Consider the following 54,838-nt stretch of genomic DNA (forward strand, 5'->3'; position numbering starts at 1 on the left):
CCGGTCAGGTAGGTCGCGAACGCCTCGTCGACGGACGTCACCACTCCGGCGCGGATCAACGCCTGCGCCAGGTGCGGCCGACCGGCCGGCGCGTCGGCAGGCAGCCGCGACATCAGGTCGTCAGGGTCGATCGGGAAGCCGTCGGCCCGCATCATCTCGGCCATCTTCTGCAGCCGGTACCGCCGCGCCTCGCGCAGCCGGGACTGCTCGGCCATCAACGCGGCGTGCGTCGGGTCGTACAGATAGGCCAGCAGGTGCACGGTGATCGTGCGGCCGTACCCGTCAGGCGACGCGCACGACAGCTCGGCTCCGCGCACGAGACGCAGACCAGGAGGCAGCGCGGCCGCGGCCTCGGCCCACCCGGCGGCCGTGTCGTGGTCGGTGATCGCCACCGCGTCGAGTCCGGCTAGCGCCGCCGCCTTCACCAGTTCGGCAGGGCTGTCGGTGCCGTCGGACTCGGACGAATGGGTGTGCAGATCGATGACCACGTCGTCCAGTGTGGACGACGTGCCCGACGGACTCCGCTACGGGACCATCTTCTTCCCGCGCGCGGCCCGCTGTGCCTTGATCATCGAGAAGCGCTCGGCCTGTGCCTTCTTGTCGCCGAAGGTCAGCTCCGAAATGGCGTCGTACACCTCTTCGGGATCCGGCAGGTACTCCAGGCGGTTCAGCGCCTGGATCTGACCGGCCGACTCCACGATCAGCGTGCCGTAACCGAGCATGCGCCCGCCCACGGTCCGCTCATAGGTGAGGTCGGTGACCTTGCTGATGGGCATCATCGCGACCTTGGTCTCGAAGACGCCCGAGGTCAGCATGAACCGCTTGTCGGTGACGACGATGCGCTCGACCCACCACTCGATGATGAAGTAGGCGAGCCGCAGCAGCACGAGCAACCCGCCGTACCACAGGACGTTCTGGATCACACCCGCGTTGCTGGGGAGCAGGTACGAGATCATCATGAAGCCCGCGAGCAATGCCGCTGCTTCGAGCACGTCCCAGATCAGGTAGGACCAGTGCCTGCGCACCCGGATGACCCGACGCTCGCTCGACAGCAGGTAGTCGTCTGGATCACGTGGTGCGAACATGCGCTACCAGCCCTTCCTGGTACCAGCCAGTGCCTGTCCCTGCCCGCCCGCAGTGCACGGGTGAACTAGAACAATTGTCGCACGAAGGTGATCAGGGCCTCAGCCGCAGTTCGCAGCGAGTTGAGGATGTTCTGCACCAGCTGTGCCGCCTGCTGGGGCTCCGCGATGAGAAAGAACAGCAGCAAGGCGATTCCGGCGAAAGTGAGGATCTTCTTCAGGTTCACGGTGTCCACCCCGTCCGCGTTCCGCACCCGTTTGGCGCCGTTCGTGACCGTTGTACAGCACGATTCAGCGCCTTGGGAGATTTGTACCGCAGCCGGGGTAGCGGACTGCACCGCCGTTCCGGGGTGACTACGCTTCGTGTTCGTGACGGGCAGCAGCGAGCGCACGATCCGTTGTGTCGGTGCCATCGTGCATGACTCGAACGGGCGACTACTGCTCGTGCGACGAGCCAATCCTCCAGGTGAAGGCCTGTGGTCAATACCAGGAGGACGCGTGGAGCCTGAAGAGACGGACGAGGCTGCCGTGACGAGGGAAGTCGTCGAAGAAACAGGACTCTCCGTCACCGTCGGCCGACTCGTCGGCAGCGTCGAGCGTCCGGCCCCGAACGGGGTTTTCTTGATCTTCGACTACGAATGCCAGGTCACGTCAGGTGTGCTCCGGGCGGGCGACGACGCATCGGATGTCACCTGGGCGGACAGTGCGATGTTGGCCACACTTCCGACCGCGGACGGTCTCCTGCAAGCGCTTTCCGACTGGAACTGCCTGCCCAGGGCCTGATCAGGGTTCACGCGATCGGGGAGGGCGTTCAGCGCCAAACGAGACGTTGCCCGTGGGCCTCGGTGGTCGCAAGAGTGGTCCTCTCGACGTCCGAGTCACGCACACGGATGAGCCGCAGCTCACCGTCCTCGTGCGCAGCCCACCAGACAGGCCTGTCCAAAGCGGACAAGGCGGGCACGAGGTCGAGTCCCGAGCCGCTCGAGATGACCACGAGCGGCGCGTCGATCTGCTCGACCGCTTTCGCGAGGTCCGCGACCGGGTCACCGGCCACCAGCCGGGGCGGGTTCTTGCGGAGCACCCCGCACGCCACCCCGAACAGCCGCAGCCGCTCCGGTTGGTCCGCCCACACACACGCCTCCAGCCAGGCGTACGCGTCCTCATCCGCCAGATCGGCGGGTGCCACGCCGATGCCCGCCTTCGCGGCCACCTTGACCGTCTTGGGCAGCTTCGGCAGCACCGCGCCAGGCGCAAGCTCCAGCGCGCAGTGCAGGCCCAGCGCGGCCTTGGCGGGCCCGGCGACGAGCTGGCCGGCCTCCCGGGTCTGGTAGCGGTACGAGTACTGGTCGAGACCGAGCAGCAGGCCGGCGGTCGTCGCGGCCTCCACGAGCCCGATCGGCCCGCTCGCCTGCTTCGCCGCCGCGGCGACGGCCGGGTAGAGCAGGGCGGCGCGCCGCACCTCGTTGGTCTGGATCACCTGCGAGCTCACCAGAGCCCGCACGCGATCGCCTCGCTCCAGCAGGAAGTCGCGGAACAACGGCCAGGTGCTCTCGTCCGCGCCGTAGGTCCCGCCGAGCGACGGGTAGTAGTTCGAGAGCTGATGGAACGGCTCGGCCTGCACGAGCCGATGCGCCGCCGCCAGCAGGAGCTCGCCCGTGGCGTTGTCCTCGCTGGCGGCGGTCAGCAGATCGGCGATCTCCGGATCCTCGGCAGCACGCGACGCGAGGTGTTCGTAGAGCGGCGAGATTCCCGCCGCCTCCGCCGCGAACGCACGCAGGCGCTGCTGTGCCAGATCCAGAGAAGTCACGTCACTCCTTGGGTTCAGGGCGCCCGGGCTGCTCGCCGCCGCGTGCGTCACCGTAGGACTTCTTCGGCACCATGACCTTGCGCCGGAAGATGCACACGACGGTGCCGTCCTGCTTGTAACCACGCGTCTCGACGTAGACCACGCCCCGGTCGTCCTTGGACTTCGACGGCGTCTTGTCGAGCACCTCCGTCTCACCGTAGATCGTGTCACCGTGGAACGTCGGCTTCACGTGCCGCAGCGACTCGATCTCCAGGTTGGCGATCGCCTTGCCGGAGACGTCGGGCACGGACATGCCCAGCAGCAACGAGTAGATGTAGTTGCCGACGACGACGTTCTTGCCGAAGTCCGTCGTCTTCTCCGCGTAGTTCACGTCCATGTGGAGCGGGTGGTGATTCATCGTGAGCAGGCAGAACAGGTGGTCGTCGTACTCCGTGACCGTCTTGCCCGGCCAGTGCTTGTAGACCGCTCCGACCTCGAACTCCTCGTAGTACCGACCGAACTGCACCGCGCCTCCAACTACGTGTGATCGAGATCTGTCTCAGGTGGGGAGACAGTCTGAACAGAGAGGGAGTACCCTCGGCAACCGGTGTGTGAGGATTTCCACCACCAGTGACCTTCGCCCCGAGGAGGTGAGGACCCCTAAATGAGCAAGGACCCCCACCCTGCCAGTACCAAGCGCGTCCTCACCGTGGCGGCTTTCTAGATCCATCTAGAACGTCCGAGTTTCACCTGGTCAGGACGCCCGTCGTGCTTCAGCACTTCCACGCCGGCGTGTGTACCTGGAGGAACTCACCATGCCCAGCCTGCCCTCGATTCGCGGCCGCGGCTCCCAGCAGCGCCCGACGCCGCACATCTCCGTGCCGTTGTCCCACTACGTGGTCGACTGCGCGGTCTACGTCGACGGCAAGCGTTTGCCCGGTCGCTGGACGCACACCGACGCCGTCAAAGAGGTGCGCAAGCGCAAGGACGGGTTCGTCTGGATCGGACTGCACGAACCCGACGCCGAGCAGATCCAGGGCATCGCGGACACCTTCGGCCTGCACGAGCTGGCGGTGGAGGACGCGGTCCACGCGCACCAGCGCCCGAAGCTCGAGCGGTACGACAACACGCTCTTCATGGTCTTCAAGACCGTCCGCTACGTGACCAACGAGTCCCCCGACACCGCCAACGAGATCGTCGAGTCCGGCGAGATCATGGTGTTCCTCGGCAAGGACTTCGTCATCACCGTGCGGCACGGCAACCACTCCGGGCTCTCCAAGCTGCGCCACGTCCTCGAAGCCGATCCCGAGCGGCTGGAGATCGGCCCCGCAGCGGTGATGCACGCGATCGCCGACCAGGTCGTCGACAACTACCTCGAGGTCACCGACCACATCGAGGACGACATCGACCGCATGGAGGAGCGGGTCTTCGCGCCGCGCACCGAGGTGAGCGCGGAGCAGATCTACATGTTCAAGCGCGAGGTGGTGGAACTGCGGCGCGCGGTGATGCCGCTCGCGAACCCGTTGCGCCGCTTGGCAGAGGGCTACACCCCGCTCATCCCCGAGCAGGTGCGGGCGTTCTTCCGCGACGTCGACGACCACCTCACCGAGGTCTCCGAGCGCGTCACGGCGTTCGACGAGCTGCTGACCACGCTGGTCGACGCGACGCTCGCGAAGATCACGCTGCAGCAGAACACCGACATGCGCAAGATCACCGCCTGGGTGGCGATCATCTCGGTGCCGACGATGATCGCCGGTATCTACGGCATGAACTTCGAGTTCATGCCGGAGCTCAAGATGAAGTACGGGTACCCGGTGGTGATCAGCCTGATCCTCGTGGCGTGCCTGACCCTCTACCGAATATTGCGCCGGAATCGCTGGCTCTAGTCCCGGTTTCGCTCGCGTTGTTCGTTGTAGAAGGGCCCTGTCATGACCAGACTCCTCACCAACATCCGCTTCTGGATCCTCGCGTTCCTGCTCTGCTGGATCACCACCGTGTTCGTGCTGATCAGCGGAACTCCCTGACGTGCACCGCCAACTGACCAACCCGCGGTTCTGGATCGCGGTCTTCGCCGCGGGCTGGTTGCTGATGGTGGTCGTGCTCATCACTTTCTGGCCGGCGCCGGGAAGGGAATCGCCGGACGAGCTCGCCGTGGAAGTGACGAATGCGTTGCGCGCGCACGACTTCCACAAGTTGGAGCCGTTGCTGGCGATCGGCGGCGAGGACGTCGCCAAGTCGACCGTGGGGCACTTCCAGTCCGCGCAGATCGAACGCGGCGTCTACCGTGACGGTGCCGTCGTCATCGAATACACGCGCGACGGCACACGTGCGGAGTTCCGCCTGCCCGTCGAGAAGCAGGACGGCCGGTACGTGGTGAACGCGGTCATCACTCCCACGGGGTGACGTTCCAGGTGAACGGCGTGCCGTGGCCCTCGCCGTACCCGAGGTTCAGCGAGATCCCGGCCGGCCAGAGCTTGAGCAGCAGTTCGAACCGATAGGTGTCGTCCGCGCGCCGCGGCTCGAACACCAGCAGTGCCAACGGTGTGGTGGGCGTCGCCTTCGCGGCGGCGTCGGCCAGGACAGCTCGTCCCATCGCCCGGTCGGCGGGCGAGACGTACTGCCACACCACCGAATGCCACACCACCGTCAGCACGTCGCGTTCGACGCGGGCGAGCTGTTTCGCGAGCCATTCCGGCCCTGCTGACCGGTCGACCTTCACCGGGTCCGTGGCGGCGAGGTCCAGCGCGTCGCGCAGGCGGTTCCACCGGCCGAGCTGGTCCGCCCAGACGAACGAGCTGAGGTGCAGCCGTCCGTCCTCTGTGGACACGTCGACCGGGTTGAGGTCGCAGCCAGCGCGCCCGACGACGCGCAGCCGGTGGCCGAGGTCGGCCGGCGGCCTGCCGGTCCACTCGGCATCGAGGACGAGGAGGCTGTCCGGGTCGCCGAGCACCGTGCCGTCGTCGAGCCGGTAGCCGACGTGGTGCGGGCGCAGGTTGAGCCCGCCGCTGGCACCGACCTCCAGCAGCCGCACGCAGAACGGCACGTGCCTGTTGGCGGCCTTCGCGGCCTCCTGCGCGGCGACCATCAGGCCGCCGTAGAGGGGCGCGCTGCGGCCGGGTTCGTTGGTCTGCACGACCGTGGCACCGATGCGGTACCTGAGGAGGTCCGCGTGCGCCTTGAGAGCGGGCAGCGCGTCCTCCCACAGCGTCGGCAGGTGCGGCTGGCCGCCGACGGACGGGTAGTGCTTCGCGAGCTCCGGCGCGCGTCCTTCGAGCACGAGCCGGTGCACAGCGCCCGCGAACCGCAGGCCGGGCACGCTGCCCTCCCGGTCGCGTTCGGAGCCGGCCATGATCCTGGCCGTGACGCCGCCCAGTCTCAGGTCCTCGGCAGCGTCGTTGAGGAGTCGCTGGGTCAGCGGACTGCGGTCGCGGCATCCGTGAGCGGCCGCGGCGAACAGCTCGGCAAGCACGGTGTTGACGCTAGTGGCAGCGCTGTCCCGCGTCATCCGGAGAAAGCCTTATTACGCTGCTGGAATGGTTCGGGTGCTCGCGGTGGCGGATGAGATCGTCGAACAGCTGTGGACTGATCAGGTGCACCAGCACGAGGTGGACCTGATCCTCGCTGCGGGCGACCTGCCCTTCGACTACCTGGAGTTCCTGGTCAACGCGCTGGACAAGCCCTTGGTGTTCGTCCCCGGCAACCACGACGTCGACCTCTCCGGCTACTCGAACGTGCGCGGTCTGTGGACCAAGGCGGGCGTCCCGGTGCGCTGGCCAGGTCCAGCCGGTGCGGTGAACGCGGACGAACGCGTGGTCGACGTCGCCGGCCTGCGGATCGCCGGTCTGGGTGGTTCGATCCGCTACAACAAGGGCCCGAACCAGTGGACGGAACGGCAGCAGGCCCGCCGCGCCCGCCGGGTGTCCCGGCTGGCCGGGTGGCGCAGGCTGAGGGACGGACGTGGCGTGGACGTGCTGCTGACCCACTCACCGCCGTTGGACTGCGGCGACGAACCGGACGCTCCGCACCGGGGCTTCTCCTGTCTGCACGGGCTGGTCTCGCGGTTGCAGCCGCCGTTCCTGCTGCACGGCCACATCCACCCGCACGGGGTGCCCCGGCCGGACCGTCAGCTCGGAACCACCCGCGTGGTGAACGTGGTCGGATACAAGGTGCTGGACGTTTCGGGAGCTCGCGATGAGACGTGACACCGGTTTTCCCGTGGCCGACGCCGAGAACGACTTCCTCCGGGCCCGCCGCCGGCAGGTGATGTCGCGCCTCGCGGCCTGGCTGCGCCGCGAGCCGGACGACGTGAACATCATGCTGCCGTTCCACGAGGTCGTGGACGCCCTGGGCATCGTGTCCGAGAAGCGTCTGGGCCTGCAGTCGATCCGCCTCGACTCGATCGTGGGCAGCGTCGACCGCACCCGCGACTTCGACCGCCGCTTCCGCCCGACCTCCGGACGCGTCCGTGAGCGGTGGCAGCGTCTGGCGCTGGCCGCGCGCCGCGGCGAGAACGTGCCGCCGATCGAGGTGTACCGGATCGGTGAGCTGCACTTCATCATCGACGGCCACCACCGGGTGTCCGTGGCGCACGCCCTCGGGCTGACGGTGATCGACGCCTACGTGACGCAGGTGATCACCCGGATCAACGCGGCGGGCATCCGGTTCCGCGGCGACCTGATCGTGAAGGACTACCGGCGGCTGTTCCTGGAGCGCGTGCCGCTGACCGGCGAGTCCCGTGCCGCCGTGGTCCTGTCCGACCCGTGGGACTACGCCGAGCTCGGTGAGCACGTCGAGGCCTGGGGCTTCCGGCTGATGCAGGACACCGGCGAGTTCCTCGACCGGGCGGAGATCGCCCGGCGCTGGTACGCCGAGGAGTACAAGCCGGTCGTCGCGATGCTGCGGCAGGCCGACATGATCGGCGACCGGACGGAGACCGAGGCCTACATGTGGGTGGCCGCCGAGCGGTACCGGCTGATCCGCACGCACCGGTGGGACGCCGACGTGATCAACGCCGTGCGCGAGGAGAACCGCTCGCACGGCCGCGCTCAGCGCGGTTAGCGCGGGCTCCTGTCACGGCCACGGTTCGCGAGTTCGCCAGGCGCGCAAACTCGCTCGCGAGCCGGCCGAGGCCGTCGCTAGCGTGCCCACGTGACTGATCTTGTTTCCGAACGCCTGATCCTGCGTCCCTGGGATACCTCCGACGTCAACGCCGTGGTGGAGGGTGTACGGCAACCGTCCTGGGCTGCCGACTTCCCGGCCGAGGGCGACACGGTGATCGCGGGCGTCATCGCGTCGAACCCGGAGTGGCTCTCGCCGTTCGGGCACCGCCTGATCATCGAGCGGGCGACGTCTGAAGTTGTGGGATCTCTCGGCCTGTTCTGGCCTCCTGCCGACGGTCGGGTGGAGATCGGTTACGGCGTGGTGCCGTCACGCCAGGGACTCGGCTACGCCTCGGAAGCGACCGCCGCACTGACTTCGTTCGCACTGTCGCTGGAAGAGGTGCACACCGTGCACGCCAGCGTCGAGCCCACCAACCCGGCTTCCGCCCGCGTGCTGGAGAAGGCGGGCTTCACCCGGTACGCCGACACGGCCGAGCTGATCAGCTATCGGCGCACCGTCAGCTGACCGGCCCGAACTCGCGCTCCAGCACCTCGGGCCAGCCGCCGTGCTCCAGGCCGGTGCCCATGAGCACGTCACGCCAGTCCGTGTGGCTGAGCCGGACCGCCTGCCGCAGCCGCCCCAGGTCGCCGTCCGCGGCCAGCACCACGGCGGCGTGCACGCGTTCGACGTCCTGGTTGCCGGTCTCGGCCGTCGCGAGCTCCCGCAGTGCCTGGCCGGCCTCTTCCGCGCGGAAGTCCTTGCGCACCCGAGCGGCGACGCGGCCGGTGACGCTTACAGGGACGCTCACCGCGGCGCCACCCGCGGGCCGTCCGCGTCGGGCAGGGGCCGGGCCTGGTCCAGCACCTCGTCCGTGTACTTGTCGAGCAGTCGGGTGCCGATCTGTTGTGCGTAACCGAAGATGACCGCCCACAGCAGCAGCGCCGCGGCCGACGGGATGCCGATCAGCCCGCTCGTGACACCCGCTCCCAGGGCGAGGATCCCGACCACCGCCAGTGCCGCACCGAGCATGATCTTGATCAGCGCCTGATACCCGATCATCACGTACGGCGAGAGCGATGGCCGGCGGCGTAAGAGCAGCACCACCGCGGCCAGCACCGCGCCGAACGAGCCGAGCACCTGCACCAGCCACACGTCCACAGCGGTCGCCTTGGTCGTGCCGCCTGGACACACCGTCGGCAGCGCGTTCTCCTTCGGGTCGACGCACAGCGGGATGATCCCGGGCTTCACGATGCCGACGACGCCCAGCACCGTGTTGATCACGAACAGCACCAGCGACGCCGCGATCAGCTTGTTGCGCAACGCCCGCGAGCCGGCGTGGGCGAAATCCGAGTTGTCGTAGGCGGCCCGCAGCGCGTCCACCACGATCGCGCGCTCGACCGCGGGCGCGAACTCCCCCGGCCGCAACGCTTCCAGAGCCCGGCGCCGAGGATCGTCCTCGTCCAGGTACTGCGACACCCGAGCCCGCAACCCCGGCAACCGCCCCAGAAAACCGCGCTCCGCCGAGATCGTCGCCACCTCGGCCTCGTGCAGGGCGCGCCAGGCCCGTTCGATGTACCAACCGGACCACCACGACGGCACCATCCGCCACCACGGCTCCCGATCGCTGAGCATCGCGTCGACCACCGCCGCCTGCTCCTCGGCGGTGCGCCGCCACACATCGCCCTCGGGATCCACCGGATCCGACGGGCCGAGCGCAGCCAGATCCGCGCGGACCCGGTCCAACCGGGACTGCACGACGAGTCGCCAGTCGGTGACTCTGGGTTTGCGCTCAGCCATGTCCCGATGGTGACAGCAGGGTCTGACAATTTCGGCAGCCATCCGTGTGACGTGCGAAAACGCCACCAAATGATAAATACGCTTGTGCTTATATACGCAAGAAGTTATAAACTACACCGTGGACGTTTTCGAGGCCGTGGCCGAACCGAACCGGCGGCACCTGCTGGGCCTGCTCGCCGAACGCGACCGCACCGCGGGCGAGCTCGTCGACAGCCTGCCGACGCTGACCCAGCCCGCCGTGTCCCGCCACCTCCGCGTGCTGCGCGAGGTGGGCCTGGTCGAGGTGAGGCCAGACGGCCAGCGCCGCATCTACGCACTGAAACCCGATGGCCTGCAACGCATCGACGACTGGATCACGCCGTACCGCCGCTACTGGCGCAACCACCTCGACACACTGGAACAGCACCTGGAGAACCGATGAACGACTACGGCACCGTGTCCCTCGACGGCGACCACGCGATCCTCACCTTCCAGCGCAGGCTGCCGTTCCCGATCGACCGCGTCTGGGCCGCGACCACCGACCCCGCCGAACGCAAAGCCTGGCTCAGCACGACGCAGATCGGAGACGGCCGGATCGTCATCGAGCCGGAAGACCCGCCCGCACCCCCGGAGGCCAAGCGCGTCATCGGCCGCATCCTGACCTGGCAGCCACCGGAAGACGGTCACGCCGTCTTCGAACACGAGTGGCAGCAACGGATCGTGGAGGACAGCGTGGTGCGCTACGAGCTCGAAAGCGACGGCGGCGCGACCCTGCTGACCTTCACGCACCGCGGCCTGTCCGAACGCAACGCACTGGGCTTCGTCCCCGGCACGCACGCCTTCCTCGACCGGATGGGGGCCCATCTGAACGGCGAGGCGCTGCCCAACTGGAGCGAGCGCTATGCGGAGGTCGCGCCGGCGTACCCGGCGTGGAGGTGAACGATCAGACCCACTTGCGGGCGTCGGGATTCCAGGCCCCTCGAGGGTCTCCAGCGGTCAGCGGATCGACGAACTCGACCACAGCGGCCACGACATCCCCGAAGCTGTCGGGCAGATGGCCGGCGTCCGGTCCGAGACGCTTCTTGAACGCCGAATAAGCCTGTTGACGCATCTCCGCGAGTTCACCGACCACGGCGGAAAGCGGCCGTATTTCAACGCCACGGTGATGGGTCGTCGCATGCAGAGCCGACCGGACTGACTCGTACGACACGGCTTGTCTGCCGGTCAACGTGTAGAGATCCACGTAGTCACGAACCCTCGTGTTCGCCTCTCGAAGCGCGATGGCCGTGCTGGTCTTCTCCGCCAGAACCGTCTCGATCGGGTAACCGAGCACGGGGACCGGCGCGATTCCCGGCCGCTGCGACGGCAGATCGAGAAGCCGAGGTGCCGGGGTCACCGGGTCGCCGAAGTTGATGTCCAGCTTCAGCTTCACGCTCGCGGTGGAGATGCGGCAACTCATGGTGATCCGAACACCCGCGTAGAGGTCGTCGTCGCGAATCGACTGTGCCGTTGCTGTGTCGATCAGGAACACCACGCCGTCCTCGGGATCCAGTTCGACACGGGCCACGTCCACGACCCGCGCGATGACGCTCTCCTCGTCGTTCGCGAGGTTCCGAGCGAGCAGGTCCGCGTCGGCGGTCGGCCGTCGCGCGTCGAACACGGCGAGGAGCATGCCTCCCTTCAACACGAACTGACCCGTATGAGGGGATGCGGCCAGACGCGCGAGCCATCGCTCCAACACGTACAGCGTCTGCAGTTCCTGAGTGGAACGCCGCTCACGACGCGCCCGGTTCTGCAGGTCCAGGTAGGCGCGGCCACCCGGCGTGGTCTTGGTCGGTCGGCTCACTCTGCGATCACCGCGTCCACGGCGGTGCGCACGGCTCCGAAAACGTTGAGCTCTCGAGCGAGCGCGAGCACCTGCCCCGGCCGTGCGCCACGCCGGAGCAGGTAGCGGCGGAGCGCCGACAGTGCCAGCGGCTCACCGAGCCGGCCTCTCAACCTCATGAGGTCGACGACTGTCCTTTCCGGGTCGTAGATGCGCACGTTCTCACCTGGCGCCGCCTCGACCTCGGTGAGCCCGAGGTCGAAGGTCGCGGCGTTGAAGCGGAAAACCTCGGTTGGCGGGTACTCGATGCGAGGCGGCCGCCTCACACGCGAAACCGCGATCTGGATCTCTCGAGGAATCTCGTCGGTGAGATCGTGGACCTCGGCTGCCGACAAACAGCACACGACTGCGCGCGGCGCACGCACCGACACCGCCAGCAGATCCGGCCACGTCGGAGCCGGCGCGTCCGCCTTGCGGAAGACACCCCTGGAAAGCTCCAGCAGGTCCCCCTCGTCGCGAAGGCGGTAGAGGTCGCGAAAGTGCAGGCCAGCCGTGCTCGCCAGGCCCGTGGTGAACGTGTCCGGCAACGCCTCCAAAGCACCCATGGATAGAAGTGTCGCCAGGTTGATGCGATCTGGCAACACTTCTATCCACCCTGCGGGATCAGGCGGTCTGCGAGGGCTCCACCAGCGCACGGAGCCGGGGAGGCATCCTCTTCTCCAACCCGTACGGTTCGAGGTGGGCCTGCAGCACGCCCGTGAACGCCCGCTCCACCGAAGCGGTGTCCCAGTTGTCGCTCTCCAGAATCGGCTGCTTGAAGTACGGCTGCCCCACGATGTGGAGCTGACGCCCGTTGCAGCGGATGACCTGCCCGGTGATGCCCTCGGCGCGGTCCGAGAGCAGGAACAGCACCAGCGGCGCGACCTTGCCCGGCGTCCGGTCGGCAGGAATGGCACGCAGCGAGCGCTCCGACTTCCACACCATCCGCGTGTGCGCGACCGGGCACACCGCGTTAACGCGGATGCCTTCTGCTTCCAGGTCGAGCGCCCACGAGTAGCTCAACGACGCCACGGCGCCCTTGGTCGCCGAATAGGTCGCCAGTTTGCGCTGACCGAAGGAGGCACCGGAAGAAATGTTGATGATGGAACCGCCGCCGGACGTGCGCATCGCCCGCATCGCCGCGATTCCGACATAGATGACGCCGAGGACGTTCACCTCGACGACCTGCCTGATCGTCTCGGGATCGTCTTCCCACGGGGCGGTCTCGTAGTTCAGCCCGGCGTTGTTCACGAGGCCGTCGACGCGGCCGAATTCGTCGACGCAGAGGTCGACTATCTTGGCCGCCTCGCTCGGATCCGCGACCGTGTGAGTGGAGGCCACTGCACGGCCTCCGTAGCCGCGGATGTGCTCCGCGACCCGTTCGGCCAGGTCACCATCGTTGTCGTTGACCACGACCGACGCGCCGGCGAGGGCCGCGTGCATCGCGTAGGCCTCGCCGAGCCCTCGGCCCGCCCCCGTGATGACGACCGCTTTTCCGTCCAGGATCCCCATTGCACGCTCTCTTTCACTCGGCGGCGGTTCCCCGGAACCCCCCTGTGGTCCTGTACCCGCCTTCGACAAGCGTGCGGACCAACCGAAGCCGTGAAGAACATGTTTCGATGAGACGTCGTTGCCGAGCGCCCAATGGCGAAGCGAGTTCGGCCCGGCAGATGGCCCGCACTAATCAGTCCCTCGGAACCCGGGGCTTTGGACCTAACCCGAAAGAGTGACAAAAAGAGGCCGCCTTCCCGCGCGGGGAAGGCGGCCTCAAAAACGAGAATTCACCGTTCCGTGTAAGTCAGGTTCCTGCCGGTGGACGGGTCGAACAGCTGGACCTTGTCCGCGTCGAACCAGATGTCCGCCGGGGCTCCCTCCACCGCGCCGGACGACGACGACAGCCGCGTCACGAGCGAGATGCCTTCACCCGGCACGTCGTCCGATCCCACGTCCGCCGCCAGTTCCTGCAGCTCGGCCGACGCCGCCTGCTCACCGGTGAGGGTGAAGTAGGCGTACTTGTCCGAGCCCATCGACTCCAGCACGTCCACCTGCGAGGTGAACCTGCCGCCCGACGCCAGCGCCGTCGCCTCGACCAGTTCCGCGTCCTCGAAGTGCTCAGGGCGGATGCCCATGATCACCTCGCGGGGCGCGTCGGCACCCTCCACCAGCTGCCGCACCCGGTCCGTCAGCGTGCAGTCGCCGAGGACCGATCGCAGCGAGCCGTTCTCCAGCGACGCCGGCACGAAGTTCATCGACGGCGAGCCGATGAAGCCCGCGACGAAGAGGTTGGCCGGGTGGTCGTAGAGGAACTGCGGCGCGCCGATCTGCTGCACGACACCGCCGCGCATGACCACGACCCGGTCGCCGAGGGTCATCGCCTCGGTCTGGTCGTGCGTCACGTAGACGGTGGTCGTGCCGAGCTGCTTCTGCAGGCGCGACACCGAGGTGCGCATCTGCACGCGCAGCTTCGCGTCCAGATTGGACAGTGGTTCGTCCATGAGGAACGCCTTGGGGTTGCGCACGATCGCGCGCCCCATCGCCACGCGCTGCCGCTGGCCACCGGACAGGTTGGACGGCTTGCGGTCGAGGTGTTGCGTGAGGTCGAGGATCTCGGCCGCCTCGCGCACCTTCTTCTCGACCGTCGCGTTGTCGACCTTGGCCAGCCGCAACGGGAAGGCCATGTTCTCCTTCACCGTCATGTGCGGATAAAGCGCATAGGACTGGAACACCATCGCGATGTCGCGGTCCTTGGGCGCCTTCTCGTTGACACGCTGCCCGGCGATGCGCAGCTCCCCGTCGGTGATGTCCTCCAGGCCCGCGATCATGTTGAGGGTGGTGGACTTCCCGCAGCCGGACGGTCCGACCAGGATGATGAACTCGCCGTCGGCGATCTCGAGGTCGACCTCCTGCACGGCGAGCGCGCCGTCGGGGTACCTCTTGCTCACCTTGTCCAGAACGATCTCTGCCATTTGTCAGCTCACCCCTTGACGGCGCCGGAGGTCAGGCCCGCGACGATGCGGCGCTGGAAGAACAACACGAAGAGGATGATCGGGATGGTGATCACGACGGCGGCCGCCGCGATCGACCCGGCCGGGTCCTCGAACTGCGAACTGCCGGTGAAGAACGACAGCGCCACCGGCACGGTCCGCGACTGCTCGGTCGAGGTGAGCGAGATCGCGAACAGGAAGTCGTTCCAGCAGAAGATGAACACCAGGATCGCCGTCGTGAACACACCCGGCGCGGCCAGCGGCGCGATGACGCGGCGGAACGCCTGCCCCGGCGTTGCGCCGTCCATCTTCGCCGCCTTCTCGAGCTCCCAGGGGATCTCGCGGAAGAACGCCGACAGGGTGTAGATCGCGAGCGGCAGCGCGAACGTGATGTACGGCAGGATCAGGCCGGGCCACGTGTCGAAGAGGCCGAGCGAGCGCTCGATCTCGAACAACGGGGACACCAGCGAGACCTGCGGGAACATCGCGATCAGCAGCGAGACGCCGACCAGCAGGTTCTTGCCGGGGAAGTCCAGCCTGGCGATGGCGTAGGCGGCCATCGTGCCGAACACCACGGCGATCGCGGTCGCGATGATCGCGATGCCGATCGAGTTGATCAGCGCCCGCGTGAACTCGGACGTCGAGAAGATGTTCTGGTAGTTCTCCAGACTCCATTCGCGCGGGATGAAGTTGCCGTCCGCCAGCGTCGCGGACGACTTGAACGACAACGACACGATCCACAGCACCGGGAACAGCGCGTAGATCACGACGACCGCGTTGAGCAGGCCCCAGCCGACCTTCTTGCCGGTGGTCTCCGCTCCTCCGATGCCTGCCATCAGCGCTTCCCCCCGTCGTCGCTGCCGGGGGCAGCGGTCCCGAAGAGCTTGATGAACACGAACGCGATGATCGCCACCATGATGAAGATCAGCACGGACATCGTGGATCCGATGCCGAGGTTCAAGCCCTTGATGAGGTTGTTGTAGGTCAGCATCGACACCGACGACGTGCCCTGCGAACCCGCGGTGAGCACGAAGAGGTTGTCGAAGATGCGGAACGCGTCCAGCGTGCGGAACAGCAGTGCCACCAGGATCGCCGGCTTCATGATCGGCACGGTGATCTTGATGAACCGCTGCCACGCGCTCGCGCCGTCCATCGCGGCGGCCTTGAGCAGGTCGTCCGGCACGAGCGCGAGGCCTGCCATCAGCAGCAGGGCCATGAACGGCGTGGTCTTCCAGATCTCCGCCAGACCCACGACCATCAGCGCCGGGATCTTCTCCGTGAGCACGGGCTCGCCACCGAGCGCCTCCGCGAGATAGCCGGTGCCGGGTGTCCAGGCGAAGCGCCAGGAGAACGCGGCCACGACCGTGACGATGCCGTACGGGATCAGCGTCGTCGTCCTGACGATGCCGCGACCGACCAGCGCCCGGTGCATGATCAGCGCGAGCGCCATGCCGAGCACGAGTTCGATCGCGACCGTGACAACGGTGAGCAACACCGTCACCCACACAGCGTTCCACCAGTACGGGTTGCTGAGCACCGTGACGTAGTTGTCGAACCAGATCCACTCGGTGCGGTCGGGGAACTTCAGGTCGAACCGCTGCATCGACAACAGGATCGAGTAGAGGATCGGCCACCCGGTGACCGCGACCATGGTGATCGCGGCGGGAGCGCACAGCAGCCAGCCGAGCCTGCGCTCGGCCCTCTTGCCTTCGCTCAGCGCGACTTTCTTCTTGGGGGCAACGGGTTCTTCCGGCGCTGTCCCGGTTTTCTCCGCGGTCGTCTGACTCACGGCAGCACCCCCTTGGAATCGAGCGCGTCCTGCAGTTCCTTGCGCAGCCGATCCGCGGTCGCCTGCGGGTCGATGCTCGCCGGCGGCGACAGGATCGTGGAGATGACCGTCGAGACGTTCTGGTAGGCGGGCGTGCGCGGCCGCACACTCGCGTTCCTGAGCGTCTCCTTGATGTCGTCACGCATCGGGTACGCCTCGGCCATCTCGGGTTCGTCGTAGACGGCCTCGATGGTCGGCGGCACGCCGTCCTTGAGCGCGGCGAGCTTCTGGCTTTCCGCGCTGCGCAAGCACAACACCGCGTCGAACGACTCGTCCGGATGCGTGGTGTAGTTGCTGACGGCGTAGTTGATGCCGCCGACGGTGACCTTCGCTTCCTCACCGCTGAGCGCGGGGTACGGCGCCCACTTGAAGTTCTTCGCGAAGTCCGGCTTCTTCTGCGCCGCCGCGTAGACGTACGGCCAGTTGAGCTGGAACGCCGCGTTGCCGCCCTCCATGGCGAGGCGCGCGTTGTCCTCGGCCGCGTTGGAGAACGACGGGTCGATCGCCTTCGACGTGGCCAGCTTCTTCAACGCCGCCAACGCTTGCACGGCCTTGTCGTCGATGATGGCCTTGGTGCCGTTCTCATCGAGGATGGTGCCGCCGTTGGAATTTACGAGGGTGTTGTACAGCACGACGAGCCCCTCGTACTGCTTCCCCTGCCCCACGATCTGGCCGGGCTTCCCTTCCGCCACCAGCGCCTCGGCCATGGAGATCATCTCGTCCCACGTCTTCGGCGGCGTGGCCACGAGGTCGGAGCGGTACCAGAGGAGCTGGACGTTGGTGTTGTCCGGAGCCCCGTAGAGCTTGCCCTCGTACGTAGCCGTGTCCAGCGGCGTCTTCAGCGTGCCGCTCTCCACCTGCGACTTGACCGAGCCGGTGAACTCCTTGATCCAGCCGGCCTTCGCCAGTTCCGCGGTCCAGGTCACGTCGAGCCCGAGGACGTCCATGCTGTCGTCCTCGGCCGCGAGTCTGCGCACCATCTGCTCGCGCTGGCCGTCCGCCTCACGCGGCAGCTTGTTGTAGACGATGTTGTAGCGCCCACCGGCCTTCGCGTTGCAGCTGTCGACGATGGCCTGGAAGTTCTCTTGGGGGTATTTGTAGACGTTGACGGTGATGCCGCCGCCGCCCGACCCGCACGCAGTGAGCGTTGTTGCCGCGAGCAATGCGGCCCCTGCCCCGACGGCGAGTCGATAGCGCCGTGTCGCACCCATCGGCCCTGCCTCCTTCCCGACTACACGGAGGAGCCAGACCGCTGCGCCCGGCACCTCGTCGTGCCACCGGCCGCACCGGGCGGACCGGTCAACCGAACCTAGGCCCGGTGATCAGGAGCCGCAACCAGCGGGGGCAACGATTCAGAACCAATCGGCCTCTCTCAGTCTCAGTTACCGGGACCCGCAGGTCGCATCGCCAGCTTCGCGAGCAGGTCACGGCCTTTTTCCGCCGATTTCGGATGACACAGGACGTCATACCGCCCAGCCACCAGCTGACTCGCCGACTGGAAGTCCCGCTTGCCGCGCGCCGACCCGTACCCGACCGCCGCGAACACGAGCCCGAAGAACACACCGGTGATCAGACCGGTCAGCACCGGCCCCACCGTCACTCCCGGTTCCGGGCTGAAGAGGGTCAGCAGGAGGCCGACGAAGAGACCGAACCAGGCACCCGACGCCGCTCCTGTCGCCAGCACACGCCCCCAGGTCAGCTTGCCCGTGACCCGTTCCACGAGCATCAGGTCGACACCGACGATGGTGACGTCCTGCACCGGGAAGTCTTCCAGGGCAAGGAAGTCGACCGCGCGCTGAGCTTCCTCGTACGTGGCGTACGAACCGATCGGCCACCCCGTCGGCGGGGTGGGCAGGCGGGGAGGGACGCCGGGCCGGTTCGGGTTGGCGAACGGACTCGTCACAGGGACCACCTCTGTCGGACGCGCTGATCGTTCCATCCTGCCAGTGCGGGGTGCGGTGTGCTCAGACGCCTACGGGTGTTTTGCCGGGATCTGCCGCCTGGGCGCGGTCGGCTTCCCGGTGCCAGGTGCCTCGACGTCAGCCGGCGATCCCCAGGACCGACGGCTCTGACGACTCGTCCAGACAGTCGTGCCCGGGGAAGTAGTCGATGTGCAGATGACTCATGTCGTCCCCGTCCCAGCCCTCTGCGAATCCCTGCACGTTCGCAGCCAGCAGATCGAACTGAGGAGAGCCTCCTCGGATGTACAGCTCGCCAGAACCCGCAGCACACGTTATTGCAATCGGGCCCGACGTTAGAACGACGGTGATGCTCGACAGGCTCCGATCGTGAGGTGACGGTTCGGCAACATGGTCGAGAGCCACAGATTCGGAGCCGGAGGTCAACAAACCTGCCAACTCGGTCAATTCCGAGGCAGTACCCCGCAATTCCAGCTCGCGGGTCGCGTCGCCTCGCAGAACCTGCATTCCATCTCCTTCAACCGGAACAGGTCCCGGAACCGCTTGCCGGTGTCAGCGGCGAGAGCCGGCCGAGGCTACTACGGGCGCACGCCCACAGTCACCGCAGCCAGGCGATCTCTCGCATGAGACCAGGAGCTCGTAGTGCTCTGCCTGATGTTGCCGACTTGATTTGTCGTTCAGGTTGTTCGGCACGGACTTGGTCACAGGTGCGGCAGATACCGGATTGTCCAGACAGGCGACCGATGCCCTCAGACAGCCCGGCTACCTTTTCACAACTGTCGATATGCCCTCCAACGCCGGAGAGAACATCCGCGCCAGTGCAGATAGGTGGAGAAGCATGCAATTAGAACAACGTTCGACGTATGCGACCGTCATCCTTTGCCGCAAACACGAGTGAGAAGCGGTGCGCGAACGCGCGGTGAGACCGTGCGTAGACGTCCGCGCTGTCGGCCACTCGCTCGCATTCGCGCTTCAGGACGTCACCCGCCGCGCCGGTGTTGCCGTTGAGCACGTGCACGATCGCGAGCTTCCTGGCGCGTTCGAAGTCGAGCAGTGACTCCGGCTTCGCGACGAGCTCCTCGGCCAGCGCGTCCCACTTGGCGTACTTGTCGATGTACGGCACGCCGTGCTTCACGAAGGCACTCACCAGCGACGACGCCACCGCCGCATGGTCGCCGCCCGGCTCGAACGTCCAGCGCCAGACGGGCTTGTCACCCATCAGGTGACCCAGTGGCGCGGACACCACGGGCGTTCCGGGGATTCCGACGCCGAGCGCGCGGCACACCTCGTCGTAGCGGCGGAAGCAGACACCGGCCAGCGGCGTGAGGTCGAGTGAGCCCGCCACGCCGAAACCGAGCCAGCCGGAGACGCCGTCACCCCGGTCCTGGAGCCAGACGTGGCCGCGGCGAACGAAGCCCGTTGAGCGCAGGGCGGTGTCCACGGCTACGAGCACGTCGGTTTTCGGTGATGGCCTCACGGACGACAGGGTCCCACCGATGATCGGAGTTGGCAGGGTCAGTGCAGCACGGGCCCGAGAAACTCGGTCAACTTCTGCAGCGCGTCCGGTGGCACCTCGTCGAGGTGCTCGGTGAGCTGCAGCAGAATCCGCCCGCCGCCGAGATCCTCGACCGAGTAGCACGGCGCGGTGGCGCAAACCTGTTGCACACCACCCAAAGCAGCGACTTGACGCGGGCCGAGCAACGTCGCCCAGTGCGCACCACGAGCCAACTCCGCTGCCATGAAAAGAGATTCGTCGAGCCCCACTCCCACGGCGACCTCATGTGCGGTTCGCACTCCGACGTGGTCCAGCGTGATCCAGCCACCCGATGCCCGTACCAGCGACGCTCCCGAGCGGAACATCGTCAGCCATTCCTGTTGCACGACCTGGGAAATCCAGCCGCCGAACAACGAGCGGGAGGCGGTGACCACGACCTGGTGCGGAAACGCCGGGTCGTCCTTCAGCAGGATTTCCGCGGACCAGCCACCGTCCACCAGGGGCAGTCCCTGGGAGTCGAGCTGGACGAGCTGCACTCGCAGGAACGACGGCAGCTCCGTTAGAGCCGCCTGCCACGACGGAAGGGTGAAGTCACCCGAAGAGAGCAGCAGGCGGGCGTAACCCGGTGGGCCCCAAGGCGTTGTATCCGATGGCCGGTAACCGCGGGCCACCGACACGAGCTCCTGCAGCGAGGCCGGGCACAGAGGCACGAGCAGGTCGGTGAAGAGGGCTTCGAACCACCTGGCCAGGGCGGGGCGGTCGACGCCGGAGAACGTGTCCAGCTCCAGGCGGACGACGTGTGGCGGCGACACAGGTCTCGGAAGCGTCAGATCTGTGCTCAAAGTGAGCGAACCCTATGGCTCCCAAGCAAAAATCGTTAGGGGCCAGTCTCGTGAAAGAATGACCCCTAACGGACCAACGCCTAGCCGCGCGACTGGTACTCGCGCAGCAGGCCGCGAGAGATGATCGTCTTCTGGATCTCCGAGGTGCCCTCGCCGATCAGCAGGAACGGGGCCTCGCGCATCAGGCGCTCGATCTCGTACTCCTTGGAGTAGCCGTAGCCGCCGTGGATGCGGAAGGCCTCCTGCGTCACCTCGGCGCAGTATTCGGACGCGATGAGCTTGGCCATGCCGGCCTCGACGTCGTTGCGCTGACCCGAATCCTTCAGACGAGCGGCGTTCACCATCATCAGGTGGGCCGCCTCGACCTTGGTGGCCATCTCGGCGAGCTTGAAGGCGATGGCCTGGTGCTCGGCGATGGCCTTGCCGAACGTCTTGCGCTGCTGGGCGTAGTCGATGGCGAGCTCGAACGCGCGGATCGCGATGCCGCACGCGCGGGCGGCCACGTTCACGCGGCCCACCTCGACGCCGTCCATCATGTGGCGGAAGCCCTGGCCGGAGACGCCGCCCAGGATCTGGTCGGCGGCGATCTCGAAGCCGTCGAACACCATCTCCGTGGTGTCGACGCCCTTGTAGCCCATCTTGTCGATCTTGCCGGGGATCGTGAGGCCCGGCAGGACCTCTCCGTAGCCCTCGGGCTTCTCCACCAGGAACGTCGTCAGGTTCTGGTGCGCCTTCTCGGCGCCCTCGTCGGTCTTCACCAGGACCGCGGTCAGGTTCGACGTGCCACCGTTGGTCAGCCACATCTTCTGGCCGTTGATCGTGTAGCCGGACTCGCCCTTCACCGCGCGGGTGCGGATCGCCGCCACGTCGGAGCCGAGCTCGGGCTCGGACATGGAGAACGAGCCGCGCACCTCGCCCGTGGCCATGCGCGGCAGGTACTTCTGCTTCTGCTCTGGCGTGCCGTGCTGCTTGAGCATGTGCGCCACGATGAAGTGCGTGTTGATGACACCGGAGACGCTCATCCAGCCGCGCGCGATCTGCTCGACGACCAGCGCGTAGGTCAGCAGGGACTCACCCAGGCCGCCGTACTCCTCCGGGATCGTCAGGCCGAAGAGGCCCATCTCCTTCATGCCCTCGACGATGTCGGCGGGGTACGTGTCGCCGTGCTCCAGCGTCTGGGCGTGGGGAATGATCTCCTTGTCCACGAACGTGCGGACGGTCGCGAGGATTTCTTCCTGGATGTCCGTGAGACCCGCGGTCTGGGCGAGGCGCGCCATCGCACTTCCCTTCCAACGCTTGAGTTACCGGCGAGTATGGACCGGTTAACGCCCGTTTGCGACCGCGTTGTGCTCTCCGCAACACAGTCACGCCCGCTGTACCGAGACAGCATCCCTGACTGGCGGAATCGCGCACCCCACGTACGACGAACTGCGCCGATGGACCTTAAGATCCCGGCTCACCACTTCGAGGGGGAGCAGCGATGACGTACGACCCGTACAACCCGAAGCAGCCGGGCGACCCGTACGGCCAGCAACCGGGCCAGCCCTACGGCCAGCCGATGCACGGCCAGCAGCCCATGTACGGCTACGGCTACCCGCCGCCCCCGCCCAAGCAACAGACGAACGCGATCCTCGCACTCGTGCTGTCCTGCGTGGGTTTCGTGACCTGTGGCGTGACGGCCATCGTCGGCGTCATCTTCGGCCACATCGCGATGGGGAAGATCAGGCGAGGCGAGGAGGACGGCCGCGGCCTGGCGCTCGCGGGCCTGATCGTCGGTTACGTCGTCATCGCCGGCTGGGTGCTCTACCTGGCGATCGTCATCATCGCGATCATCGCGGCGGCCAACCAGGGCATCCGTTAGCGGAGAACTCAGCCCGCGAGGGCGATCTCCAGTGCGCCACCGCAGTGGCGGCAGACGTCGGCGAACACGTGGACGTCGGCGTCGCATCCCGGGCAGCTGCGGAAGCTGCGCTCGAGCAGGTCGTCTTCGCGGCGCTTGAAGAGCCGCAACCGTCTGCCCGCCTTGCCGTTATTCGAACGTGACATGCCCCGAGCATGCACCTCACCCCGGGGCAGATCGCAAACTTCGGTGACGGATTGTGCGTCACCTCACCCATTTTGAATGCAACCTGTGACGGTCGAACACGTCCAGTAATGGTCCGGGTGAAGTAGCGCACAATCCGTAACGGAAACCGGCGTCTCAGTCCTCCGGCGGAGTCCAGACGTTCGAGCGCGACATCCCGGCCGCCCGCCCCTTGCCGGAGATCACGAGCGCCATCTTCCGCGACGCCTCGTCGATCATCTCGTCGCCGAGCATCACCGCACCGCGCTTACCGCCCGCCTCCGACGTGAAGTAGGCGTACGCGTCGAGGATGTTCTCGGCATGGTCGTAGTCGTCCTGCTTCGGGCTGAAGACCTCGTTGGCCGCGTCGATCTGGCCGGGGTGCAGCACCCACTTGCCGTCAAAGCCCAGCGCCGCGGAGCGACCGGCGACGCGCTTGTAGCCCTCGACGTCGCGGATCTGCAGGTAGGGGCCGTCGATGGCCTGCTTGTCGTGGGCCCGCGCGGCCATCAGGATCCGCATCAGGATGTAGTGGTAGGCGTCGCCGACGTCGTAGCCGGGCGGCTGCTCACCGACGACCAGGGACTTCATGTTGATGGACGCCATGAAGTCCGCGGGGCCGAAGATGATCGTCTCGACGCGCGGGGACGCGGTGGCGATCGCGTCGACGTTCACCAGGCCGAGGGCGTTCTCGATCTGGGCCTCGATGCCGATCTTGCCGACCTCGTAGCCCATCGTCTTCTCGATCTGGGTGATCAGGAAGTCCAGAGCGACGATCTGCTCGGGCGTCTGCACCTTCGGCAGCATGATGCAGTCGAGGTTCGCTCCCGCGCCCTCGACGACCTCGGTGACGTCGCGGTAGGTCCACTCCGTCGTCCAGTCGTTCACGCGCACGACGCGGGCCTTGTTGCCCCAGCCGCCCTCGTTGAGCGACGCGACGATGGTCTTGCGGGCGTCGGGCTTGGCCAGCGGGGCGCAGGCGTCTTCCAGGTCCAGGAACACCTGGTCCGCCGGCAGCGTGCGCGCCTTGTCGATCATCTTCTGGCTCGAGCCGGGGACCGCCAGACACGAGCGACGGGGACGCTGCTGGTCGACCACTGGAGTACCTCCTCGTACCGGCCGGTAACTGTGTGGGCCACAGTGGCACGCACCGCTTCCGAGCGCATATTCGCTGAGTCCCGTTTCACAAACCCTGGCAGGCTGAACCGGTGGAGATCACTCGAATCCTGGACGCTGCGCTGCGAAAGGCGGCCGCCGTGTGGATCACCTCACCCGGCCACGAACCCCGCCTCGTGCACGCGCACTGGCGTGACGACGCGCTCTGGGTCATCACCGGCGGTACCGAGCAGGAGGTGCCGGGTCTCGCGGACCAGTCGCAGGTCACCGTCACCGTGCGCTCCCCCAGCACGCACTCGCACCTCATCGACGTCACCGCCACCGCGCACCTGACCGAGCCCGACGAGGAGACGGCGCAGGCACTCAGAACGGCCAGACTCAACACCAAGCCGGACTGGGAAGCCGTGTACCGCCTGGAGTTCAGCGCATGATCACCGTTCCGGACGGCTTCGGCGCGGGTCTCGGCGAAGGCGCCCCGGAATGGGTCGCGAAACTGCCGGCGCTCGCCACCAAGGCGTGCGCGCGGTGGCGGCTCACCCCGGACGGCGCGCTGATGAACGGGTTCTGCGCGGTCGTCCTCCCGGTTCGCCGGGCGGACGGGCACCCCGCCGTGCTCAAGCTGACCTGGATCGACGAGGAGACGAAGCACGAACCGCTCGCACTCCGGCTCTACGACGGCAACGGCGCCGTGCAGCTGCTCGGCTTCGACGAGGAGCTCGGCGCGTTGTTGCTGGAAAGGCTGTACCCGCACTCGCTCGACGACGAGCCGATCGAGCTGGCGGTCGCCGTGATCGGCGAGCTGCTGCGCCGCCACCGCGCGATCCAGGCGCCCGGCGAGATCCGCCGGTTCTCCGGTGAGCTGGCCGATCACCCGGCGATCCCCCGCAAGCTGCTCGACGCGGCACGTGATGTTGCCGACAGCAGGCCGATGGGCACCACCCTCGTGAACGAGGACCTGCACTACGAGAACGTGCTGCGCGGCGACCGCGAACCGTGGCTGATGATCGACCCGAAGCCGCTGTCCGGCGATCCCGAGTACTGCATGATTCCGTTGCTGTGGAACAGGTTTGACGAGATGGACGGCCGGAAGGGGCTGACCGGCCGGTTCCTGGCGCTGTGCGACGCGGGCGAGCTGGACGTGGCGAAGGCACGCGACTGGACGCTGTACCGCGCGGTCGCGAACTGGATCTGGGCGCTGGAAGAGGATTTGGGGGACGTAGCGGAGAACTGCGCCGAGATCGCCGGGTGGGCGGTCAGAACCTGATCTAGCCTGGTCATGTGGTGGCTGTGAACCGGGTTTACATCGCTCAGCTGGCCGGGCTTCCCGTCTTCGGTCCCGACGGCGAACCGATCGGCAGGGCCCGCGACGTCGTGATCAGTCTCCGGATCGACCGCCAGCCGCCGCGCGTGCTCGGCATGGTCGTGGAACTGGTGACGCGCCGGCGCATCTTCGTGCCGATGCTGCGGCTCACCTCGATCGAGCCGAACGCCGTCACGCTCGCGACGGGGTCGGTGAACCTGCGGCCGTTCCACCAGCGCGTCAACGAGGTGATGGTGATCGGCGAGCTGCTCGACGCCAAGATCCAGCTCGCCGACGGCGGCACGGCGATCGTCGTGGACGCCGCGATGGAGCTCACCCGCACCCGCGACTGGCGGGTGGTCAAGGTGGCCGTCCGCCAACGCACCGGCAGGTTCGGCTTCAAGGGCCCCACGCAGGTGTTCCGGTGGGAGGACGTCGGTGGCCTGAGCGTCAACGAGATCGCGGGCCAGCCGCAGGGCGCCCAGCAACTCGTCGCGGTGTTCGAGGGCATGCGCGCGGCGGACGTGGCGCACGCGCTGCACGAACTTCCGCCCAAACGCCGCCACGAGGTCGCGGACGCGCTGGACGACGAACGGCTCGCCGACGTCATCGAAGAACTGTCCGAAGAGGACCAGAAGGACATCCTGTCGCACCTGGACGAGGAACGCGCCGCGGACATCCTGGAGGCGATGAACCCGGACGACGCGGCCGACCTGCTCGGCGAGCTGTCCGAGGGCACCAAGGACAGGCTGCTCGAGCTGATGGAGCCGGAGGAGTCCGAACCGGTCAGGCGGCTGCTCGAGTACTCGTTCGACACCGCCGGCGGTCTGATGACGCCGGAACCGATCATCCTCACGCCGGACGCGACGATCGCGGAAGCGTTGGCACGGGTGCGAAATCCCGACCTGACACCGGCGCTGGCGTCGATGGTCTTCGTGTGCCGGTCCCCGTCCGCGACACCGACCGGCCGCTATCTCGGCTGCGTCCACATCCAGCGACTGCTGCGCGAGCCGCCGTTCGACCTGGTCGCGGGCGTGCTCGACTCCTCACTGGTGCGGCTGCCGCCATCGGCCTCGCTGAGCGACGTCACCCGCTACTTCGCCACCTACAACCTGGTGTGCGCACCGGTCACCGACGACGACGAGCACCTGCTCGGCGCGGTGACCGTCGACGACGTGCTGGACCACCTGCTGCCGGACAACTGGCGCGAGACGGGACTGAGCCATGCCTGAACTGCTGCCGCGGCGCCGGCTCGACCAGCCTCGTGAGCCACGCGGCTTCCGCCTGTCGATCGACCCCGACGCGTTCGGTCAGTTCTCCGAACGGCTCGCGCGCTTCCTCGGCACGGGCAAGTTCCTGTTCTGGCAGACGCTGCTCGTGGTCGCCTGGATCGCGTTGAACCTGTTCGCCGTGACCCTGCAATGGGACCCGTACCCGTTCATCCTGCTGAACCTGGCGTTCTCGACGCAGGCCGCTTACGCCGCGCCGTTGATCCTGCTGGCGCAGAACCGGCAGGACGACCGGGACCGGGTGTCGCTGGAGGAGGACCGCGCGCGGGCGGCGCAGACCAAGGCGGACACCGAGTTCCTGGCCCGTGAGCTCGCGGCCTTGCGGCTGGCGGTGGGCGAGGTGGCGACGCGGGACTTCATCCGGGGTGAGCTGGAGAAGCTGGTGAGGGAGCAGAACAACGTCCGGAAGGTCCGGCAGTGACGGTTGTGCCCGGCGTCACACGCTGATCTGTCCGCTCTCGACCAGATCTGACAGAACCTCGTGGATCGCGGGTGCCGTCTCGGCGTGCGACCGGTACTCGTCGCGCGTCACGTAGGTCAGTTCGGCGATCTCGCTCGTGGGCTGCGGCGTGCCCAGCAGATCAGCCGTGAAGCACGTCATGTCGACCATCGCGCCCTCGCCCTCCCCGTAGGCGGGTGCGACGTAGCGCTTCAGCACCGACGGCTGCTCCAGCTCGATCCCGAGCTCCTCCCTGACCTCCCTGCGCAGGGCGTCGGAGGGGGACTCACCCGGTTCGATCTTGCCGCCGGGGAGGTAGAAGGCCTTCTTGTTGCGTGCGCGCACAACGAGGAGGCGGCCAGCCTCGACGTGCACAAGTCCCACCACGGTGATCACGGATACACGTCGTCCGCTGCCAGGCGGTCGCACGTGCGGCCGAAGGCCTCGAGCTCACCAGGCCCGAAGCTCTCCCCGAAGTGTTCGGCGACGCCCGCGAGGTGGGTCGCGGACGCGCTGCGCAGACGTTCCGCGCCGAGCGGTGTGAGCACGGCCACGATGCCGCGTCCATCACCGTCAGCGCGTTCCCGACCGACCAGACCGGCGCGTTCCAGGCGGTCCACCAGGCGGGTCACGCCGGATCGGGACAGCAGGACGGCGTCGGCCAGTTCTGTCATGCGCATGCGCATGGAAGGCGACTCGGCCAGTTGAACCAGCACGTCGTACGCCGCGAGCGATAGGCGCTGCTCAGCAATCAGTTCGGCCTCGAGGACCCTCGTGATCCGTGCATGCGCGCGGAGGAACGATCGCCACACCCCTAGCTCGACACGGGTGGGCAACCGGGAACTACCCGATTCCGGCACGGACGTCGATGTTACGGACAGCTCCGACACCGCTACGACCTGGGCCTGTGCTCTCAAGTGACCGGCCGGTAGGACACGGGCGAACCGGACGTAGCATGGCTGGGTGACCACCACGCAGCCCCTCCCCACCGTCGAGGACGTCCGCAAGGCGCTCGCCGGTGTGCAGGACCCCGAAATCCGCCGTCCGATCACCGAGATCGGCATGGTCAAGGACGTCGAGGTGGGCGCGGACGGTGCCGTGGTCGTCGGGGTGTTCCTGACGGTCGCGGGCTGCCCGATGCGGGACAAGATCACCAAGGACGTCACCGGTGCCGTGCAGGCGCTCGACGGCGTCACCTCGGTCAGGGTCGACCTCGACGTCATGAGCGACGCCCAGCGCACCGAGCTGCGCAAGACGCTGCGCGGCGGCGCCGAGGAGCCGGTCATCCCGTTCGCCCAGCCCGGCTCGCTGACGCGCGTGTACTGCGTCGCGTCCGGCAAGGGCGGCGTCGGCAAGTCGTCGGTCACGGTCAACCTGGCCGTGGCGATGGCCGAGCGCGGGTTGTCGGTCGGCATCGTCGACGCGGACATCTACGGCCACTCGATCCCGCGCATGCTGGGCGTCGACGGTCGTCCCACGCAGGTCGAGAAGATGATCATGCCGCCGCAGTCGCACGGCGTGAAGGTCATCTCGATCGGCATGTTCACGCCGGGCAACACGCCCGTGGTGTGGCGCGGGCCGATGCTCCACCGCGCGTTGCAGCAGTTCCTCGCGGACGTGTTCTGGGGTGACCTCGACGTGCTGCTGCTCGACCTGCCGCCGGGCACCGGTGACGTGGCGATCTCGGTGGCGCAGCTGGTGCCGAACGCCGAGATCCTGGTCGTGACGACGCCGCAGCAGGCCGCCGCCGAGGTGGCCGAGCGGGCCGGGTCGATCGCCCTGCAGACCCGTCAGCGGGTCGCGGGCGTCATCGAGAACATGTCGTGGATGGAGATGCCCGACGGCTCGCGCATGGAGGTCTTCGGTTCCGGCGGCGGCGCGGCCGTCGCGGAGTCGCTGTCCAAGACCATCGGGTCCGAGGTGCCGCTGCTCGGCCAGGTGCCGCTCGACCCGCGGCTGCGGGAGAACGGCGACACGGGCACGCCCATCGTCAAGGCGGTGCCGGAGGCGGCAGCGGCTCAGGTGCTGGCGGACGTCGCCAAGAAGCTGACCGTGAAGTCGCGCGGCCTGGCGGGTCGTCTGCTCAACGTCTCCCCCGCGGGTCGCTAGGAGCCGGATCGCGAACTCAGGGCGCGCGCCATCTCGACCTGCCACTCGGCCTCTGTCAACGGTGGCGGCTCTTCGGCCTGCACGAATCCCTGCGGAGCGCCCAGTTCACGCATCAGCCGGACCAACCACTTCTCGGCCATCGTCATCGCTGCGTCTTCATCCGGTTCGAGGTCGACCGACACGCCCAGGACGACACCCGAGTCCCGGGGGAACGCGAGCATCACGAAGCTCAGGCCGGTGTCGCGGACTCCGCTGGACGGCGAGGCGTACAGCGTCTCGCCGGACGGAGAGCCGGAAAGACCAGCTCGCAGGATGTCGGAGGCGTCCTCCGACAACCACGCGGCCGACTCCCGCCAGCTCGTCACGTGGGCGTCGAGGAAGCTCTCCAGTCGAAGCCGGTCCAGGTGCGGTAACCGCACGTAGACGTCCGGACAAGGTGCCATGCGACCTGCCCGGCCACTCGTCCGCTCAGGTCGCGTCCGGGTCGTACGGCGGGCGCTCGCCAGGTGCGAGCGGCCGCTGCTCGGGCGCGGACGGCGTGGCCGGCGTCGGATAGCCGTTCGACTTGGGCTCCGGGTCGTCGAACAGGTGCTTGGTGACCGCGCGCTTCGGGTCGAAGTTGCGCAGCTCCCGCAGGTCCTCGAGGGGCTTGCGGAGCTGCTCGAACTCCGGCCCCATCTCCTGCTTGAGCTGTTCGCGCGCGCCCGTCGCGTACTCACGGACCTGGCGCACCGTCTTGCCGAGCCAGGCCGCGGCGGACGGCAGGCGTTCGGGCCCCAGGACGAAGAGACCCGCGACGACGATGATGAGGATCTCTACCCATCCGATGCTGTCGAACACAGGTCTCAGCCTACTTCTCAGTCGCTCTTGAGTGTCACGTCGAGTTTGAGTTCACGACCCTGACGGGCGAGCGTGACCTGGACCGTCTGGCCGATCTCGTGCTCGCGGACGGCCACCACCAGCTCGGCGGCGTTGCGGACCATGCGGTTGCCCACCTTGGTGATCACGTCGCCCTCCTGGATGCCCGCGGCGGCCGCGGCTCCTCCGGCGGGAACGTTCTGCACCTGTGCGCCCTCGGAGGTCTCGGCGGACACGGACTTGACGTTGACGTTCATGTCCGCGTGCTTGACCTGCCCGCTGCGGATCAGCTCCTGGCTGATCTTGCGGGCCTGGTTGCCGGAGATCGCGAAGCCCAGGCCGACGGAACCGCCGGTCTCGGTGCGGATCGAGGAGTTGATGCCGACCAGGGCACCGCGCGAGTCGACCAGCGCGCCACCCGAGTTGCCGGGGTTGATGGCCGCGTCCGTCTGGATCGCGTCGTAGGTGACCTGCGGGCCGCCGTTCTCGCCCGCCGCCGTCACGGGCCGGTGCAGCGCGGAGACGATGCCCTCGGTGACGGTGTTGGACAGCTGCAGCGGCGAGCCGATGGCGATCACGCTGTCGCCGACCTGGAGCTCGTCGGAGTTGCCGAACTGCAGGACCGTCGGGTTCGTGACCTCGACCTTGATCACGGCGAGGTCGGTCTTGGGGTCGCGGCCGACGACGCGGGCCTGGGCGCGCGTGCCGTCGGTGAAGACGGCGCTGAGCTTTGCCGACGAGTCCTGGGCCGCCGGGGCGACGACGTGGTCGTTGGTGAGGATGTAGCCGCCCGACTCGATGACGACGCCGGAACCGACGCCCGCCACGTTGGCGCCCTTGAACTCGATCGACACGACGCTCGGCGTGACGCGCTTGGCGATGTCGGAGATCGAACCGGCTGGGCGTTCCTTGCCCTCGGTCACCTCGGCCAGCGTGACCGTCGAGTCGGTCAGCGGGTTGCCGGCGCGGCCGATCAGCCACCCGACGAGGCCACCGGCGGCACCGACGAGCAGTGCCACCAGCACCAGCGCCGTGAGGGCCGTCGGCTTCACGCGACGGCCGAACAGCAGCTCGGGAATGCTCAGCTGCGGACCGGGCTCCTGCTTGCGCTCGGGTTCGCCCGGTGGGTCCTCGCCCACGGCGGGCGGGCCGATCACGGCGCCGGACGCGGGATCGCGCCACGGGTCACCGGCGGGCTTGTCACCCCAGAAGACGGGGTCGATGTCCGGATCCGGCTCGCTCACCGGCTGCGGCGGGCGCTGCAGCAGCTCGGACGAACCCTGGCGGCCGAACGCGGTCGCGAGGGACTCCGGAGGCGGCGGCGCCGACTGAACGGAGGGGACGGGCACGTCGCGCGTGGCGAACGCGCCGGAGACACCTTCCGGGCGGCCGAACGCGGTGGCGTACGCGGGGTCGACCGGCGGCTGCACCAGGGGCCGTGGCCGGAGCCTGCGATGCGCTCCGTCGTCCACTCCGGAAACGGGTGTGGGCGTCTGGCCGTTGGGCGACTGCTGGCTCATCTCTCCCCGAGTTTTCCGCTAGGAGTGCTGAACTACAGCGTGCCCCACGAACAGTGAAATGACTGTCAGGGGGTGGTCGCGAAGACCGCGCCGGCGTTCTGCGGCACGAAGGAAGGCGCGGCGGGCGGGTCGCTCTCCGGCGTGGTGAACGCGAGCGCGCCGAGCAGCATGCCGCTCACGACGACACCGGCACCCTGGCGGGCTCTGCGGCCGCTGAACCAGCCGTTGCTGCCCAGGGGCCGGGACGAGCCCAGCACCGGACCCGCGCCGAACGCGGGCTTGTCGGTGCGTTGCACGGCGACGAACTGACCGTCCTCGGTGATCGCGAGCCCGTCCGGAGCGGACGGCAGGTCGACCTCCTGCGGGATGGCACCGAGCCTGTCGAGCAGCGACGCCGACGCCGTGGGGGCGCTGGCGGTGCGCACGGCTGCGCGCGCCTGCTGCTGCGTGTAGGTCTCGAAAGCGCAGAAGCCGCAGCGCTGGATGTGCGCTGAGGCTCGCTCATGTGCGACCGAGGACAGCTCTCCGTCCACGAACGCGACCACGGCATCCGGCAACAGGTGCTGCTCAGGCAGGCCCCAACCACGGAGGTCGGTCATGCAGAGTCCTCCAGCAACGATTCCTGACGACGGCGTTCGAGCGCGACCTTCAGAGCCTGGCGGCCCCGATGGATCCTGCTCCTCACGGTACCCATCTTCACCCCGAGCGTGGCACCGATCTCCTCGTAGGAGAGTCCTTCCACGTCACACAGGACCACCGCGGCGCGGAACTCCGGCGGGAGCTCGTCCAGCGCGGCCTGCAGGTCGGGGTCGAGATGGTTCTCGTCGTAGATCTCTTCAGGGGACAGGTCGTCACCCTCAAGGCGGTCGTTGTCCTCGGGCAGCGCCTCCATGCGAACGCGGCTGCGGCGGCGAGCCATGTCGAGGAAGAGGTTGGTGGTGATGCGGTGCAGCCACCCCTCGAAGGTGCCCGGCTTGTACGACGCGAGCGACCGGAAGACGCGGATGAAGGTCTCCTGCGTCAGATCCTCGGCGTCGTGCTGGTTGCCGGTAAGGCGGTATGCGAGCCGGTAGACCCTGTCCGCGTGCTCGCGGACGATGGCGTCCCACGAGGGCGGCGTCCAGTCGGCCGTCTCGATGGGCGCGACGGCCTCCGGCGAACTCGACTGCGTGCGCATCAGGTGTTTCGGCACCTCCATGTGGGCCGCCCGGCGACCCTTATGCGGCTCAACGGACGACGGGTCCGGCTTGTTCCCGTCTAGAGCCTGGCTTCTTGCTGCCTTACCTTCTCCTGCTCCCTTAAAACGATCGTGAGAGCTGGCTGAGAGCACCCTGAGAATCTCGGTTCGGGCCGTGTTCACCCGTTTTGGCCACGCGGGGCACTAACCTGCTACCCCGTGACCACGGAATCGGCCCTGCGGGAGTACGTCGAGCAGTACCTCCCCGAGGACGACGTGCACCTGGCAGCTCGAGCACGCGGCCAGGAACTGGGCTGTGTGCCCATCGGCGCCGGCGGAGGCGCCGCCCTGCGGTTCCTCGCGACCGCCCTCCAGGCGAAAGCCGTCGTCGAGATCGGGACGGGCGCGGGCACCAGCGGCCTCTACCTGCTCGCGGGCATGCCCCAGTCGGGCATCCTGACCTCGATCGACGTGGCTCCCGAACACCAGCGCGCCGCCCGCGAGGCCTACACGGCCGCGGGCATCTCGCCCTCGCGCACCCGCCTGATCATGGGCAAGGCGCTGGACGTCCTCCCCCGCCTGACCGACGCGGCCTACGACCTCGTGTTCGTCGACGCCTACAAGCCGGAGTACCCGCAGTACCTCGAACACGGCGTCCGCATGCTGCGGCCCGGTGGCGTCATCGCGTTCGACAACGTGCTGTGGCACGGCGCCGTCGTCGACCCCAGCAAGCGGGACGAGTCGACCCAGGCGATGCGGGACATCGCGCGCCTGGTGAAGGAGGACGACCGGCTGGTGCCGGTGATCCTTCCGCTGGGTGACGGTCTTCTGGTCGCCGCCCGCCGTCCATAAGCAATTCGGTTAACTCACCTGAGTGATGCGGTAACAGCGCATCGCGGCTATTCGACGTTCCCTCCGCAGGGCCGGGGGCAGCCCATTCCCCGAAAGGGGCTCAGGTGAAACCAACAAGAGTTCTCGCCGCACTGGCGACTGCCGCAATACCGGTCATAGGTCTGGCGACACCGGTCGTTTCCACTACCCCTTGCTGGGGAAACGGTGACGACATGGTCAACTCCGCATGCGGCAGGGACACCTACATCATCGACCCCGGAATCCACACCGAACTCACGCCGCAGAACATCAGGGACGCGGAGAGTTATTACCTCGGCCGCGGCTTCAACCGCAATTTCATCTGGTACGCACCCACCGGCCACCGGCAATTCCACACGAATGCGGAACGGTGGTCGGGCTGCAACGTCCGGTCACCGTCTCGTCGAAGTGGAACGTGACCTGCGCGAGCCGCAGCTACCACGACTTCGCCGCGTCATCGAAGGCCGTGCTCGACCACCTGCACGTCATCGATCCCGATGCCACCAGCAACGACGGCTCGGCAACGGACCGCGTCGATGGTGTTCGAACGGGTCGACCTCTCGGTCTCCGACATCCGCCTGACCTGCACCGAACGCCATTACCAGACCAGGGCGTTCGACTGCACGAGCAAGGTCACCGTCGCGAACGCCGGCCCGGCCGACGCCGTGCACACCTTGACCACGGTGACCTTCGGCGCGCCCGCCGACTGCACGGTCACCCCGGACACCGGCCAGCAGCAGGCACACGTTCTCAACGCGGGCACGTCCGCGACGTTCACCAGGGCCTGGGCGGTGGCGTGCACCGAGGATCGCAGGCATCTGCTGTCCACCACAGCGGTGATCACGGCCGACGAGCCGCACCCCGAGGACACGAACCGCGCCAACGACGTCCGTTCGATCCGCTGGGTGCCGGCGGACGTGAAGCCGCGCAGCTTCCCGAGTTCGATCAACGCCAAGAAGGAGGGCCTGATCCCGGTCGCGATCCTTTCCACCGCGGAGTTCGACGCCGTGGCGGAGGTCGACCGGACCAGCCTCACCTTCGGAGCGACCGGTCTCGAGCAGAGCTTCGTCCGGTGTGGATCGCCGGGTGAGGACGTCGACGACGACGGCCGCGCCGATCTGGTGTGCCAGTTCGACACCGCGAAGACCGGCCTGACCTGTGGCATGACGACGGCGACCCTGATGGACCGCACGGTCGACGGTCGCCGGTTCGAGGGTCAGGACGACAGCAAGCTGACGGGCTGCTAGTGGTGTGGCCCGGAAGGTTGCCGGGGGAATTCGCGGTCAGACGGGTGGATCGTGGTGCTGGCCCCGCGTCCTCGTACTGGTTGTACGGGGGCGGTGCCGCGAGGTGCCCTGCTGAGCGTGAATTACCTCGCCAACGTTCCGGGACGCGCCACTAGTACGCCCGGACGCCCTTGCCGAGGACCGTGACGCCGCCCGCTGAAACGGTGTAGCGCTCACGGTCCATCGGCGCGTCCACGCCGATCAACGCCCCGTCCGGCACCACGACGTTCTTGTCCAGGATCGCCCGCCGGACAACAGCGCCCTTCCCGATCCTCACACCGGGCAGCAGCACCGACCCCTGCACGACCGATCCCACCTCGACAGTGACGTCCGAGGAGATCACCGATCCGTGGATCTTCCCGGAGATGATCGAACCGGGCCCGACCATCGAGTCCTCAGCGGACCCACCGGCGATGAACTTGGCCGGCGGCAACGGCGGCGTCGCGGTCCGGATCGGCCAAAGCTGGTTGTACAGGTTGAAAATCGGATTGACCGAGACCAGATCCATGTGTGCGTCGTAGTAGGCGTCGATCGTCCCGACATCGCGCCAGTACCCGCGATCCCGGTCCGTGGCGCCGGGCACCTCGTTGTCCTGGAAGTCGTAAACGTGCGCTTTTCCGCGATCCACGAGCATCGGGATGATGTCGCCACCCATGTCGTGGTCCGAGTCGGGATTCAACGCATCCCCGCGCAGCGCGTCCAGCAGCGCTTCGGTGGTGAAGACGTAGTTGCCCATCGAAGCGAAAGTCACATCGGGATCGTCAGGCACGTGCGGTGGCTCGGACGGCTTCTCCAGGAACCGCGTGATCTTGCCGGAGGCATCCGTGTCGATGCAGCCGAACGCCTTGGCCTCAGTCCGCGGCACCCGGATGCCGGCGACGGTCACCGCCGCGCCGGACTCGACGTGCTGCGAGATCATCTGACCGGGGTCCATCCGGTACACGTGGTCGGCACCGAAGATCACCACGTGGTCGGGCTTCTCGTCGTGGACGAGGTTCAGCGACTGGAAGATCGCGTCGGCGGAGCCCGTGTACCAGCGGGGACCCAGGCGTTGCTGGGCCGGCACAGGCGTCACGTACTGACCGAGCACATTGGACAGGCGCCACGTCGTCGAGATGTGGCGGTCCAGCGAGTGCGACTTGTACTGCGTCAGCACGCAGAGCTTCGCGAGCCCCGCGTTGACCAGGTTCGACAGCACGAAGTCGACCAGCCGGTAGTTGCCCCCGAAGGGCACAGCCGGTTTCGCGCGGTCGGCCGTCAGTGGCCACAGGCGCTTGCCTTCACCACCGGCAAGCACAATTCCGAGAACGTGCGGCTGCCCCTTCACGGTATGTGACCCTATCTGTGCGATCGCGCTTCAACCAGACGCAAACTGGTTCGTCCCAACAAGTACCGCAGTGATCTACGGTGGAGGCGTGCGAGTTGCGCTCATGACGCGGGAGTACCCGCCTGAGGTCTACGGTGGCGCTGGTGTGCACGTGGGATTCCTCGTGCCCCATCTTCGCGAACTGGTCGACGTCGACGTGCACTGCTTCGGTGCACCGAGATCGGATGCGACCGCTCACAATCCCCCGCACAGCCTGGAGCAGGCGAACGCGGCCCTCACGACCCTCGCGGTCGATCTTGAGATGGCCTCGGCGGTGTCCACGGCAAACCTCGTGCATTCGCACACCTGGTACGCCAACATGGGCGGTCACCTGGCCAAACTCCTGCACGGCATCCCCCACGTGGTGACGGCGCACTCGCTGGAGCCGCGCCGGCCGTGGAAGGCCGAGCAGCTCGGCGGCGGGTACCGGATCTCGTCGTGGGCGGAGCGGACCGCGTACGAACACGCGGACGCGATCATCGCCGTGAGCGACGGCATGCGCGCGGACGTGCTCGACGCCTACCCCGCGCTGGATCCGGCCAAGGTGCACGTGGTCCGCAACGGGATTGATTCCGCGGCCTACCGCCCGGTGACCGAGACGGACGCGCTCACCTCGCGCGGCATCGATCCCGAAAAACCGGTCGTGGCGTTCGTGGGGCGGATCACCCGGCAGAAAGGTGTCGGCCACCTCGTCGCCGCCGCGCACCACATCGACCCCGCCGCGCAGATCGTGCTGTGCGCGGGAGCGCCGGACACCCCGGAGATCGCCGAGGAGACGAAACGGGCCGTGACGGAGCTCGCGGCGACGAGGGAAGGCGTCTTCTGGATCCAGCAGATGCTGCAGCCGGCCGAGGTGCGGCAGATCCTCAGCCACGCGACCGTCTTCGTGTGCCCGTCGGTCTACGAGCCGCTCGGCATCGTGAACCTGGAGGCGATGGCGTGCGGCACGGCCGTCGTCGCGAGTGACGTCGGCGGCATCCCGGAGGTCGTCGCGCACGGCGAAACGGGGCTCCTGGTCCACTACGACGACCGCGATTTGTCGACATATCGACTTCAACTCGCCGAGTCGATCAACGAACTCCTCGCCGATCCCGGGCGCGCACGGCGTTTCGGTGCGGCCGGACGCAAGCGCGCTGAGCAGGAGTTCTCGTGGTCCGCCATGGCTGAGCAGACCGTGGAGGTCTACCGCAGTGTGATTTGAGACACACCCAGCTGGGGCAACCCCAAAGTGTGAACGCCGCCTTTAACCAGTAGTGACCTGATGGTTTCAAATGGTGAGGGGCGCGAGACTGTGCGGTGTGCGGTGCTGGGTCTGACGGTCCTCCTCGCAGTGACTGGATGCGCCACAGCCGCCAAGCCACAACCGACGGCCGTGCAGCTCACCGTCGACGGCATGAAGCTCGCCGACGCCTCCGACCTGCAGGCACAGGCCGAGGCCCAGCTGGCGTACACGCTGGAGTACGGCTACGTGGCACGGGCTGGCGCGGCGGCGGTCAGCTGCTGGTTCGCCAAGACCGGCCTCGAGTCCGAGGTGGACAAACGACTGTGGTGCGGACCGGTCCAGGTGCCGGGCACCGGTGCGTCCACCGACTGGGTGCCCGTGCCGTTGAAGAAGGTCACCAAGAACGGTGACGAGGTCCGCTACGAGGTGCAGTCGCCGCAGGTGCCGGAGAAGGGCCACCGCAGCACGCCGGACGGGAAGCTCGTCCGCACCGACGGCAAGGAGTTCGACCCGAAGAAGCAGCAGGACCTCACCGCCGGCCGCGACTTCCTCGCCGTGCTGCCCGACGACGGCAAGCGCTCCAACCCGGACCTCGGCCTTGGCAACGTTGACATCAAGCTGCGCGACGACCTGCTCGCCACCGCGATCAACGGGTGGGCGAACCCGGACATCTGGTACACGGCGGAAGGCACCCTGCGCGCCGAGCCCGGCTCGCGGCTGCGCGTGCTCAGGATGAAGGTCGAGAAGCCCTACGAGACGGACAGCGGCTTCCACCGCACCAACTGGCAGGGTTTCGCCCCGCAGCCGTCCGAGCTCGCGCTGGAGCTGCCGGGCAAGCGCCAGCCGCTGCCCGCCGACCGCCTCCCCGCCAACGGCTCGGTGTTCGTGGTCTACACGGTCCCCGACCCGCAGCAGGGCACCGAGACGCTCGCCCTCGGCTCGCTCGGCGCCAAGTCTCTGGAGCAGCGCGTCGAGCTCCCGTCCGGCAGACGCACCGACAACCCTCCGCACGTGCTGCAGCGCGCCGCCGCCCCCGGCCAGTTCCACGAGGCGACGCAGAAGATCCGCTTCGGCGACCGCGAGCTCGGCATGAAGGTCACCGGTGTCCGGCTCGGCCGGCAGCGCCCGATCAAGCTCGGCGAGAGCCAGTACGACGTGGCCACGATCTCCGCGCAGGACAAGGCGTTGCTGGAGGTGCGGCTCGAGGCCACCGGCAACCTGCCCGACACCGCGGGCGGCAGCATGACCAAGGACCTGATCACCGTCAAGCTCCAGGACGGTTCCACCGCGCCACAGGTCGGCGCCCGCTACGACGGCGGCCCGCTGCCGTTCGCAATCGTGGTCGAGGTGCCCGCCGACACCCGCTCGGTCTCGGTCGGCGTGGAGACGGGCGAACCGGTGCTGCCGCGCGTGGGCAAGACCGCGGTCTCACCCGTCGACTCGCGCATCACCCTCGCCCTGGAGTTCTGAACTGGTGGTGTGTTCACGAACCCTCGTCGGTCCATTTCGTGTCCAGGAGGTGCCCCACTGGGCGCGAAACTGACTGGCGAGGATTGTGAACACACCACCAGCATCGCGGCGAGCGCCAGCCAGCCGACGATCACCAGCACGAGCCCGCCCCAGCCCCACTCGCCGTACGCGGTGCTGCCGGACGTGCCCCCGACGCTGCTGCCGACGTAGAACCCGCACAGGTACAGCCCGGACGCGTGGCCGCGGGCGTGGGCGGGAGCCCGCGCGCCGACCCAGCTGCTCGCGATGGCGTGCGAGGCGAAGAAGCCGGCGGTGACGACGGCCAGCCCGAGCGGCACCCACAGCAGGCTCGCGACCGTGCCCACCGCCACCACCCCGATGGTCATGAGCAGCACGCGTCCGCGTCCGAGCCGGTCGGCCAGCCTGCCCGCGAACGCCGCCGACGTGCTGCCGAACGCGTAGAAGAGGAAGACCAGCGACTCCAGCCACGACGGGCCGGTCAGCTGGAAGCCCGCGACGTTGTAGAACGAGATGAACGCGCCGACCATCAGCACGGAGACCACGTACAGCGAGAGCAGCACCGGGTCCTTCAGCGCCGCCTTCATGCCGCGTGGCGCCCGCTTCGGCGCTACCCGGGCACGAGGCAGGAAGAAGACGACGACCAGCGCGGCCGCGAGCCCTACGACACCGCTGAGCAGGATGGATCCGCGCCAGCCCAGCCAGTCCGCGGTCGTGCCCGAGAGCAGGCGGCCGACCATGCCGCCCACGCTGTTGCCGGCGATCATGGCGCCCATCGCGGCGCCGAGCCTGCCCTTGTCGAGCTCGTCAGCGAGGTACGCCATCGACGCCGCGGGCACACCGGCCGCCGCGATGCCCTGCAGCACCCGCAGCACGAGGAAGACGTCGTAGTCCGGCGCGAACGGCAGCACCACGCCCAGCACACCCGCCAGCAGGACGCTGACCACGATCACCCGCCGGCGCCCCACCCGTTCCGACAGCATCGCCACCGGCACGACCACCACGGCCAGCGCCAGCGTCGCCGCGGACATCGCGAGCGACGCGCCACCCGGTCCGAGGCCGTACTCGGCGGCGATTTGCGGCAGCACCGGTTGCGGCGCGTACAGCAATGCGAAGCATGCGAGCCCCGATGCGGCGATGGACGCGGTCAACCTGTTCACGCCTTCGACGCTAAGCCATACGTCCAATACGGAAATGCGGCAAAATCAATACGTGGACGAATTGGATCTGGCCCCGAAGCTGGCAGTGCTGAAAGCGCTTGCCGCCGACGAGCACGTGACCCGTGCCGCAGAACGCGTCGGACTCCCCCAGCCGACGGTCAGCCGCTGGCTCGCGGAGCTCGGCGACCAGCTCGGCGCGCCGATCGTCGTCAGAACCGGGCGGCGCGTCCGGCTCACCCGCGCAGGGCGTCTGCTGGCGGAGGCCGCGACGAGATCACTCGCGGCGCTCGAACCCGGCCTGCGCGCGGTGGAGGAGGAGCTCGACCCGGAGAAGGGCCGGGTGGTGCTGGGCTTCCTGCACATGCTCGGCCGGTCCGTGGTGCCGGAGCTGGTCCGCGGGTTCCGCGCGGAGCACCCGCACGTCCGGTTCGGCCTGGTCCAGAACGCCCGCTACACGGTGGTGGAGAAGCTGCTGCAGGGCGAGATCGACCTCGCGCTGGTCGCCCCGCCGCCCGACGGCCCCGAGTTCTCCTCCGAGGTCCTGTTCGAGCAGGAACTGATCGTCGTCGTGCCGTCCACGCACCGCCTCGCCACCAGGAAGGCCGTGCGGCTCAAGGACCTGGCGGACGAGGAGCTCATCGTGCTGGAGCACGGCTACGGCCTCAGGCAGATCACCGACGACATGTTCGCGAAGGCCGGCTTCACGCCCAGGATCGCGTTCGAGAGCCAGGAGATCGAGACGGTCAGGGGCCTGGTCGCGGCGGGTCTCGGCGTCGCGCTCCTCACGCACGCCGAGACCACGCCGCCTGCCGGGCTGCGGGAACTGCCGCTGACCCCGCGGGCGGGCCGCGTCTTCGGGCTGGCCTGGCTGAAGGACCGCCCGTTGCCGCCCGCGGTACGCGCTTTCCGCGACCACGCCCTCAGCGGCTCACGAGGTCCAGCGCTGAGTCCCTGACCACGTCCGCAGGTACGACTCGGCCCCGCCGAGCAGCTCCTGCACGAGCTGGTCACCACCGAGCCTGCGCACCTGCTCGACCCAGTCCGGCACGAGCCCGACGTGCGCGCCACCGTCGGTGTTGATGTCCCACACGCGCTCACCGGTGCGCTGCCGGTCGACGAGAGGCCCGTCCGGGAAGCTCCGGAACGGGTAGGTGACGCCGGTGCGCGGCGACGGGTGCGAGCCCACGCCGTTGTAGTCGGTGCCGAACCCGAGACCCACGCCGTACTTCTGGCGCAGCGCCGCGGTGGAGGCGGCCTGCGAGACGAACCCTTCGGCGTCGAACTCGTACGACGCGACGAAACCGCCGAGCTGGTAGACCTTCTCGGTCCACTGCGCGTCCATCCAGCTGTGGCTCGACAGGATGCCGGGGTAGCGGGCCCGCGTCGCCAGGTCCAGCGTGCGAGACGCGGCCTTCACGCTCATGTGGTCGATCTCGATCATCATGTGCCGCTTCATCATGCCCTGCACGGCGTACTCGCCGAGCGACGTCAGCCCGCGCACGTTGCACCGCTTCGCCGGGTCGTACGCCGGTGCGACGGCGCTGGCCGGGATCAGCGCGTTCGCCGGGGCGACGCCGATCGGGTTGTCCTGCTGCGGGCCCGCGCACTTCTCGGTCTTCCACCACGTGCCCGTGCGGAGGAACTGCGCCGCGTTGATCACGCCGCCCTGCACACCGGAGTCGAACCGCACGCCGCACAACGCGTTGTCGTACTTGTGGCACAGGAAGATGCTGCGGACACCGAGCGCGTGGACCTCGTCCAGCCCGCGGTCGATGGCGGCCTTGCTGCACAGCGGGAGGTCGAGCACCTGCCGGCAGCCGAAGAGCTCAGAGGTCTCGATGCCGAGCACGACGGCGAGCTTGCCCTGTTCGATCACGTCCCTGGCCTGCTCCGGCGAGGTGACGATGCGGAACCAGCCCTTGCCGGGCCCGCCGAACTGCTTGTCGACGAAGGCCTGGAGCTCGTACGTGCGCTGGGCCTGCAGCCGCACCGACGTCATCTCGTCGCACGAGCGGTCCTTGAACGGGTAGATCACGCACAGCTCGGCGTTGCTGGTCAGGTCGGTGACCAGCACGCGCTGCCCGCCGCGCCACGCCCGTTCCAGCCAGGCGTAGTAGTTCTGCTGGTGCGAGACGGTCTTGTAGGACGGCCAGTCCCTGAACGTCGGCCAGCCCACCGGGTCGTGCCCGTCGAAGTCCGACGTCACCAGCGCCTCGAAGATCGCGCCGAGCCCCGCGGGGTGGTGCTCGGGGCAGTCCTTCAACGCGTCGGCCGCCCCCTGCTCGGAGAACGGCTTGCCGCAGATCAGCCGACCGCCGAACGCCTCGTTGGTCATCAGGTGGTTGTGCGCGTCGACGAACCCGCGCACCCGGCCCTGGTCGTCAGTGCCCTTGAACGGCTCCCCGGTCACGTTGATCTGCGAGTCCTGCGCGGGCCTCGCCACCGGCTCCCACCAGGGGCTGCTCGCCGAGGCAGGGGCTAAGGCGGCGACGAACAGCGTCGCGGCGAGGACGAGTCGAAGGATCACGAGTAGCTCCAGGGGACGTGAGGGAGACCACATCATGCCCCGGAACTGCCGCGTCTCATATGGTCTGATCGTCGGTAACTCAGTGCCGCGCGAACCTTTCGGCCAGCTCGACGAGCGTGCGCGCGCTGAAGCCCGTGGCGCCCGCGACGACCTCGTCGTAGACCTTCTCCGAACGGGCGGGGCCCGCGATGTCGAGGTGCGCCCACGGCACGTCACCCGCGAACTTCTGCAGGAACAGCGCCGCCGTGATGCCACCGGGGCCGGGCGGGCACTGCTTGTAGTCCGCGATCTCGCTGTTGACGGCCTCGACGTGCTCTTCCAGCAGCGGCATCCGCCACCACTTCTCCCCGGCCCGCTCACCCGCGTCGATCACGTCCACGGCCAGCGAGTCGTCCGCGGTGAACACGGCACCCGTGCGCAGGCCGAGCGACACCTTCATCGCGCCGGTCAGCGTCGCCACGTCCACGAGCAGGTCCGGCTTGAGGTTCTTCACCGCGTACGCCATCGCGTCGGCCAGCACCATGCGGCCCTCGGCGTCGGTGTTCTGCACCTCGGTGGTCGCGCCGCCGTAGTGCCGCACGACGTCGCCCGGCCGGTACGACGAGCCGCTCACGTGGTTCTCCGCACACGGCACGAGCCCGGTGACCTTGATCGACAGCTGCCTGCGGGCCACGGCCATCAGCGCGGAGATCACCGCGCCGCCGCCGGCCATGTCGGTGCGCATCAGGTGCATGCCGTCGGCGGGCTTCACCGAGATGCCGCCGGTGTCGAACGTGATGCCCTTGCCGACGAACACCAGGTGCGGAGCGTTGCTGCCGCCGCCGTCGTAGGTCAGCTCCAGGAACCGCGGCGGACGGGAGGAACCGCCACCGACCGCGAGCACGCCGCCGAAGCCCTGCTGCCGCAGCCACTTCTCGTCGCGCACGACGGCGGACAGCCCGTCGACCTTCTCGGCGAGCTTGGCGGCGGTGGTCGCGAGCCAGCGCGGGTCCTTGACGTTGGACGGCGCGTTCGCGAGATCTCGGGCGAGCGAGGTGGCCGTGGCCAGCGCGTGGGCCTTCAGCGCGGCCGAGGTCAGCACCTCTTCGAAGCCGGTGTCGCCGGTGACGAGCCGCAGCGAACCGACGCGCTTCGGGGCGACCTCGCCGGTGACCTTGAAGCGGTAGCCGCCGAGCGCGGCGCCCAGCACGAACGCACGCACCTTCTCGGCGTCGAAGTCCGGGGTCAGCAGCACGTCGGTGGTCCTGGGGGCGTCCTCGCCGCTCAGCGCGCGAACCAGCGCCGCACCCGCCACGCGGTAGTCGCTGAGCGTGCCCGTGCCGACACCGAGCGTCCACGACTCGCCGTGGCGCACCGTCTCACCGGCCTTGCCGGTGAGATCGGACACGTCGATGCCGTCGCCACCCGGCCCCAGCGCCGGACCCGTGGCCGCGAGCACGACCACAGGGACGTTGCGGCGCGAGGTGGTGGCCACCTCGACGTCCACGAGCTTGGTTGGCACTGACGGAACCGTCGACCCCACGACTGACCCTCTCCCCATGAATTTGTGACCGCCAAGTTTCCCCCAGGTGCTGTGGCCGTCTGCTTTCGCCCCGTATTTCGACGTTCAGACGGGTGCGTCGAGGTGCCCTGCAGAGCGTCGGGCGCGGGCTGTCACAGCACCGCCGGAACGAAGCGATGCCCCGGCCTCCACTGTGGAACTCACAGCGGAAACCGGGGCTCGGTGTTTCTGGTGCTTCTCGCCGGGAGGCCTCAGCCGGCGGCGGCCTTCAGCGCGTCGCCCAAGGCGCTGGCCTCGTCCGCCGACATTTCGACGACGAGGCGCCCACCACCCTCGAGCGGCACGCGCATGACGATGCCGCGTCCCTCCTTGGTGACCTCGAGGGGACCGTCGCCGGTCCGGGGCTTCATGGCCGCCATCGCGTGCTCCCTCCGTCAACATCTTCCCCGTCCGGCCAGGCCGGATCTGCTCCATTCTCCCCTATCGCGACTCAGGGGCGAAACCGAACCGATCTTTTGGCGAGTTCGGGTGACATTTGTTGATCTTGCTTTCACCCTGATCAGTACCCCTTTTCACGACAACGCAACACTTTCGGCACGGCCGGTCGTGTCGTGACAGACTGGGCCGGGTGCGAGCCCGTTCCGCGCTCTTCGACGTCTACGGCGGCCACCTGCGCGAACGAGGTGGTGCCGCCACCATCGCCGCCCTCGTCCGGCTGCTCGAGCCCCTGGGATTCGCCGCGCCGGCCGTGCGCACGGCTGTTTCCCGGACGGTCAGGCAGGGCTGGCTGCATCCCGTGCGGCTGCCCGACGGGCCTGGCTACGCGATGACACCTCGCGGGGAACGAAGGCTCGACGAGGCCGCCGCCCGCATCTACCGCACCGGGCCGTCCACGTGGGACGGTCGCTGGCACGTCGTGGTGCTGGAGGAGATGCCCGGCCGCGACTCGCGGGACCACCTGGCTTCGGAGCTGCAGCTGCTCGGCTACGGCGCGCTCGGCCCTGTGACGTGGATCGCGCCCCGCCCGTCGCCGGAACTGGCCGACGTGCTCGCCGCCGAGGGAGTTCTCGCACGAACTTTTCACGGTTCACACGACGGCGGGGACGCCGAGCTCGCGGCGAAGGCCTGGGACCTGGCCGAACTCGGCCGCGACTACGCCGCCTTCGTCGCGCACTGGCAGCCGCAGGTGTCCGTTGTGGACGAAACCGACGACGCGGCGGCGTTCGCGGCGTCACAGCAGCTGCTGCACGCGTGGCGCAAGTTCCTGTTCCGCGATCCCGGTCTTCCTGCTGAACTGTTGCCACCGGACTGGCCGGGGCACGCGGCAGCGTCGTTCTTCGACGAACAGACACTGCGGCTGGCACCGGGCACGAGTCGTTTCGTCGACGAGTGCCTGCGGCCGGTTCGCAACGTTTCCACTGCTTGATGGAGGTCCAGTGTCCGAGCTCCTCGTCGACGACGCCGATGGTGTGCGCACGTTCACGTTCAACCGCCCCGAGTCGTTCAACGCCTTCACCATCGCGCTGAAGGAGTCGTTCCTCGACGCGCTGCGGGAGACGTCGGCCGACGCCTCGGTGCGCGCGGTGGTGATCACGGGTGCGGGCAGGGCGTTCTGCGCGGGTCAGGACCTCAAGGAGCACATCGGGTTGCTGCAGGCGGGTGACCCGGCGCCGCTGCACACCGTGGAGAAGCACTACAACCCCATCGTGCGCGAGCTGATCGGCATGCCGAAGCCGGTGATCGCCGCGGTCAACGGCAGCGCGGCCGGCGCGGGCGCGTCCTTCGCCTACGCGGCTGATCTGCGCATCGCCGCCGCGTCGGCGAAGTTCCTGATGGCGTTCGCGAACGTCGGCCTGACCGCGGACTCCGGTGCCTCGTGGACGCTGCCGCGGCTGATCGGCCACGGCCGCGCGATGGAGATGATGATGCTCGCGCAGCCGGTCGGCGCCGAAGAGGCGTTGCGGATCGGCATGGTCAACCAGGTCGTGCCGGACGAGGAGCTGCTGCCGACGGCGAACGCTCTCGCGGCGAAGCTCGCCCAGGGCCCGACGACGGCCTACGCGAAGATCAAGGAAGCGCTTGCCGCGGCGGCGGACGGCACGCTGGAGGACGCTCTCGAAGCCGAGCGCCGCACCCAGGCCGACTGCGGCGCGACCGAGGACCACCGCGAGGCGGTCGACGCGTTCGTGAACAAGAGGGCGCCGAAGTTCAGCGGGCGCTAGTGGAGGAGCGACTCGACTGTGGCAACGCCGGCGGAGCGGTGCGGGTCGGCGACACCGTCCGCAAGCCGGCGGCACCCTGGACACCCGCTGTCCACGAACTGCTCGACCACTTGAGGGACAAGGGGTTCAGTGGGGCGCCACGCGCCGTGGGGATCGACGAGCGAGGCCGGGAGATCCTGACCTTTCTCGACGGGGAGACGATCGGCAACCGCAGACCGTGGCCGCGGTGGGTGCACGCCGACGAGACTCTCGACCAGGTCGGCGGGTGGCTGCGTGCCTACCACCGTGCCGTGGCCGACTTCGCGCCCTCATCCGGCGCCGTCTGGCGGGGTGGAGGCAGGTGGGAACCGGGGCTCCTGGTCGGCCACAACGACGCGGCGCCGTACAACGCGGCCTGGCGGGACGGGCGGCTGACCGGATTCTTCGACTGGGACTTCGCCGGGCCGGTCACCGCCGAGTCCGACCTCGCCTTCGCCGCCTTCAGCTGGGTGCCGCTGCACGCCCGGCACGTCGTCGAGGCCGAGGGGTTCACCGACTTCGCTGTACGCCCCCGCAGGCTCCGCCGCTTCCTGACCGCCTACGGCTGGTCCGGGCAGGCAGAGGACTTCCTGGACGTCGTGCGCGCGAGGATCATCGCGCAGGCCGAGGGCATCCGCGGCCTGACGGACGACCCGGTGTTCGCCGAGATGGTGCGCAACGGTGTCGTGGACTCTTTGGACCGCGCAGTCGAGGAGCTGGACGGCTTCACGGTGACGTGATCGCCGTAGCGCGGAAACACGTGGCGATGTGGTCGTCCACCATCCCGGTGGCCTGCATGAGCGCGTAGCAAGTGGTGGGGCCGAGGAACCTGAAGCCGCGGCGCTTCAGTTCCTTGGCCATCGCCTTGGACTCGTCGGTGATGGCGGGAACGTCCGCAATGGTCGCAGGACGCTCGTGGTCGGAAGGCGCGAACGACCACAGCAGAGCGTCCAGGTCGACGTCCTGCTCAACGATCACGCGGGCGTTGTGGATCGCGGCGTCGATCTTCATCCGGTTCCGGACGATGCCCGCGTCGGCCATCAGCCTTTCCACGTCGGCCGGCCCGAACTCCGCGACCAGCGCCGGGTCGAAGTTGCCGAACGCGGCGCGGAACGCGGGCCGCTTGCGCAGGATCGTGATCCACGACAGCCCGGACTGGAACGCCTCCAACGACATCCGCTCGTACAGCTCGTTGGTGCCGTGCAGCTCCACGCCCCACTCGGTGTCGTGGTAGTCGATGTAGTCCGGGGTGGAATCACCCCACGGACAGCGTGAGATCTCGGGAGCGGTCACCGGTACTCCTCGGCGAAACGGGCGAACCGCCGCAGCGACCGGCGCAGCATCAGCACGAAGAGCGGCTTCACCACCGGGAAGAAGAACGGCACGTCGAGGCGTTCCGTCCACACGAAACGGCTGCCGCGCACGGCGAACACGCCCGTCCCCCGCACCACGCGACCCAGATGCTCGACCTCGACGGCGTGCGGAGGGTCCCACCGCGTGATGCGCATGCGGTCCGACACGCCGAACGTCACCGCGTCGATCTCGCTGCCGACCGACCTGCCATCGCCCGCCACGACGGACACGCGGGTCCCGAACACCCACTCCGACTGACGTTCCCAGTCGGTCATCGCGCGGAAGATCGTGTCGGGCGGTGCCGCGACCTCGGCGGTCAGCTCAAGCTCGGTCACTGCTCTCCAGTTCCTCGACACGTGCCCGGAGCGTCTCGACCTCGGTCGCGAGCCGCTGCAGCACCCAGTCGACCTCGTTCATCTTGTAGCCGCGGAACACCTGCTGGAACTTCAGCTCGCGGACGTCCTCCGCGGTGATGTCGTCCGACGGCAGCCGCGTCGGCGAAGCTCCGGGCGGCAGCGGCGCGAGCTCCTCGCCGCGCCCGAACACCAACGCCGCGAGCAGGAACACCACTGCCGCGACGGCCACCATCACGATCAGGTAGAGAAGGGCGTTGGTCACGCGACGATCGTGGCACAGCTCAGGCAGCGGCGAGCGAGCAGACCGAGCCGAATGATCACGGTCCACGTGATCAGGCTGGCGATGCTCATCGGCAGCGACTGCATCAGCCGCGACGCGTCGACGTGCGCGGTGGCCGCGATGATCGCGACATTGCCCAGCAGCACCACGCCCACAGCCAGGATCGCGATGGACGCGGCGAGCTTGGCCAGCAGTTTCGTGTCGTACTTGCGCGCGAGGATCCGGCCGAGGACGAGAGCCACCAGCGCCACGCCCGACGCGGCACCGCTGGTCATGTCGTTGGCCTTGGCGATGACGAGGTACCAGGACGGCGTCGGGGTGCCGAGGTCCTGCCACGGGCCGACGAGCAACATCCGGCCGTACTCCCACGCCATGTGCATCAACGGCAGCACGATCGCGAGCCAGACGAGCGTGCGCGTGCCGTACGCGACCGCGAGCTCGGCCTGGTACTCGTTCGCGATCTCGCGGACCGGCCCGAACTCCTCGACCGCGCGCTTCTTCGCTTCCTGCTCGGTCAGGCCGCGGCCGAGGTGCGCCTCGGTGGCGTCCTCGAGGCTGTCGCGCGTCTCGGTGAGCAGGTCGCGGACCTGCTTGCGCGAACCCTGCAACCGTGACCCGAGATCGGTCACGTAGCTGTCGATCACGTCTGTGCCCACTTGCCGCCCCCTCCCAGCACCCCGTCGATGACCGTCGTGAACTCGCGCCACGCGCTGCGCTCGGCCTGCAGCGCCCGCTGGCCCGCCTGCGTGAGCCGGTACGTGCGGCGTTTGCGGCCGCCGACCGTGCTCCAGTCGCTGGTGACGTGGCCTGCCCGCTCCAGCCTGCGCAGCGCCGGGTAGACGGTGCCCGTCGGAAGGTCCAGCGCACCTCCGCTGCCCTGCTGCAACGCCTCGATGATCGCGTAACCGTGCAGCTGCCTGCCGTCGAGCGTCGCCAGCAACAACGCGTCGAGATGGCCGCGTAGGGCGTCGGGCTTCATGAGTAGTGACTCTACTGATGCGGGGCCTCTGGCGACCCCTGAGATGTCCCTGATTTCGGACGTTCGCACTGGCGTCCGGGCAGCGGAATCTGTTGCTCTGCAGGCGGTTCGGGCGCCTGCAAGTACTACCAGCCCGGAGTTGGCGGTACTTGCGGGCGCGCCAGCAGCAGGCCCGTCAGGGGCGTCCCTGAGTTCTCCCTGAGATCGGCGCAGGAGCGTTCATAAGTAGCTGCCCTACATATAGCTTGCCTACTTATGAGTGCAGTAGACCTCGCCCGACTCCAGTTCGCGTTGACGACGTCGTTCCACTTCCTGTTCGTGCTGCTCACGCTGGGCCTGGTCACCCTGCTCGTGATCATGCAGACGCGGTTCACGCTCACCGGCGCACCCGTGCACGAGCGGATGACGCGGTTCTGGGGCCGCATCTACGTGATCAACTACGCGCTGGGGATCGTCACCGGCATCGTCATGGAGTTCCAGTTCGGGCTGAACTGGTCGGGCCTCGCCACCTACGCCGGCGACGTGTTCGGGGCGCCGCTCGCACTGGAGACGCTGATCGCGTTCTTCCTGGAGTCCACGTTCCTCGGGCTGTGGATCTTCGGCTGGGGCAGGCTCAACCGCTGGGTGCACCTCGCGTTGCTCTACCTGACCGCGCTCACGGCCTTCGCGTCGGCGTTCTGGATCATGGCGGCGAACGGGTTCCTGCAGCACCCCGTCGGCTACCGGGTCGACGGGAACGTGTTGCGGCTGGAGGACTTCTCCGCGCTGCTGAGCAACCCGACGTTCACCTCGGCGCTGATGCACGTGGTGTTCGCGTCGATCACGGTCGGCGGCGTGTTCCTGACCGGGGTGTCGGCGTACCACTTCATCAGGCGCACGCCCGAGGTCGACTTCTTCCGGCGGTCGCTGCGGATGGGTGTGGTCACCACCGCGCTGGCCACGCCGTCGCTGATCGGGGCGGGCTTCGCGCAGTTCCCGGTCATCGCGCAGTACCAGCCGGGCAAGTCGGAGGCGGCCCCGTGGATCGGCGCGCCGCTCGGGTTCATGATCCTGATCGGGATGACGCTGACGATGGTCAGCTGGCTGACGCTGCCGCTGCTGATCAAGGACGCCGTGATCAGGATGCGCTTCCCGTTGTACCTCATGGTGATCGGCATTCCGCTGCCGTTCGCGGCCGCGATCTTCGGCTGGCTGTTCCGCGAGATCGGGCGGCAGCCCTGGCTGATCTACGGGCTGTTGCGGACCGAGGACGCGGTGTCCCACGTGGACGCCTCGCAGATCCTGTTGTCGCTCATCGTGTTCACGTCCCTGTTCGTGGTGCTGGCCTGTGTCGACTGGGCGTTGATCGCACGTGCGGTCCGCCGCGGTCCGGACGTCGCGCCTGCCCCCGTCTCGCCGTTGGTGGTGACTCTCTGATGGAAACGCTCTGGCTGGTCGTGCTCGGTGTGCTCACCGTCGGGTACTTCGCGTTGGCGGGCTTCGACTACGGCACCGGCTTGCTGCTGCCGTTCCGCGGGCGCGCCGAGACGTTGCAGCGGATGACGCCGTTCTTCCTGGGCAACGAGGTGTGGCTGGTCGCCGCGGTTGGAGTGCTGTTCGCGGCGTTCCCGCGGCTCGAAGGTGAGCTGCTGTCCGGCGCGCACAGCACGTTCACGCTGATCCTGGCCGGGTTGGTGCTGTTCATGGCGGCGGTGCAGCTGCGGCTGTGGTGGTGGCTCGTGTTCACCGGCGCGCTGACGGTGTCCGTCGGCTGGGGCCTGTTCCTGGCGCACCTGCTGGACGCGCCGTGGCCAGTAGCCCTCGTCATGCCGGTGCTGTTCGCGGCGCACGGCTGGGTGTTCCAGCACCGGCGGTGGGCGCTGTTCCCGGTGACCGCGCTGCTCTGCGCCCTGCCGATCCCGCTCGCGTTCAGCTCGATCGACGTCACCGGTCTCATGGCCCACCCGGACACGCTCAGCCTGCTCGCGTGGGTCGCGATCCCGATCATCCCGCTGGTGGTGGTGTTGCAGTGGTCGACCGTCGCCATCTCCTCGCGCTGATCCCGGTCCCGTTCCTGGTGCTGGCCCAGGCAGAGCTCCTGGCCTCGGCGCTCAGCGGCGGAGGCGGGTATCTGTTGCTGTGCCTGGTCATCGGGCTGCGGGTGTTCGTGTGGTGGGTGCACCGCGAGTGGGCCCACCGGAGTGCCGAACGGACTCGCGCACGGCTGAGACAGGCTTTCCTGCGCTCGCCGGGAACCAAAGCCGGCGAGGTCGCCACGCTGGTGACGCGCGGCGTGCACGACGTCACGCCGTACGTCGTCGGGTACCTGCCACAACAGGTGCTGGCCGTCGTGGTGCCGCTGGCAGTCGTCACGCGGCTCGCGTTCGCCGACCTGACAGCAGCGCTGACGATCCTGCTGACGCTGCCGCTGATCCCGATCTTCGGTGCGCTGGTCGGTGCGCACACCCGTGAGCGGACGGCCCGCCAGTGGGCAGCGCTGGCCACGCTCGGCGGGCACTTCCTGGACGTGGTCAAGGGCATCGGCACGCTCAGGGCGTTCGGACGGGCCGAGGCGCAGTCCACAACGGTCCGCGAACTCGCCGCGCGGCACAGGACCGAGACGATAGCCGCGCTCAGAGTCGCGTTCCTGTCGGCGTTCGTGCTGGAGCTGGTGGCCACGATGTCCGTTGCGTTGGTCGCGGTGCCGGTCGGGCTCAGGCTGCTCGACGGCGGCCTGCCGCTGCACACCGCGTTGCTCGTGCTCTTCCTCGCCCCGGAGACGTTCCTGCCGCTGCGGGCCGCCGGAGCGCAGTACCACGCGAGCGCGCAGGGCCGTGCGGTGCTGGCCGAGGTTCCGGCGCACACCGAACACACCGGGACGACCCCACCGGACCTGGCGCGTGCCGAGATCGTGTTCGACGACGTGAGCGTGCGCAGCCTCAGGAACTTCTCGCTGCGGATCGAGCCGGGCGAACGGATCGCGCTGGTCGGGCCGAGCGGCGCGGGCAAGAGCACGGTTCTGGGACTGCTGCTGGGGTTCGTGCAGCCGGACGAGGGCCGCGTGCTGATCGGTGGCGTGGACTTGCGCGAGATCGACCGCAAAGCCTGGCTGGAGGCGCTGTCGTGGGTGCCGCAACGGCCGACGCTCGTGCCCGCGAACCTCTCGTCCGGCGAACAGCAACGGGTCGCATTGGCCAAGGCGCTGGACCGGCAGCAGGCCGGGTTGTTCCTGCTGGACGAACCGACCGCGCACCTCGACGCGGAGACGGAGTCCCTCGTGCTCGAAGCGACCAGGGAGTTCACCCGAGGTCGCACGGCCGTGATCGTGGCGCACCGGCCGACGCTGCTGAACGAGGTCGACAGGGTGGTGACGGTGTGAAGCTCGCGATCCTCGTCGGAACACTCGCCGAACTGGCGGGCGTCGGCCTCACCGCCACGGCGACCTGGCTGATCATGCGCGCCGCCGAGCACCCGCCGATGCAGGCGCTGACCGTGGCCGTCGTCGCGATCCGCACGCTCGCGCTGGCCAAGGGCGCCCTGCGCTACCTCGAACGCCTGACCAGCCACAAAGCCGTGCTCAGCGAGGCCGTCGAGCTCCGCGGCAAGGTCTACGACGACCTGGCGAACCGCACGCACATCCCGTCCGGCACGGCGTTGACCCGCATCGTCACCAACGTCGACCAGCACCTCGACACCAGGCTCCGCGCCACCCTGCCGTGGATCACCGCGACGCTGGTCGGTGCGATCGTCGCGGTCTTCTCCGGCTTCTCGCTGCCGCTGATCGCCGGTCTGCTGATCAACCTCGCCCTGCTGCCGTGGCTCGCCATCCGCAAGCCGGAGGACCTCACACCGTTGCGCGCCAAGCTCACCGAGCAGACCACCGAGCTCGTCCACAGCAAGGAGGAGCTGATCGCCTACGGCCTGTTCGACGAGAAGCTCACCGAGGCCACCAAGACCGTGAAGGCGTTGTCCCGCAAGGAACGCACCCGCGACCTGACACCGCTGGCGATCGCCGTCCAGTTCGGCGCGGCTCTGCTCATGCTCGCGCAGCACGAGCCCGCGTGGCTGATCATGGCCGCCATCGCGACGTTCGAGATCACCATCCCGCTCGCCGCCCTGACCAAGCCGACACCGGAACCCACCGACGAGCCCGAACCGGCCGTTGTCACCGAAACCCCGGCACTGCAAGGCAAGACCGCGATCGTCGGCCCGAGCGGCATCGGCAAGACCACGTTGCTCAACGCCATCGCCCGCCAGCTCGAACCCAGCAAGGGCGCACTGGCCGACGCCCACGTCTTCCACACGACGGTCCGCACCAACGTTCTGCTGGCCAAACCCGATGCCACGCAGGAGGAACTGGACCGCGCGGCCGAGATCGCCGAGCTCGACCTCGACTGGGACCGGGTCGTCGGCGAACGCGGTGAGGAGATCTCCGGCGGTCAGCGCCAGCGCCTGATCCTCACCAGGTCAGTGCTGGCGAACCCGGAAGTCCTGCTCATGGACGAGCCGACGGAAGGCCTCGATCCCGAACAGGCAGACCGGGTCCTGAAGAAGGTCCTCGACAGCTGCCGGGGCACCGCACTCGTCGTGACGCACCGGGAAGAGCAGCTAGCGCTCTTCGACCACGTGCACCATCGGGGGCCGGTCCGCCACGAGCACGTCGGTCGAGTCGGGTAGCCACTCCCCGCCGACCTGAACGAACTGCGTGAGAGGCCCGGAGTCCAGCGGCACTCCGCACCGGGCCAACGCGGTCCCCATGATCTGCGACGACATCACCCCGAGCTGCAGCAACGACCTGTTGCGGTGCTTGCGCACACCCAGGTTCACCTGCGCCAGCGCGGACAACCCGTAGATCCGGTGCACGTCCAGCAACAGCCCGATCTCCACGCCGTACCCGGCCGCGAACGGCACGGACTCCAAAAAGGACCGGGTGGCCGCGTACTCGCCGCCGAGCGGTTGCACCACACCGGAGAGCTCCGGCCGCAGGGTGTTCAGCAACGGCCGCGCCACCAGCTCGGTGACCCGCCCGCCACCGGTGCTCTCCAACCGCAACGGCCGCCGGTAGAAGCCCTTCACCAGGTGCACGTCCGGAACGTCCAGCAGCGGCCCGAGCAGCGCCGTGACGAACGCGGTCTCCGGTTCCACCAGATCGGAGTCCAGGAACACGATCAGATCACCGGAGGTGGCGGCCAGCGACCGCCAGAGCACCTCCCCCTTGCCGGGCAACGGTTCCAGCCACGGCACGACGTCCTCGCGCCGCACCACCCGCGCCCCGGCGGCGGCAGCCACCTCGGCCGTCCGGTCGGTCGAACCGGAGTCCATCACGACCAGCTCGTCGACCAGCGTCCCGAGCAACGGCCGGACCACGCCGACGACGTCGCCGACGGTCTCTTCCTCGTTCAGCGCGGGCAGCACCACGGACACGGTCCGGCCGCGCTTCGAAGCCACCAGATCGGCAACCGTCCACGACGGCTGCTGCCAGGTGTTCGTGGCGAACCAGGCCTCGACGGCGGGCAGCATCAGGCGAGCGCCCGCACCGCTCGGGCGGGCGGACGAGTTCCCGTCACGCTCGCGACCATCTCCACGACCTTCCTCGCCTGCCGTACGTCGGAGGCACGAATTGCGCGTGCTCCGGACATCGCAGCCACTGTGGCAGCCGCGAGAGTGAAATCCTCATCCCCCGCG

At 68.2% G+C, this 54,838-nt stretch carries 66 protein-coding genes (2 of these 66 cut by a window edge); 25 read left to right on the forward strand and 41 right to left on the reverse strand.

Translation table 11 applies throughout. The features are described 5' to 3' along the window. From ABFX45_RS08010 to ABFX45_RS08020, 3 genes are all read right to left on the reverse strand, one after another. Positions 1-488, reverse strand: partial view of a PHP domain-containing protein gene (locus ABFX45_RS08010; protein WP_211337158.1) — the 5' portion only. It extends 370 nt beyond the left edge of the window; only the first 488 of its 858 coding nucleotides appear in the window; the start codon lies at positions 486-488; the stop codon falls past the left edge of the window. 36 nt (positions 489-524) lie between these two features. Further along, positions 525-1,085 carry a PH domain-containing protein gene (locus ABFX45_RS08015; protein ID WP_109632507.1) on the reverse strand — a complete coding sequence of 187 codons (561 nt, stop codon included), beginning with the start codon at positions 1,083-1,085 and terminating at the stop codon, positions 525-527. A gap of 65 nt (positions 1,086-1,150) precedes the next feature. Then, a complete protein-coding gene (locus ABFX45_RS08020) occupies positions 1,151-1,309 on the reverse strand; it encodes a hypothetical protein (RefSeq protein WP_170067890.1) in 159 nt (52 codons plus the stop codon). A gap of 142 nt (positions 1,310-1,451) precedes the next feature. On the opposite strand from ABFX45_RS08020, the gene ABFX45_RS08025 reads away from it, so the two are divergent. Beyond that, a complete protein-coding gene (locus ABFX45_RS08025) occupies positions 1,452-1,865 on the forward strand; it encodes an NUDIX hydrolase (RefSeq protein WP_112229039.1) in 414 nt (137 codons plus the stop codon). A 28-nt stretch (positions 1,866-1,893) separates the two neighbouring features. Here ABFX45_RS08025 and ABFX45_RS08030 read toward each other — a convergent pair whose 3' ends face one another. Both ABFX45_RS08030 and ABFX45_RS08035 read right to left on the reverse strand, forming a co-directional pair. Next, positions 1,894-2,889 (reverse strand): DUF2332 domain-containing protein, encoded by a 996-nt coding sequence (locus ABFX45_RS08030; RefSeq protein WP_346128725.1) that lies wholly within the window; start codon positions 2,887-2,889, stop codon positions 1,894-1,896. Position 2,890: 1 nt separating this feature from the next. Further along, positions 2,891-3,394 (reverse strand): MaoC family dehydratase, encoded by a 504-nt coding sequence (locus tag ABFX45_RS08035; protein ID WP_109632501.1) that lies wholly within the window; start codon positions 3,392-3,394, stop codon positions 2,891-2,893. 289 nt (positions 3,395-3,683) lie between these two features. On the opposite strand from ABFX45_RS08035, the gene corA reads away from it, so the two are divergent. Continuing rightward, positions 3,684-4,754, forward strand: coding sequence for a magnesium/cobalt transporter CorA (gene corA, locus ABFX45_RS08040; RefSeq protein WP_109633251.1), 1,071 nt, complete (start codon positions 3,684-3,686; stop codon positions 4,752-4,754). A gap of 139 nt (positions 4,755-4,893) precedes the next feature. After that, a complete protein-coding gene (locus tag ABFX45_RS08045; protein ID WP_109632499.1) occupies positions 4,894-5,271 on the forward strand; it encodes a hypothetical protein in 378 nt (125 codons plus the stop codon). On the opposite strand, the gene ABFX45_RS08050 is transcribed toward ABFX45_RS08045, so the two are convergent. Beyond that, positions 5,255-6,337: a DUF2332 domain-containing protein gene (locus ABFX45_RS08050; protein WP_112228777.1), complete on the reverse strand. Its 1,083-nt coding sequence runs from the start codon at positions 6,335-6,337 to the stop codon at positions 5,255-5,257. The two genes, ABFX45_RS08045 and ABFX45_RS08050, sit on opposite strands and share 17 nt — an antisense overlap. A gap of 64 nt (positions 6,338-6,401) precedes the next feature. On the opposite strand from ABFX45_RS08050, the gene ABFX45_RS08055 reads away from it, so the two are divergent. The 3 genes from ABFX45_RS08055 (at position 6,402) to ABFX45_RS08065 (ending at position 8,493) form a co-directional block, all read left to right on the forward strand. Next, a complete protein-coding gene (locus ABFX45_RS08055; protein WP_109632497.1) occupies positions 6,402-7,070 on the forward strand; it encodes a metallophosphoesterase family protein in 669 nt (222 codons plus the stop codon). After that, entirely contained in the window at positions 7,060-7,926 is an 867-nt protein-coding gene (locus ABFX45_RS08060) for a ParB N-terminal domain-containing protein (protein ID WP_109632495.1), read from the forward strand. Before ABFX45_RS08055 ends, ABFX45_RS08060 begins: the two co-directional genes overlap by 11 nt. A gap of 90 nt (positions 7,927-8,016) precedes the next feature. Beyond that, the gene (locus ABFX45_RS08065; RefSeq protein WP_346128730.1) at positions 8,017-8,493 is read left to right on the forward strand and encodes a GNAT family N-acetyltransferase; all 477 of its coding nucleotides are present in this window, start codon (positions 8,017-8,019) and stop codon (positions 8,491-8,493) included. Here ABFX45_RS08065 and ABFX45_RS08070 read toward each other — a convergent pair. Both ABFX45_RS08070 and ABFX45_RS08075 read right to left on the reverse strand, forming a co-directional pair. Then, on the reverse strand, positions 8,486-8,776 hold the full coding sequence (locus ABFX45_RS08070) for a hypothetical protein (RefSeq protein WP_146231416.1): 291 nt from the start codon (positions 8,774-8,776) through the stop codon (positions 8,486-8,488). The two genes, ABFX45_RS08065 and ABFX45_RS08070, sit on opposite strands and share 8 nt — an antisense overlap. Then, positions 8,773-9,765, reverse strand: coding sequence for a hypothetical protein (locus ABFX45_RS08075; RefSeq protein ID WP_109632489.1), 993 nt, complete (start codon positions 9,763-9,765; stop codon positions 8,773-8,775). The genes ABFX45_RS08070 and ABFX45_RS08075 overlap by 4 nt, the downstream gene beginning before the upstream one ends. 118 nt (positions 9,766-9,883) lie before the next feature. Between ABFX45_RS08075 and ABFX45_RS08080 the strand changes: the two genes are divergently transcribed. Together ABFX45_RS08080 and ABFX45_RS08085 are read left to right on the forward strand one after the other, a co-directional pair. Continuing rightward, positions 9,884-10,186 (forward strand): ArsR/SmtB family transcription factor, encoded by a 303-nt coding sequence (locus tag ABFX45_RS08080; RefSeq protein WP_346128733.1) that lies wholly within the window; start codon positions 9,884-9,886, stop codon positions 10,184-10,186. Next, complete coding sequence (locus ABFX45_RS08085; protein WP_346128735.1) at positions 10,183-10,683, forward strand: SRPBCC domain-containing protein; 501 nt, start codon at positions 10,183-10,185, stop codon at positions 10,681-10,683. The genes ABFX45_RS08080 and ABFX45_RS08085 overlap by 4 nt, the downstream gene beginning before the upstream one ends. Before the next feature lie 4 nt (positions 10,684-10,687). On the opposite strand, the gene ABFX45_RS08090 is transcribed toward ABFX45_RS08085, so the two are convergent. The 12 genes from ABFX45_RS08090 to ABFX45_RS08145 form a co-directional block, all read right to left on the reverse strand. After that, positions 10,688-11,590, reverse strand: coding sequence for a nucleotidyl transferase AbiEii/AbiGii toxin family protein (locus ABFX45_RS08090; RefSeq protein WP_346128737.1), 903 nt, complete (start codon positions 11,588-11,590; stop codon positions 10,688-10,690). Further along, on the reverse strand, positions 11,587-12,213 hold the full coding sequence (locus tag ABFX45_RS08095) for a type IV toxin-antitoxin system AbiEi family antitoxin domain-containing protein (protein WP_215732496.1): 627 nt from the start codon (positions 12,211-12,213) through the stop codon (positions 11,587-11,589). The genes ABFX45_RS08090 and ABFX45_RS08095 overlap by 4 nt, the downstream gene beginning before the upstream one ends. 19 nt (positions 12,214-12,232) lie before the next feature. Next, the gene (locus tag ABFX45_RS08100) at positions 12,233-13,120 is read right to left on the reverse strand and encodes an SDR family NAD(P)-dependent oxidoreductase (RefSeq protein WP_109632479.1); all 888 of its coding nucleotides are present in this window, start codon (positions 13,118-13,120) and stop codon (positions 12,233-12,235) included. 269 nt (positions 13,121-13,389) lie between these two features. Beyond that, positions 13,390-14,574 carry an ABC transporter ATP-binding protein gene (locus tag ABFX45_RS08105; RefSeq protein WP_112228781.1) on the reverse strand — a complete coding sequence of 395 codons (1,185 nt, stop codon included), beginning with the start codon at positions 14,572-14,574 and terminating at the stop codon, positions 13,390-13,392. Positions 14,575-14,582: 8 nt separating this feature from the next. Then, positions 14,583-15,428, reverse strand: coding sequence for a carbohydrate ABC transporter permease (locus ABFX45_RS08110; RefSeq protein WP_109632474.1), 846 nt, complete (start codon positions 15,426-15,428; stop codon positions 14,583-14,585). Beyond that, on the reverse strand, positions 15,428-16,381 hold the full coding sequence (locus ABFX45_RS08115) for a carbohydrate ABC transporter permease (RefSeq protein WP_109632472.1): 954 nt from the start codon (positions 16,379-16,381) through the stop codon (positions 15,428-15,430). Before ABFX45_RS08115 ends, ABFX45_RS08110 begins: the two co-directional genes overlap by 1 nt. Then, on the reverse strand, positions 16,378-17,631 hold the full coding sequence (locus tag ABFX45_RS08120) for an ABC transporter substrate-binding protein (RefSeq protein ID WP_109632470.1): 1,254 nt from the start codon (positions 17,629-17,631) through the stop codon (positions 16,378-16,380). The genes ABFX45_RS08115 and ABFX45_RS08120 overlap by 4 nt, the downstream gene beginning before the upstream one ends. Positions 17,632-17,798: 167 nt before the next feature. Further along, positions 17,799-18,359, reverse strand: coding sequence for a YflT domain-containing protein (locus ABFX45_RS08125; RefSeq protein ID WP_170166596.1), 561 nt, complete (start codon positions 18,357-18,359; stop codon positions 17,799-17,801). 100 nt (positions 18,360-18,459) lie between these two features. Then, complete coding sequence (locus ABFX45_RS08130; RefSeq protein ID WP_346128742.1) at positions 18,460-18,846, reverse strand: Imm32 family immunity protein; 387 nt, start codon at positions 18,844-18,846, stop codon at positions 18,460-18,462. Between the two features lie 337 nt (positions 18,847-19,183). Continuing rightward, complete coding sequence (locus tag ABFX45_RS08135; RefSeq protein WP_346128744.1) at positions 19,184-19,816, reverse strand: hypothetical protein; 633 nt, start codon at positions 19,814-19,816, stop codon at positions 19,184-19,186. Positions 19,817-19,854: 38 nt separating this feature from the next. Next, positions 19,855-20,646, reverse strand: coding sequence for a hypothetical protein (locus ABFX45_RS08140; RefSeq protein WP_346128746.1), 792 nt, complete (start codon positions 20,644-20,646; stop codon positions 19,855-19,857). 110 nt (positions 20,647-20,756) lie between these two features. Continuing rightward, positions 20,757-21,953: an acyl-CoA dehydrogenase family protein gene (locus tag ABFX45_RS08145; RefSeq protein ID WP_346128748.1), complete on the reverse strand. Its 1,197-nt coding sequence runs from the start codon at positions 21,951-21,953 to the stop codon at positions 20,757-20,759. 203 nt (positions 21,954-22,156) lie between these two features. On the opposite strand from ABFX45_RS08145, the gene ABFX45_RS08150 reads away from it, so the two are divergent. After that, positions 22,157-22,537 carry a DUF4190 domain-containing protein gene (locus tag ABFX45_RS08150; protein WP_109632459.1) on the forward strand — a complete coding sequence of 127 codons (381 nt, stop codon included), beginning with the start codon at positions 22,157-22,159 and terminating at the stop codon, positions 22,535-22,537. A gap of 8 nt (positions 22,538-22,545) precedes the next feature. Here the strand turns inward: ABFX45_RS08150 and ABFX45_RS08155 are convergent, their stop codons facing one another. Beyond that, positions 22,546-22,722, reverse strand: coding sequence for a hypothetical protein (locus tag ABFX45_RS08155; RefSeq protein WP_170154753.1), 177 nt, complete (start codon positions 22,720-22,722; stop codon positions 22,546-22,548). Positions 22,723-22,876: 154 nt separating this feature from the next. Beyond that, complete coding sequence (locus ABFX45_RS08160) at positions 22,877-23,836, reverse strand: HpcH/HpaI aldolase/citrate lyase family protein (RefSeq protein WP_109632457.1); 960 nt, start codon at positions 23,834-23,836, stop codon at positions 22,877-22,879. A 110-nt stretch (positions 23,837-23,946) separates the two neighbouring features. On the opposite strand from ABFX45_RS08160, the gene ABFX45_RS08165 reads away from it, so the two are divergent. Genes ABFX45_RS08165 through ABFX45_RS08180 form a run of 4 tightly spaced genes read left to right on the forward strand, consistent with a single transcriptional unit; the run spans position 23,947 to position 26,864 of the window. Then, positions 23,947-24,285, forward strand: coding sequence for a hypothetical protein (locus ABFX45_RS08165; protein ID WP_346128751.1), 339 nt, complete (start codon positions 23,947-23,949; stop codon positions 24,283-24,285). Next, complete coding sequence (locus ABFX45_RS08170) at positions 24,282-25,118, forward strand: aminoglycoside phosphotransferase family protein (RefSeq protein WP_109632455.1); 837 nt, start codon at positions 24,282-24,284, stop codon at positions 25,116-25,118. Before ABFX45_RS08165 ends, ABFX45_RS08170 begins: the two co-directional genes overlap by 4 nt. A gap of 14 nt (positions 25,119-25,132) precedes the next feature. Then, a complete protein-coding gene (locus ABFX45_RS08175; RefSeq protein WP_109632453.1) occupies positions 25,133-26,386 on the forward strand; it encodes a magnesium transporter MgtE N-terminal domain-containing protein in 1,254 nt (417 codons plus the stop codon). Then, positions 26,379-26,864, forward strand: a complete 486-nt coding sequence (locus tag ABFX45_RS08180; protein ID WP_109632451.1) for a DUF1003 domain-containing protein — start codon at positions 26,379-26,381, stop codon at positions 26,862-26,864. The genes ABFX45_RS08175 and ABFX45_RS08180 overlap by 8 nt, the downstream gene beginning before the upstream one ends. Positions 26,865-26,879: 15 nt before the next feature. On the opposite strand, the gene ABFX45_RS08185 is transcribed toward ABFX45_RS08180, so the two are convergent. Together ABFX45_RS08185 and ABFX45_RS08190 are read right to left on the reverse strand one after the other, a co-directional pair. Further along, positions 26,880-27,278, reverse strand: coding sequence for an NUDIX hydrolase (locus ABFX45_RS08185; protein ID WP_346128755.1), 399 nt, complete (start codon positions 27,276-27,278; stop codon positions 26,880-26,882). Then, entirely contained in the window at positions 27,275-27,772 is a 498-nt protein-coding gene (locus tag ABFX45_RS08190) for a MarR family winged helix-turn-helix transcriptional regulator (protein WP_233439214.1), read from the reverse strand. The genes ABFX45_RS08185 and ABFX45_RS08190 overlap by 4 nt, the downstream gene beginning before the upstream one ends. A 73-nt stretch (positions 27,773-27,845) precedes the next feature. Between ABFX45_RS08190 and ABFX45_RS08195 the strand changes: the two genes are divergently transcribed. After that, entirely contained in the window at positions 27,846-28,991 is a 1,146-nt protein-coding gene (locus ABFX45_RS08195) for an Mrp/NBP35 family ATP-binding protein (RefSeq protein WP_346128758.1), read from the forward strand. Here ABFX45_RS08195 and ABFX45_RS08200 read toward each other — a convergent pair. The 5 genes from ABFX45_RS08200 to sigE all read right to left on the reverse strand — a co-directional run bounded on the left by ABFX45_RS08200 (position 28,988) and on the right by sigE (position 32,567). Then, positions 28,988-29,434 (reverse strand): hypothetical protein, encoded by a 447-nt coding sequence (locus tag ABFX45_RS08200; protein WP_346128760.1) that lies wholly within the window; start codon positions 29,432-29,434, stop codon positions 28,988-28,990. The two genes, ABFX45_RS08195 and ABFX45_RS08200, sit on opposite strands and share 4 nt — an antisense overlap. A gap of 25 nt (positions 29,435-29,459) precedes the next feature. Next, complete coding sequence (gene tatB, locus ABFX45_RS08205; protein ID WP_109632443.1) at positions 29,460-29,831, reverse strand: Sec-independent protein translocase protein TatB; 372 nt, start codon at positions 29,829-29,831, stop codon at positions 29,460-29,462. Between the two features lie 17 nt (positions 29,832-29,848). Further along, a complete protein-coding gene (locus ABFX45_RS08210) occupies positions 29,849-31,369 on the reverse strand; it encodes a S1C family serine protease (RefSeq protein ID WP_109632441.1) in 1,521 nt (506 codons plus the stop codon). 65 nt (positions 31,370-31,434) lie between these two features. After that, the gene (locus ABFX45_RS08215; RefSeq protein ID WP_233439213.1) at positions 31,435-31,968 is read right to left on the reverse strand and encodes an anti-sigma factor; all 534 of its coding nucleotides are present in this window, start codon (positions 31,966-31,968) and stop codon (positions 31,435-31,437) included. After that, a complete protein-coding gene (sigE, locus tag ABFX45_RS08220) occupies positions 31,965-32,567 on the reverse strand; it encodes an RNA polymerase sigma factor SigE (RefSeq protein ID WP_030472993.1) in 603 nt (200 codons plus the stop codon). Before sigE ends, ABFX45_RS08215 begins: the two co-directional genes overlap by 4 nt. A 198-nt stretch (positions 32,568-32,765) precedes the next feature. Here sigE and ABFX45_RS08225 point away from each other — a divergent pair, with 198 nt between their 5' ends. Next, entirely contained in the window at positions 32,766-33,398 is a 633-nt protein-coding gene (locus ABFX45_RS08225) for an O-methyltransferase (RefSeq protein ID WP_109632439.1), read from the forward strand. 554 nt (positions 33,399-33,952) lie between these two features. Next, a complete protein-coding gene (locus ABFX45_RS08230) occupies positions 33,953-34,663 on the forward strand; it encodes a hypothetical protein (RefSeq protein WP_346128764.1) in 711 nt (236 codons plus the stop codon). Positions 34,664-34,814: 151 nt separating this feature from the next. Here the strand turns inward: ABFX45_RS08230 and glgC are convergent, their stop codons facing one another. After that, positions 34,815-36,029, reverse strand: coding sequence for a glucose-1-phosphate adenylyltransferase (gene glgC, locus ABFX45_RS08235; protein WP_109632435.1), 1,215 nt, complete (start codon positions 36,027-36,029; stop codon positions 34,815-34,817). An 88-nt stretch (positions 36,030-36,117) separates the two neighbouring features. Between glgC and glgA the strand changes: the two genes are divergently transcribed. Further along, a complete protein-coding gene (glgA, locus tag ABFX45_RS08240; RefSeq protein ID WP_109633242.1) occupies positions 36,118-37,269 on the forward strand; it encodes a glycogen synthase in 1,152 nt (383 codons plus the stop codon). 1,328 nt (positions 37,270-38,597) lie between these two features. Here the strand turns inward: glgA and ABFX45_RS08245 are convergent. Further along, entirely contained in the window at positions 38,598-39,938 is a 1,341-nt protein-coding gene (locus tag ABFX45_RS08245; RefSeq protein WP_233439212.1) for an MFS transporter, read from the reverse strand. Positions 39,939-39,990: 52 nt separating this feature from the next. Between ABFX45_RS08245 and ABFX45_RS08250 the strand changes: the two genes are divergently transcribed. Further along, the gene (locus ABFX45_RS08250) at positions 39,991-40,893 is read left to right on the forward strand and encodes a LysR family transcriptional regulator (protein ID WP_233439211.1); all 903 of its coding nucleotides are present in this window, start codon (positions 39,991-39,993) and stop codon (positions 40,891-40,893) included. On the opposite strand, the gene ABFX45_RS08255 is transcribed toward ABFX45_RS08250, so the two are convergent. The 3 genes from ABFX45_RS08255 to ABFX45_RS08265 all read right to left on the reverse strand — a co-directional run bounded on the left by ABFX45_RS08255 (position 40,867) and on the right by ABFX45_RS08265 (position 44,385). Next, positions 40,867-42,465, reverse strand: a complete 1,599-nt coding sequence (locus tag ABFX45_RS08255) for an amidohydrolase family protein (protein ID WP_215732497.1) — start codon at positions 42,463-42,465, stop codon at positions 40,867-40,869. The two genes, ABFX45_RS08250 and ABFX45_RS08255, sit on opposite strands and share 27 nt — an antisense overlap. Before the next feature lie 79 nt (positions 42,466-42,544). Beyond that, positions 42,545-43,966: a leucyl aminopeptidase family protein gene (locus tag ABFX45_RS08260; RefSeq protein WP_428834106.1), complete on the reverse strand. Its 1,422-nt coding sequence runs from the start codon at positions 43,964-43,966 to the stop codon at positions 42,545-42,547. A 251-nt stretch (positions 43,967-44,217) separates the two neighbouring features. Further along, positions 44,218-44,385 (reverse strand): DUF3117 domain-containing protein, encoded by a 168-nt coding sequence (locus tag ABFX45_RS08265; RefSeq protein ID WP_065914675.1) that lies wholly within the window; start codon positions 44,383-44,385, stop codon positions 44,218-44,220. Between the two features lie 209 nt (positions 44,386-44,594). Here ABFX45_RS08265 and ABFX45_RS08270 point away from each other — a divergent pair, with 209 nt between their 5' ends. Genes ABFX45_RS08270 through ABFX45_RS08280 form a run of 3 tightly spaced genes read left to right on the forward strand, consistent with a single transcriptional unit; the run spans position 44,595 to position 46,946 of the window. Beyond that, positions 44,595-45,392 (forward strand): PaaX family transcriptional regulator, encoded by a 798-nt coding sequence (locus ABFX45_RS08270; RefSeq protein WP_109632422.1) that lies wholly within the window; start codon positions 44,595-44,597, stop codon positions 45,390-45,392. A gap of 10 nt (positions 45,393-45,402) precedes the next feature. Continuing rightward, a complete protein-coding gene (locus tag ABFX45_RS08275) occupies positions 45,403-46,188 on the forward strand; it encodes an enoyl-CoA hydratase-related protein (protein WP_346128771.1) in 786 nt (261 codons plus the stop codon). Beyond that, the gene (locus ABFX45_RS08280; RefSeq protein WP_346128773.1) at positions 46,188-46,946 is read left to right on the forward strand and encodes a phosphotransferase; all 759 of its coding nucleotides are present in this window, start codon (positions 46,188-46,190) and stop codon (positions 46,944-46,946) included. The genes ABFX45_RS08275 and ABFX45_RS08280 overlap by 1 nt, the downstream gene beginning before the upstream one ends. On the opposite strand, the gene ABFX45_RS08285 is transcribed toward ABFX45_RS08280, so the two are convergent. The 5 genes from ABFX45_RS08285 to ABFX45_RS08305 are packed head-to-tail and all read right to left on the reverse strand — an operon-like array spanning position 46,933 to position 49,174. Next, positions 46,933-47,499, reverse strand: coding sequence for a DNA-3-methyladenine glycosylase I (locus ABFX45_RS08285; protein ID WP_346128775.1), 567 nt, complete (start codon positions 47,497-47,499; stop codon positions 46,933-46,935). The two genes, ABFX45_RS08280 and ABFX45_RS08285, sit on opposite strands and share 14 nt — an antisense overlap. After that, positions 47,496-47,894, reverse strand: coding sequence for an SRPBCC family protein (locus ABFX45_RS08290; RefSeq protein WP_109632418.1), 399 nt, complete (start codon positions 47,892-47,894; stop codon positions 47,496-47,498). The genes ABFX45_RS08285 and ABFX45_RS08290 overlap by 4 nt, the downstream gene beginning before the upstream one ends. After that, positions 47,881-48,177: a DivIVA domain-containing protein gene (locus ABFX45_RS08295; RefSeq protein ID WP_109632416.1), complete on the reverse strand. Its 297-nt coding sequence runs from the start codon at positions 48,175-48,177 to the stop codon at positions 47,881-47,883. Before ABFX45_RS08295 ends, ABFX45_RS08290 begins: the two co-directional genes overlap by 14 nt. After that, the gene (locus tag ABFX45_RS08300) at positions 48,174-48,851 is read right to left on the reverse strand and encodes a permease prefix domain 1-containing protein (RefSeq protein ID WP_109632413.1); all 678 of its coding nucleotides are present in this window, start codon (positions 48,849-48,851) and stop codon (positions 48,174-48,176) included. The genes ABFX45_RS08295 and ABFX45_RS08300 overlap by 4 nt, the downstream gene beginning before the upstream one ends. Beyond that, positions 48,836-49,174: a PadR family transcriptional regulator gene (locus ABFX45_RS08305; RefSeq protein ID WP_109632411.1), complete on the reverse strand. Its 339-nt coding sequence runs from the start codon at positions 49,172-49,174 to the stop codon at positions 48,836-48,838. Before ABFX45_RS08305 ends, ABFX45_RS08300 begins: the two co-directional genes overlap by 16 nt. 255 nt (positions 49,175-49,429) lie before the next feature. Here ABFX45_RS08305 and ABFX45_RS08310 point away from each other — a divergent pair, with 255 nt between their 5' ends. Genes ABFX45_RS08310 through ABFX45_RS08325 form a run of 4 tightly spaced genes read left to right on the forward strand, consistent with a single transcriptional unit; the run spans position 49,430 to position 53,830 of the window. Then, positions 49,430-50,590 (forward strand): cytochrome ubiquinol oxidase subunit I, encoded by a 1,161-nt coding sequence (locus ABFX45_RS08310; protein ID WP_346128779.1) that lies wholly within the window; start codon positions 49,430-49,432, stop codon positions 50,588-50,590. Next, entirely contained in the window at positions 50,590-51,213 is a 624-nt protein-coding gene (locus ABFX45_RS08315) for a cytochrome d ubiquinol oxidase subunit II (protein ID WP_109632407.1), read from the forward strand. The genes ABFX45_RS08310 and ABFX45_RS08315 overlap by 1 nt, the downstream gene beginning before the upstream one ends. Then, the gene (locus ABFX45_RS08320; protein WP_346128781.1) at positions 51,183-52,532 is read left to right on the forward strand and encodes an ABC transporter ATP-binding protein/permease; all 1,350 of its coding nucleotides are present in this window, start codon (positions 51,183-51,185) and stop codon (positions 52,530-52,532) included. The genes ABFX45_RS08315 and ABFX45_RS08320 overlap by 31 nt, the downstream gene beginning before the upstream one ends. Next, on the forward strand, positions 52,529-53,830 hold the full coding sequence (locus tag ABFX45_RS08325) for an amino acid ABC transporter ATP-binding/permease protein (RefSeq protein ID WP_346128783.1): 1,302 nt from the start codon (positions 52,529-52,531) through the stop codon (positions 53,828-53,830). Before ABFX45_RS08320 ends, ABFX45_RS08325 begins: the two co-directional genes overlap by 4 nt. On the opposite strand, the gene ABFX45_RS08330 is transcribed toward ABFX45_RS08325, so the two are convergent. Both ABFX45_RS08330 and ABFX45_RS08335 read right to left on the reverse strand, forming a co-directional pair. Further along, complete coding sequence (locus ABFX45_RS08330) at positions 53,762-54,673, reverse strand: glucosyl-3-phosphoglycerate synthase (RefSeq protein ID WP_109632400.1); 912 nt, start codon at positions 54,671-54,673, stop codon at positions 53,762-53,764. The two genes, ABFX45_RS08325 and ABFX45_RS08330, sit on opposite strands and share 69 nt — an antisense overlap. After that, a protein-coding gene (locus ABFX45_RS08335; protein WP_146231414.1) for a hypothetical protein crosses the window boundary here: on the reverse strand, positions 54,673-54,838 show its end. It continues 173 nt past the right edge of the window; only the last 166 of its 339 coding nucleotides appear in the window; its start codon lies beyond the right edge, outside the window; the stop codon is at positions 54,673-54,675. The genes ABFX45_RS08330 and ABFX45_RS08335 overlap by 1 nt, the downstream gene beginning before the upstream one ends.

The sequence above is a fragment of the Lentzea roselyniae genome, assembly GCF_039537795.1.
GTDB classification, from domain to species: Bacteria; Actinomycetota; Actinomycetes; order Mycobacteriales; family Pseudonocardiaceae; genus Lentzea; species Lentzea atacamensis.

Coding starts and splice junctions, on each gene's coding strand:
- ABFX45_RS08015 (WP_109632507.1), bottom strand. CDS start 1,085: ATGTTCGCACCACGTGATCCAGACGACTACCTGCTGTCGAGCGAGCGT.
- corA (WP_109633251.1), top strand. CDS start 3,684: ATGCCCAGCCTGCCCTCGATTCGCGGCCGCGGCTCCCAGCAGCGCCCG.
- ABFX45_RS08055 (WP_109632497.1), top strand. CDS start 6,402: ATGGTTCGGGTGCTCGCGGTGGCGGATGAGATCGTCGAACAGCTGTGG.
- ABFX45_RS08060 (WP_109632495.1), top strand. CDS start 7,060: ATGAGACGTGACACCGGTTTTCCCGTGGCCGACGCCGAGAACGACTTC.
- ABFX45_RS08075 (WP_109632489.1), bottom strand. CDS start 9,765: ATGGCTGAGCGCAAACCCAGAGTCACCGACTGGCGACTCGTCGTGCAG.
- ABFX45_RS08085 (WP_346128735.1), top strand. CDS start 10,183: ATGAACGACTACGGCACCGTGTCCCTCGACGGCGACCACGCGATCCTC.
- ABFX45_RS08100 (WP_109632479.1), bottom strand. CDS start 13,120: ATGGGGATCCTGGACGGAAAAGCGGTCGTCATCACGGGGGCGGGCCGA.
- ABFX45_RS08105 (WP_112228781.1), bottom strand. CDS start 14,574: ATGGCAGAGATCGTTCTGGACAAGGTGAGCAAGAGGTACCCCGACGGC.
- ABFX45_RS08110 (WP_109632474.1), bottom strand. CDS start 15,428: ATGGCAGGCATCGGAGGAGCGGAGACCACCGGCAAGAAGGTCGGCTGG.
- ABFX45_RS08120 (WP_109632470.1), bottom strand. CDS start 17,631: ATGGGTGCGACACGGCGCTATCGACTCGCCGTCGGGGCAGGGGCCGCA.
- ABFX45_RS08125 (WP_170166596.1), bottom strand. CDS start 18,359: ATGGAACGATCAGCGCGTCCGACAGAGGTGGTCCCTGTGACGAGTCCG.
- ABFX45_RS08130 (WP_346128742.1), bottom strand. CDS start 18,846: ATGCAGGTTCTGCGAGGCGACGCGACCCGCGAGCTGGAATTGCGGGGT.
- ABFX45_RS08145 (WP_346128748.1), bottom strand. CDS start 21,953: ATGGCGCGCCTCGCCCAGACCGCGGGTCTCACGGACATCCAGGAAGAA.
- ABFX45_RS08150 (WP_109632459.1), top strand. CDS start 22,157: ATGACGTACGACCCGTACAACCCGAAGCAGCCGGGCGACCCGTACGGC.
- ABFX45_RS08155 (WP_170154753.1), bottom strand. CDS start 22,722: ATGTCACGTTCGAATAACGGCAAGGCGGGCAGACGGTTGCGGCTCTTC.
- ABFX45_RS08170 (WP_109632455.1), top strand. CDS start 24,282: ATGATCACCGTTCCGGACGGCTTCGGCGCGGGTCTCGGCGAAGGCGCC.
- ABFX45_RS08180 (WP_109632451.1), top strand. CDS start 26,379: ATGCCTGAACTGCTGCCGCGGCGCCGGCTCGACCAGCCTCGTGAGCCA.
- ABFX45_RS08200 (WP_346128760.1), bottom strand. CDS start 29,434: ATGGCACCTTGTCCGGACGTCTACGTGCGGTTACCGCACCTGGACCGG.
- ABFX45_RS08210 (WP_109632441.1), bottom strand. CDS start 31,369: ATGAGCCAGCAGTCGCCCAACGGCCAGACGCCCACACCCGTTTCCGGA.
- ABFX45_RS08215 (WP_233439213.1), bottom strand. CDS start 31,968: ATGACCGACCTCCGTGGTTGGGGCCTGCCTGAGCAGCACCTGTTGCCG.
- sigE (WP_030472993.1), bottom strand. CDS start 32,567: ATGGAGGTGCCGAAACACCTGATGCGCACGCAGTCGAGTTCGCCGGAG.
- ABFX45_RS08230 (WP_346128764.1), top strand. CDS start 33,953: ATGGTGTTCGAACGGGTCGACCTCTCGGTCTCCGACATCCGCCTGACC.
- ABFX45_RS08265 (WP_065914675.1), bottom strand. CDS start 44,385: ATGGCGGCCATGAAGCCCCGGACCGGCGACGGTCCCCTCGAGGTCACC.
- ABFX45_RS08305 (WP_109632411.1), bottom strand. CDS start 49,174: ATGAAGCCCGACGCCCTACGCGGCCATCTCGACGCGTTGTTGCTGGCG.
- ABFX45_RS08310 (WP_346128779.1), top strand. CDS start 49,430: ATGAGTGCAGTAGACCTCGCCCGACTCCAGTTCGCGTTGACGACGTCG.
- ABFX45_RS08315 (WP_109632407.1), top strand. CDS start 50,590: ATGGAAACGCTCTGGCTGGTCGTGCTCGGTGTGCTCACCGTCGGGTAC.
- ABFX45_RS08330 (WP_109632400.1), bottom strand. CDS start 54,673: ATGCTGCCCGCCGTCGAGGCCTGGTTCGCCACGAACACCTGGCAGCAG.